Source organism: Methylobacterium sp. AC433 (assembly GCF_979253015.1).
This window is the reverse complement of the sequence record NZ_CEEDBN010000009.1, coordinates 55,567-110,116: the sequence shown is the minus strand read 5'-3', so window position 1 is coordinate 110,116 and position 54,550 is coordinate 55,567. Positions and strand designations below refer to the sequence as shown.

The following is a 54,550-nucleotide window of genomic DNA, read 5'->3' as shown; positions in this document are numbered from 1 at the left end:
GGAGGCCACGGCCCAGTCGATGAGCAGCGTCGCCGGCCAGACCAACCAGCAGACCGTGATCGTCGCGGGCGCCGCCGAGGAGACCTCCGCCAACGTCCAGACGGTGGCCGCGGCCAGCGAGGAGATGTCGGCCTCGGTGCAGGAGATCGTGAACCAGGTCAGCCTGTCGGCCCGCATCGCCGACCAAGCGGTGGAGAACGCCCAGCGGACCGACGCCACCGTGCGCCGCCTGGCCGGCACCACCGAGCGCATCGGCGCCTTCGTCGAGGTGATCTCCGGCATCGCGGCGCAGACCAATCTGCTGGCGCTCAACGCCACCATCGAGGCGGCCCGCGCCGGCGAGGCCGGCCGCGGCTTCGCCGTCGTCGCCTCCGAGGTGAAGGAACTGGCCGGGCAGACCGCCAAGGCCACGGGGGAGATCGGCGAGCGCATCACCGAGATCCGCAACGCGACCCAGGAGGCCGTCACCGACATCGAGGCCATCAGCCGGATCATCGCCGAGATGTCGAGCTACGCCGCCTCGATCGCCGCCGCCATGGAGGAGCAGGGGGCCGCGACCCAGGAGATCACCCGCAACGTGCAGGAGGCGGCCCGCGGCACCGAGGAGGTGACCACCAACATCGCCGGCGTGCGCGACGGCGCCGGCCAGACGGGGGCGGCCGCCTCCCAGGTGCTCAGCGCCGCCCAGGAGCTCGCCCGGCACTCGGAGAGCCTGACCCGCGAGGTCGGCGGATTCCTCGCCGACGTGAAGGCGGCCTGAGCGGGCCTCCAGGGCGGTGCCGGTCCCCGGCGATCTCCAGGGTTGACGCCCCTGGCGGTTGGCGGGAAGGAGAACCCACCCTTCAGACGGATGCGCGGCCCCTCCCGGAGGCGGGACGGGCCGCGGCCGCCGCCCGCACGAGAGCGAACCCCGCGCATGACGACCTCCTTCCTGCCGATCGACCGCGCCGTGATCGCCCGCGAGGCGGCCAAGATGCTCCTCGAGATCAAGGCGGTGCACTTCTACCAGGAGAAGCCCTTCACCTTCACCTCGGGCTGGGCGAGCCCGGTCTACATCGACTGCCGCAAGATCATCTCGTACCCGCGCCTGCGCTCCACCCTGAACGACTTCGCCGCCGCCACCATCGTGCGCGACATCGGCTACGAGTCGATCACCCACGTGGCCGGCGGCGAGACCGCGGGCATCCCCTTCGCGGCCTGGATCTCGGACCGGCTGATGCTGCCGATGCAGTACGTGCGCAAGAAGGCCAAGGGCTTCGGCCGCAACGCCCAGATCGAGGGCGAGGTGGTGGAGGGCGCCAAGACCCTGCTGGTGGAGGACCTCGCCACCGACGGGCGCAGCAAGGCGCTGTTCTGCAAGGCCCTGCGCGATGCGGGCGCCCAGGTCGACCATTGCTTCGTGATGTTCTTCTACGACATCTTCCCCAACAGCCGCGAGCTCATGGCCGACCTCGGCGTCCAGCTGCACTACCTCACGACCTGGTGGGACGTGCTGGCGGTGGCCAAGGAGAGCGGCCATTTCGACCCGAAGATCCTCGCCGAGGTCGAGAGCTTCCTGCACGAGCCCGCCAAGTGGTCGGCGGCGCATGGCGGCATCTCCGACTACCCGCAGGCCTGAATCCCGCCGCAGGCCTGAATCCCGCCGCAGGCCTGATCCCGGCCGCACCGTCATGGTCCCGTCACGGGACCGCGTCAGGGCAGGACGATGATCCCCTTCCTGTCCGGGCCGCTGCCCGAAGCCGTCAACTCGGCGATCAGCCTCCTCGTCGCCTTCGGGCTCGGCACCCTGATCGGGGCCGAGCGCCAGTACCGGCAGCGCACGGCGGGCCTGCGCACCAACGTCCTGGTGGCGGTGGGCGCGGCCGCCTTCGTCGACCTCGGCATGCGCCTCGAAGGGGCGGCCGGCGGCACCCGCACCGTGGCCTACGTGATCTCGGGCGTCGGCTTCCTCGGCGCCGGCGTGATCATGAAGGAGGGCATGAACGTCCGCGGCCTCAACACCGCCGCGACCCTGTGGTGCTCGGCCGCCGTGGGCGCCTTCGCGGGGGCCGACTTTCCCCTGGAGGCGACCTTCGTCACCGCCGCGGTGCTCGCCGGCAACACCCTGCTCCGGCCCCTCGTCAACGCGATCAACCGCGCGCCCATCGACGAGAGCCAGACCGAGGCGACCTACGAGGTGCAGGTGACGGTCCAGGCGGAGGCCGCCGGCCCCTCGCGCGACCTCCTGGTCGAGCGCCTGGAAGCGGCGCAGTACCCCGTCGGCGGCATCGAGGTGGTGGAGCGGGGCGAGGACACCGTCGAGGTGGTGGCGACCCTGGTGGCGACGGCGGTGGCCGGCGCCGAGCTCGACGCCGTGGTGGCGGGCCTCGCGCGGATGCCCGGCATCGAGCACGCGACCTGGTCGGTCCAGACGGCGGATTGAGGGACGCGCGGGTGCGCCCGCACACCTCGGCGCAGGCGGCCCGGATTGCCGGCGCCGCTCATCCGTCCAACCTCCCCGCCGAGGGAAGGGCGGCGCGGCCCCCGGGCGACCGTCCTTCCGCGAACCAGGGACACGGATCACCATGGCATCCCAGAAGAACGCCCTCATCGTCGGGGCCTCGCGCGGACTCGGGCTCGGCCTCGTCGAGACCTTCCTCCAACGGGGCTGGCGGGTGACCGCGACCCAGCGCTCGGCCTCCCCGGGCCTTGCCGCCCTCGCCGCCGCCGCCCTCACGGTCGAGACGGCCGACATCGACGACGACCGGGCCGTGACCGCCCTGCACGACCGCCTGGCGGGCCGGAGCTTCGACCTGATCTTCGTGGTGGCCGGCGTGGCGACGCAGGCCCACGAGCCGCTGCACCGCGTGCCGCGCGAGGTCGCCGCCCAGGTCTACCTCACCAACGCGGTGAGCCCGGTGCGCTTCGCCGAGACCTTCCTCGACCGGCTCGCGCCCCAGGGCCTCGTCGCCTTCATGAGCTCGATCCTCGGCAGCGTCGGCCTCAACGAATCCGGCGGCTGGGAGAATTACCGGGCGAGCAAGGCCGCCCTCAACACCCTGGTGCGCAGCTTCGAGATCCGCCATCGCGAGGCCGGCTTCGGCGTGCTGCTGCTGCATCCGGGCTGGGTCCGCACCGAGATGGGCGGAGCCGATGCCGATCTCGACGTCGCCACCAGCGTCACCGGCATGGTCGACGTGATCACGGCCCAGCTCGGACGGACCGGCACGGCCTATCTCGACTACACCGGCAAGACGCTGGACTGGTAGCGAGCCGGACCCGCGGTCAGGGGCGCCCGATCGGCGGGCGCCCGCGCCGCTCGACCACCACCGGCGGCCGGGTCCGGCGCTCGACGATGACCGTGCGCGGCGCCCGGCTCGGGCTGGCGGCGGTGAGGATGCGCTCCGGCATCCGCTCGGAGTGGCGCTCGGGCCTGGCCTCGGATTTCGCCTTGGCGGCGGCGACCACGTGCTCGCGGACCGCTTCCGCCGGCAGGCCGATGAGCCCGGCGGCGATCTCCACCTGCTGCTCGATGTCGTCCGCGAGGTCCTGGGCCGCGGCGACGGCCTCGGGGATGGTCGGCGGCTCGCGCCGCACGCGGATCGGCGGGAGATCCTGGAAGGATTTCGAGGTCTTCTTCACGGCGCGACTCGCTTGGGGCATCGCCGGATCATAAGCGGGTTCCGCGGGTTTGTGCACCGCACACATTCGCGGGAGAGCCGCGCGCCCGGTGCATCGCGGCGCCGTGATGGATTTTCGATCAGGGCTCCCGGCGCCTCCGCGAGGGACCCTGCATGGGCCGGAAGCGCCCTGCCGGTGGATTGGGCAGGTCCGGGCGTCGAAATGACGCGCCGCCCGCCGGGGCCTCCAGCCGGTTGCGGTGCGGCCGGCAAGGGCGGATAGTCCAGGCATGCAGGCCTGTCCGTTCGATCTCTCCGACCCCCGCCTCGTGCCGGCCCGGCCCGAGATCGCCGACCTGCGCCTGCGGGGCCATGTCGAGGCCGAGCGCTACGTGGTGGGCGAGGCCCGCTCCGTCGTGGTGCCCTCGGCCCCCTTGCGCCGCACGCCCCGTTTCGATGCCGGCCTCGAGACCGAGGCGGTGATGGGCGACGCGGTGACCGCCTACGGCGCCGAGGAGGGCTTCGCCTTCGTCCAGTTCGCCCATGACGGCTATGTCGGCTACCTGCCCGAGGCGGCCCTCGGGCTCGCCGTGGCGCCGACCCATCGGGTCACCGCCCTGCGGACCTTCCTCTACCCCGGGCCCGACCTGAAGCAGCCCGCCAGCGGCTGGCTCACCCTGGGCGCCCGCCTCCGTCCGACCGAGAGCCAGGGCGACTATCTGCGGATCGCGGGCGGCTACGTCTTCGCCGGCCACTGCGCCCCCCTCGCGGCGGTCGAGCCCGACTACGCCGTCACCGCCGAGCGCCTCGTCGGCACGCCCTATCTGTGGGGCGGCCGCACCAGCCTCGGCCTCGACTGCTCGGGCCTCGTCCAGCTCTGCCTCGCGCAGGCCGGGATCGCGGCGCCGCGCGACGCCGACCAGCAGGAGCGCGGTCTCGGCGAGGCCCTGCCCCTGGACTTCGACGGGCTGGAGCGCGGCGATGTCGTGTTCTGGCGCGGCCATGTCGGGCTGATGCTCGACGCCACCCGCCTGATCCACGCCAACGGCCACCACATGGCGGTGACGGTGGAACCCTTGCGCGAGGCCGTCGCCCGCATCCGGGAGAAGAGCTACGGCCCGGTGACGTCGCTCCGGCGGCTCAGCCCTTCAGCCGCATCTTGATCCGGTAGACCAAGCCGTCGCGGACGTCACGATAGGCGTCGAGGCGCTGCTCCCGGGTGCCGTCCTGGATGACGGTCGGGTCGGGGGTGGGCCAGTACTCGACCTCGACCGCGTTGGTGCGGGTCAGCTCCAGGGCGGCGTGGTGGGCTTCGGGCGCCAGGGTGACGATGAGGTCGAAGTTCAGCCCCTCCCACTCCTCGAGCTGGGCCAGGGTGCGCGGCTTGTGGCGCGCCGCGTCGATGCCGATCTCGTCGAGGGCCGCCACCATGAACGGATCGGCCGGCTCGCCGGAGCGCACCCCGGCCGACTGGACGTAGATCGACCTGCCGAAATAGTGGCGCGCGATGGCCTCCGCCGCGAGCGAGCGCACGGCGTTGAAGTTGCACATGAACAGGGCCGACTGCACGCGCGTCTTCTTCGGGCCGGTCGCGTCCGCCATCCGGTCGTCTCAGCCTCGCACTTCGAGAGCGATCGCGGCTCTAAGCCTTCCAGTGCAAGGCGAAGACCAGGGTGAAGAGGCGCCGCGCGGTGTCGTGGTCGAGATCGACCTTGCCCTCGAGCCGCTGGCGCAGCAGGTCGGAGGCCTCGTTGTGCAGGCCGCGCCGGCCCATGTCGATCGCCTCGATCTGGGTCGGCGAGGCGGTGCGGATGGCGTTGTAGTAGCTCTCGCAGATCATCTCGTAGTCGCGGATCACCCGGCGGAACGGGGTCAGCGACAGCAGGTGGGTCATCACCGGCTCGCCGTCCTCGCGCTTGATGACGAAGGCGAGCTTGCTCTCCACGAGTCCGAGGGTGAGGGCGTAGGGGCCCTCGCGGCCGGGGATCGTGAAGCTGTTGTCCTCCAGGATGTCGAAGATCGCGATGGCGCGCTCGTGCTCCTGGTCCGGGTTGCCCCGTCCGATCGATTCCTCGTCGAGGGTCACCACCGCGAGGCGGTGCGGCGACTTCGTCTTCGCCTCCGGCGCCTTGGCGTCCTGGGATTTCGCTTCGCTCGACTTGGCCGCACCGGACATCAGGCCCTCACAGGTTCAGGCGGATCGCCACCGAGCGGGCGTGGCCCTCCAGGCCCTCCGACCGTCCGAGGGCGATGGCCGAGGGGCCCAGCGCCCGGAGGGCCGCCGGGTCGCAGCGCAGGATCGTGGTGCGCTTCATGAAGTCGAGGACGCCGAGCCCGGAGGAGAACCGCGCCGAGCGGGCGGTGGGAAGGACGTGGTTGGGGCCGCCGACATAGTCGCCGATGGCCTCCGGCGTGTGCGCGCCGAGGAAGATCGCCCCGGCGTTGCGCACCTTGGCGGCGAGCGCCTCGGCGTCGGCCGTCTCGATCTCCAGGTGCTCCGGGGCGAGGCGGTCGACCAGGGGCACCGCCTCGTCGAAGGTGCGCACCACCACGATGGCGCCGTAGTCGCGCCAGCTCGCCCGGGCGATCTCGGCCCGGGGGAGGGTGGTCAGGGCGCGCTCCACCGCCTCGGCGACATTGTCGGCCAGGGCCTCGGACTCGGTGATCAGGATCGACTGGGCCGCGGCATCGTGCTCGGCCTGGGCCAGGAGGTCGGCCGCCACCCAGTCGGGATTGGCGTGCGCGTCGGCCAGGATCAGCACCTCGGAGGGGCCGGCGATCATGTCGATCCCGACCTGGCCGAACACCCGGCGCTTGGCCGCCGCCACCCAGGCATTGCCGGGGCCGACGATCTTGGCCACCGGCGCGATCGTGTCCGTGCCGTAGGCCAGCGCCGCCACCGCCTGGGCGCCGCCGACCCGGTAGACCTCGTCGACGCCGGCCAGATGCGCTGCGGCGAGCACCAGCGGGTTCATCGTGCCCTCCGGCATCGGCACCACCATGACGACCCGGGGCACCCCGGCGACCCGGGCGGGGATGGCGTTCATCAGCACCGAGGAGGGATAGCTCGCGGTGCCGCCGGGCACGTAGAGGCCGACGGATTCCAGCGCCGTCCAGCGCCAGCCGGCGGTGACGCCCAGGCTGTCGGTGGCCATGTGGTCGCCCGGCACCTGCGCGGCGTGGAACGCCTCGATGCGGGCGGCCGCGAAGCGCAGGGCCTCCAGGGCCTCGGCCGGGCAGGCCGCGACGGCCGCCTCGATCTCGGCCGGCGTCACCCGCAGCGAGTCGACGGTGAAATCCTCGCCGAACCGGTCGAAGCGGCGGGTGTAGTCGACCAGCGCCGCGTCGCCGCCCGCGACCACGCCCGCGATGATGCCGCGCACGGTCTCGTCGACATCCTCCGAGATCTCGCGCTTGACGCTGAGCAGGCGCGCGAAGGCGGCGGCGAAGTCCGCGTCGCGGGAATCGAGGCGGACCATCAGGCGTTTCCCTCGGAGGTGTTGTCCCGGGAGGCGTCGCCCGCGATCGCGGCGCGGCCGGCGGCCACCGCCTCGTGGTCGGGCCGCCCCTCCACCTCCCAGACCGGCCCGAGATCCTTGAGCTGCACCTCGATGCATTCGAGATCGAGCTGGATCGCCGCGCCGCCGGCGAAGACCAGGGTGGCGGTGCCGGAGGGCGCCTCGGTGGGCGCGAAGGTGATGGCGAGGAGCTCGAGGGGCGCGTCGGATTCGGCCCCCGGGGTGATGCCGCGGCTGCGCACCCGCAGCACCCGGTCGAAATGCATGCCGGTCAGGCGCCGGCGCGGCGGCGCGCCGTCCTCCGCCGACCAGTCGAAGCGGCGTGCCACCAGGACGAAGCGGTGCTGGCCCGCGAGATAGGCGAGGTCGCTCGCCTTCAGGATGGCGTCCTGCAGGTGGGCGGAGATGACGCCCAGGTCTTCGGCGTCGAGGGCGGCGAGCCTGAGAAGCTCCATGATCGGGTGTCGCGCTCGTGTGGCGGCCCCGCACCTGTGCGGGGCGCGGCCGTTCAGGGTGTGGGAGCCGTAGGTAGCGAGGCGGCCCGCCCACGGCAACCGGTCCGGCCGAACTCCGCCATTGTCCCGCCGGCCGAACCTGCTAGGGACGCCTCGCTGCGCCGGCCCTTCGCCGGCGAACGGAGTCGAGACGTGTCGGCCGCATCCCTGTCCCTGCCCGGCGAGGCCCGCCCGCCTTCCGAAGCCACCGCCACGGTCCGCGCCGTGGTCGCGATCCCGGTGCGCAACGAGGCCGAGCGCATCGCCGCCTGCCTCGGCGCGATCGAGGCCCAGACCGGCCTCGCGCCGGGCAGCCTCGGGGTGGTCCTGTTCCTCAACAACTGCACCGACGGCACCGAGGCCATCGTGGCCGAGCTGGTGCCGCGGATGTCGGTGCCGGTCCGGGTCACGAACGTCGACTATGCCGGCGCCCATGCGGGCTGGGCCCGGCGGGAGGCGATGAACCGGGCGGCCGACTGGCTCGGCGCCGACGGCATGATCCTCTCGACCGATGCCGACAGCCGGGTTCCGCCCGACTGGGTCGCGCGCAACCGGGCCGCCCTCGACCGGGGCGCCGATGCGGTGGCCGGGCGGATCCAGCTCGATCCGGACGAGCGCGCCCTGCTGCCGCCCTCCCTGCACTGGCGCGGCGACCGGGAGGACATCTACAGCGACCTCCTCACCGAGGCCGAGGCGCGCATCGATCCCGATCCGCACGATCCCTGGCCCTGCCACCGCACCACCATCGGCGCCACCCTGAGCGTCAGCGTCGCGGCCTACCGGGCCGTCGGCGGCATGCCCGCGATCGCGCTGGGCGAGGACGGCGCCTTCGTGGCGCTGCTGCTGGCGCAGGGCCTGCACGTCCGGCACGACCCCTCCATCCTCGTCACGGTCTCGGGGCGGATCGTGGGCCGGGCGCCGGGCGGCGTCGCCGACACCATCCGGGCACGCTGCGAGAAGCCCGACAGCCTGTGCGACGCCCGCCTCGAATCGGTGCCGCGGGCGCTGTTCCGCTACGCCTGGCGCCGCCGCCTGCGCCGGCTCCACGCCGCGGGCCGCCTCGGCACCGAGCGGGGCTGGGCCCGGGCCCTGCGGATCGAGGCCGCGGACGCCGCCCGCGTCGCGGCCCATCCGCTCGCCGGCCACGCCGTGGCCGAGGCCGAGCGCGCCAGCCCGCGGCTCGTCCATCGTCCCCTCGGCCCGCGGCAGCTGCCGGGCCAGATCCGGGTCGCCCGGGCCGTGCTGCCGCTGGTGCGCCTCGTCACGCGGCTCCTCGGCTGAGACGGGACCGCCCAGGCCCCGTTTCGGTCGGCCACGGCCCTCAGGCGGCGTTCAGCCCGGGGCCGCTAGATCCGACGGCGATGAGACGGCACATGCGAGGGACGCCCGCCATGACGCGCAAGACCACGACGACCATCAGGACCACGATCCTCGCGCTCGCCACCGCGGCGACGCTGGGCACCGGCCTCGGCGCCTTCGAGGCGCGGGCGCAGTACTACGGCGACGACGACCGGCCCCGCCGCTTCGAGCGCCGCTACGACGAAGATCGCTACGAGCGCCGGCGCTACGACGAGGACCGGTACGACCGGCGTCCCCGCGGCTACGGCGGCGGGTTCGGCCGCCTCTGCCTGACCCAGCGCGGCAACTGCGTCACCCGCCCGCAGCCCTACGGCTCGCGCTGCGGCTGCGACATCCCGGGCTTCGGCCGCAAGCACGGCGAGATCGGCGGCTGAGCTTCCGAGCGCTCTCCGCCCCGGCCGGGCGGAGAGCCGCTGCCGTCAGCTGCGGACGCGGGTGATCTCGGCGCCGCAGCGGGCGAGCTTGGCCTCGAGCGCCTCGAAGCCGCGGTCGAGATGGTAGACCCGGTTGATGCTGGTCTCGCCCTCGGCCGCGAGGCCCGCGATGACGAGGGAGACGGAGGCGCGCAGGTCGGTCGCCATCACGGGCGCGCCCTTGAGGCGGTCGACGCCCTCGACGATGGCGAGGTCGCCCTCGAGCCGGATTCGGGCGCCGAGGCGGGCCAGTTCCTGCACGTGCATGAAGCGGTTCTCGAAGATCGTCTCGCGGATGTTGGACTGGCCCTTGGCCAGCGTCATCAGCGCCATGAACTGCGCCTGCAGGTCGGTGGGGAAGCCCGGGAACGGATCGGTGGTGACGTCGACCGCGGCGATGCCGCCGCCGTTGCGCCGGATGCGGATCGTGTCGACGCCGCTCGTGATCTCGGCGCCCGTGGTGGCGAGGATGTCGAGGGCCGAATGCAGCAGGTCGGCGCGGGTGTTCTCCAGGGTGACGTCGCCCCCGGTCATCGCCACCGCCATGGCGTAGGTGCCGGTCTCGATCCGGTCGGGCAGCACGTCGTGGCGGGCGCCGTGCAGGCGCGAGACGCCCTCGACGGTGATGCGCGGGGTGCCGGCGCCCTCGATGCGGGCGCCCATCTTGGTGAGGCAGGCGGCGAGATCGACGACCTCGGGCTCGCGCGCGGCGTTCTCGATCAGGGTCGAGCCGTTGGCCAGGGCCGCCGCCATCAGCGCCACGTGGGTGCCGCCCACGGTCACCTTGGGGAAGTGGATCTCGCCGCCGCGCAGGCCGTTCTTGGCCCGGGCGACGACGTAGCCGCCATCGACCTCGACGGTGGCGCCGAGGCGCTCCAGCGCCATCAGCAGCAGGTCGACGGGACGCGTGCCGATGGCGCAGCCGCCCGGCATCGAGACCCGGGCCTCGCCGAAGCGGGCGAGCAGCGGCGCGATCACCCAGAAGCTCGCCCGCATGGTCGAGACGAGCTCGTAGGGCGCCGTGGTGTCGATGACGTTGGAGGCGGTGAGGCGGATGGTCTGGCCGGTCTCGGTGGTCTGGCCCGGGCGCTTGCCCACCACCATGTGGTCGACGCCGTGGTTGCCGAGGATGCGCAGGAGCGCGTTGATGTCGGCCAGCCGCGGCACGTTGCCGAGCTCCAGGGTCTCGCCGGTCATCAGGCTGGCGATCATCAGGGGCAGCGCGGCGTTCTTGGCGCCCGAGATCGGGATCACCCCGTGCAGCGGCCGCCCGCCGATGATGTTGATGCGGTCCATCGTTCTAAAACCTTGCCTGAAACCTAGCCCGGCCAGGGCGCATCACGCGCCGCCGGCCGGAGACATTCGACATCGAAACCCGGCAGATCGAAACCTGGCGGGACCTGCGCCGTCCACGTGGAAACGGCACCGTTATAGCTAGGTTTTGTCGAAAAGGAGGTTCGCGGCGCGCGATCATGCTTCCCCGTCGCGCTCGGGGGCCTTCCCGGATTCCGGCTGACCCGACCGGCCGCGCGACTGGGCCTTGCGCCGGCGCAGGTTGTCGCGCAGGGCCGCCTTCAGGCGCTCGGCCCTCTGACCGGCGGCGCTCGCCGGTGCTTCCTGGGACGTGTCCTTGAGCGTGTCCGTGCGGGAAGGCCCGGCCTCAGTCTCGTCGTCCATCATGCGTCGCGGGATCCGGCTGCGGGTGAAGCATAGCGCGCTGCGCGAAGGCTCGGGAAGGCCGACGCGACGCATCGTCGCCACGTCGTCGTGTCGGCTTTGCATCCACGGGTCGATGGATGCAAAGCAGGAATGCGGATGTCGACTTGAACCAATTCCAAGTTCACCTGTATCGTCGCCACCGCGTCGGGGAAACCCGAGCCAGGGCGAGCGTCGTCAGCACCTCCTCCGCGGAGGGTGCGCCAGGCTCGCCATCGAGATCGGTTGCATCGGGGGCCCCCGCACGAGGGTCCGCGTGGAATCGATCCCGCCGGAGGCCGCGACCCCACCGCCGGCCCCTCAGCCCAAGCGTGAAGGACGGATGCCCGTGAACCGCATGCCCGCGACGATCAAGATCAGCGACACCAAGCAGGGAGCGGGCCAGGAAGCCGGACAGGGGTGCAACACCGGGGCGCTGGGCCGGGGCCGGACCGACTACGAGTCGCATTTCCGCACCGCGCTGGACCGCCTGCACGGCGAGCGCCGCTACCGGGTCTTCGCCGACATCGAGCGCATCGCGGGGCGCTTTCCCACCGCGCACTGGCGCAAGCCCGACGGCGGCACCTCCGAGATCACGGTCTGGTGCTCGAACGACTATCTCGGCATGGGCCAGCACCCGGACGTGGTGGGCGCCATGACCCGCACCGCCGCCCGCTGCGGCGTCGGCGCGGGCGGCACCCGCAACATCGCGGGCAACAACTCGCCGCTGGTCGACCTGGAGCGTGAACTCGCGGATCTCCACGGCAAGGAGGCGGGCCTGGTCTTCACCTCGGGCTACGTCTCGAACCAGGCGGGCATCTCCACCATCGCCAAGCTGATCCCGAACTGCCTGATCCTGTCGGACGCCTTCAACCACAATTCGATGATCGAGGGCGTGCGCCATTCGGGCTGCGAGAAGCGCGTCTTCCGCCACAACGACCTCGCGCATCTCGAGGAGCTGCTGATCGCGGCGGGCGACCGCCCGAAGCTGATCGCCTTCGAGAGCGTCTACTCCATGGACGGGGACGTCTCGGACATCGGCGCGATCTGCGACCTCGCCGACCGGTACGGCGCCCTGACCTACCTCGACGAGGTCCACGCGGTCGGCCTCTACGGCCCCCGCGGCGGCGGGATCAGTGAGCGCGACGGGGTGATGCACCGGGTCGACGTGATCGAGGGCACCCTGGCCAAGGGCTTCGGCTGCGTCGGCGGCTACATCACCGGCTCGGCGGTTCTCTGCGACGCGGTCCGCAGCCACGCCCCGGGCTTCATCTTCACCACCGCCCTGCCGCCGGCCATCGCGGCGGCCGCCATCGCCTCGGTACGCTACCTCAAGCGCTCGAACGGCGAGCGCGAGGCGCACCAGCGCCAGGCCGCCCGCACCAAGGCCGCTCTGGAGGCCGCCGGCCTGCCTGTGCTGCACACCGAGACCCACATCGTGCCCGTGATGGTGGGCGATGCCGAGCTGTGCAAGGCGGCGGCCGACCACCTGCTGGAGCATCACGGCATCTACATCCAGCCGATCAATTACCCCACCGTGCCGCGCGGCACCGAGCGCCTGCGCATCACGCCCTCGCCCTTCCACGACGACGCCCGCATCGCCAAGCTGACGGCGGCCCTCACCGAGACCTGGGACACCCTGGACCTCCCCCGCGCCGGCACCGTCTTCGTCGAGGCCGCCGAGTAGGCCGGGCGCGCCGGCTCAGTTCAGGCGCCAGATCGCCCCGGTGAGCACGGTGGCGAAGCCGACCCAGGCGGCGTAGGGCACCAGCAGCCATGCCGCCGCCCGGTCGAAGCGCCAGGACAGGCGGATCGTCCAGAGGATCATCACCCACATCGCGGCCGAGACCACCAGGGCGGCCCCGAGGGCGTGAGCGGAAAAGAAGGTCGGGGTCCAGGCGGCGTTGAGCGCGAGCTGCACCGCGAAGGCGGCCAGCGCCAGGCGCCACGCCCCCACCGTCGGGCCGGTGCGCGGCTTCGCCCCGAGGAGTCGGAAGGCCGAGAGCGCGATCATCGCGTAGAGGATCGTCCAGGCCACCGGGAACGCCCAGTTCGGCGGGTTGAAGGACGGCTTCGTCAGGCCCGCATACCAGCCCTCGATGTTCGGCCCCGTGGCGGCCGAGCCCAGCACGGCCGTCGCCACCACGGGCAGGATCGCCGCCGCCAGCCGCCCGGGCAGGGCGAGGGCGGGTCCGGCGGGAACGTGGATCGGTGACGATGCGGGTGCGCGGGACATGCAGAACGGTCTTCCTTGCCTCTGATCCGGCTTCGGGACGGAGCGCTGACGCCCCGGCTTGCGGTCCGTGCCAGGGTCTGCGAGGGCGGGTCAACCGAACCGTCACCCCGCGGACCCGCCCATGCCGGACCCCCAGTCAGAACCGAACGCGCCGACGGGGCCTTCGGATGCGCAGCCTCCCTTCGCCAAGCGCAGCCTCGCCGCGCAGGCCCTCGGCCGGGTCGATCCGGTGACGCGGGGCGTGGTGGCGCCCCTGCACGTCGCCACCACCTTCCTGCGCGATCCCGACAACGGCTACAGCTCGGGTTTCTCCTATGCCCGGCCCGACAACGCCACCGTGCGCGAGGCGGAAGGCGTGCTGGCGATGCTGGAGGACGCCGGCGCCGGCGCCCTGCTGTTCGGCTCCGGCATGGCGGCGGCCACGGCGGTCTTCACCGCCCTGGAGCCCGGCGACCACGTGGTGGCGCCCCGCGTGATGTATTGGGGTCTGAAGCGCTGGCTCGCGAGCGAGATGCCGCGCCGGCGGATCGCGGTCGACTTCGTCGGCATGGACGACCTTGCCGCCCTGGCCCGGGCGATCCGGCCGGGCGCCACGAAGCTCGTCTGGATCGAGACCCCGGGCAATCCGCTCTGGACGGTCACCGACATCGCGCAAGCCGCCCGCCTCGCCCATGCGGCGGGGGCGCGGCTCGCCGTCGATTCCACCGCGGCCTCGCCGATCCACACCCGGCCCCTGACGCTGGGCGCCGACCTCGTGATGCACTCGGCCACCAAGATCCTGAACGGCCATTCCGACGTGGTGGCGGGCGTGCTCGCCGGGGCCCGGGCGGACGGGTTCTGGGAGCGCCTCGTCGCGATCCGCTCCGGCGGCGGCGCCATCCTGGGTCCGTTCGAGGCCTACCTGCTGATGCGCTCGCTGCGCACCCTGCCGCTGCGGGCGGCGGCGCAATCGGCCGGTGCCGCCGAGCTCGCGCGCCGCTTCCAGGGGCATCCCTGCCTCTCCCACGTGCTCTATCCCGGCCTGCCGGACGATCCCGGCCACGCGGTGGCGGCCCGGCAGATGGAGGGCGGCTTCGGCTTCATGCTGTCGATCCGGGTGCGCGACGGCACGGCGGCGGCGATCCGCGCGGCGGCGCGGGTGCGGCTGTGGAAGCGGGCCACCTCGCTCGGCGGCGTCGAGAGCCTGATCGAGCACCGCGCCTCGGTGGAGGGACCGGACTCGCCCTGCCCGCCCGATCTGCTGCGCCTCTCCACCGGGATCGAGGCGGTGGACGACCTGTTCGCCGACCTCGACGAGGCCCTGCGGGGCGCCTGAACTTTTCGGTGGTGCCGCGGAGGGGCCTCGCGCGTTGGTGCGGCAAATCCCGATCCCGCGGCCGGAGGCCGGCGCAGGATCATGCCCCGAGGGACCGCCCGACCATGATGAAGCCCGTCCTCCTCTCCGGACCCCTCGCCCTGCTGCTCCTCGGCGCCCCCGCTTGGGCCGAGAGCGGGCCGCCGGACCTGAACATCGAGCGGACCTGCCGGTCGGCGGCCTCCGCGAGCGTCAGCGACAATGCCAGCCAGGAGGGGTGCCTGCGCTCCGAGCGCGCCTCCCGCGACGAGGTCAAGCGCCGCTGGGGCGAATTCACCCCCGCCGCCAAGCGCCAGTGCGAGAAGCAGTTCGAGGCGGGCGGCTTCCCGTCCTACGTCGAGATGGTGACCTGCCTCGAACTCGCGAGCGGCACCGGCCTGCCGACGCAGCCCGACGATCCGCGCGCCGGCCGGGGCACCAGCAGCGCCACGAAGGAGCCGAGCCCGGCCCAGCGCACCGACCCGATCAAGGTGCTCGAGCAGAAGTAGGCCGACGATCCCGCCTCAGCTCGACGAGACCGGGACCTCGTCGGCGATCCAGGCCGGCTGCGGCCGGCCGCGGCCGGGCTCGGCCGCCCCGCCCCGGCTGTGGGCCAGGGCGGTGAGCTCCGGGGCGCGGGCGGTGTCGTCCACCGTCAGGAACAGGCGGCGCCCCTGCGAGATCCGGCCGAGGCGGGCGCTGCTGGTCAGCACGCTCTGGGCCGGGCTCGACAGCAGGCCGAGCACCACCGGCGCCATCCAGAGGGCGAGCCAGACATCGCCGGCCCAGGCCAGGCCGGCCGCCAGCAGGGCGCCCGCCACGAGGGTGTCGACCTGGAGCCGGCAGGCCTCGGCCCAGGGCACGCGGCGGTCGTCGCGGACCTGCGCGTCCCAGCGCACCACGCGGCCGACGAAGGTGGTGGCGACGGCGCCCGCCGCGAACAGGGTCATCACCGGCCAGAGCAGGACCCAGACCGCCTGTTCGAGGGCGGCGCTCTTCAGGAGCGATGCGGTGCCGCCGAAGGCCGCGCGCCGCTCGCGCGAGGCCAGGACGTGGCCGAGGCTGAGGAGCTTGGGCAGGGCCAGGATCGCCAGGACGAGGGCGGCGAGGGCATGGGCGGCGGCGCCCGTGCCGGTGAGGCCGTAGCCGAGGAGGCCGAGGTCGCCGCTCCGCGCCGCCTGGAGCGTTCCGAGGGCGAGGAACAGGACCCAGAGCGGGCAGGCCATGTAGGACAGGATGCCGACGGCGAGGTGCCAGCGGCTGGCCGGGCGCAGGCCCGGCAGGGCGGTGACGCGCAGGTGCTGCATGTTGCCCTGGCACCAGCGGCGCTCGCGCCCGAGGAGGTCGACGAGGTTCGTGGGCATCTCCTCCCAGGTGCCGCCCATCTCCGGCAGCAGGCGGACCTCCCAGCCGGCCCGGCGCAGCAGCGCGCCCTCGACGATGTCGTGGCACAGGATCTCGCCGCCGAGCGGCGCCTTGCCGGGCAGGACGGGGAGCTCGGCGTTGTCGGCGAAGGCCGCGACCCGCACGATCGCGTTGTGGCCCCAGTAGCTGCCGTCCGGCCCCTGCCAGGTCTCCAGGCAGCGGATCGCCAGGGGCGCGTAGAGCCGCACGGCGAATTGCTGGATGCGGGCGAACAGGGTGTCGCGCCCGGTGGCGTAGGACACGGTCTGGATCAGGCCGACGCGCGGGCTCTCCTCCATCAGCCGGGCCAGGCGGCGCATGGCGCTGCCGGTCATCAGGCTGTCGGCGTCGAGCACGATCATGAAGTCGTATTCGGGCCCGTAGGTCTTGCAGAACTCGGCGATGTTGCCGGCCTTGCGGCCGGCATTGTCCCGGCGCCGGCGGTAGCGGATCCGCGGCAGGCCGGGTCCGTGCTGGCGGGTCCAGGCCTCGATGCGCGCGAATTCGTGTTCCTCCACCGCCGCGATGGCGCCGTCCCGCGTATCGGAGAGGACGAAGATGTCGATGTCGCCGCCATCGCCCCCGGCCCGCTGCAGCGAGCGGGCCATGACGCGCAGGGCCGCGAACACCGCGACCGCATCCTCGGCGTGGATCGCCACCACCGCGGCCGTGCGGCTCAGGCCCGAGGCCTCCGCCGGGATGGTGAGGGAGCGGCGCTCCAGGGCGGATTTCGCCCGGTCGCCGAAGGCCGTGGCGACGAGGCCGTAGACGTATTGCCAGGCCACGAAGGCCTGCCAGGTCATGACCAGGGCGAACAGCCCCAGCACAGCCGCCCCGAGGAGGCCGGACGGCGGTCCGTAGGCGGCCAGCGCCAGGGCGGTGACGGCCGCCCCCAGGGCGAGCGGCGGCAGGGCCAGCAGCAGGCGGCGGCCCAGAAAGCCGGCGGGCGAGGGGGCGGGAGAGCCGGCGGGCGCCCCGGGAGCGATTTCCAGCGGACCCGGGATTTCGGCCGCCGGAGCGTCGTGCGACAACCTGTGGGACATGGGGCGCGGGAAACTCGAAGGAGGGACACCGCCGCTCCACCACCGGGCGCGATGCCGGCGAAGGGGAAGCGATGCACGATGGCGAGGGTCTCGAAGGATCCGGGTGGACCGTACCCTTCTCGCGGCGGCAGGCCCTGCGGACCACGCTCAGCGCGGCCGTTGGGATGATCCTCCCTACCGCGCACGATCTGAATGCGGGCCGAACGCGCGCGGAGGCCCCCGCCCGCATAACATTCGACGCCGTGAAGGCGAAGGCGCGCACCCTGGCGGCGAGCCCCTACCGGGCGCCGCAGGACGATCTGCCGCCGGCCCTGGCGGGATTGTCCTATGACGGCTACCGCGCCATCACCTTCCGTCCGGAGGCGAGCCTGCCCCTCGGCCGCCGCTTCTCGGCCCAGCTGTTCCATCGCGGCTTCCTGCAGCGCAAGCGCGTCGCCCTCTCCCTGCAGCCCCGCGACGGCCCGGCCCGGGCCATCCCCTACGCGCCGGACCTGTTCGACCTCGGGCCGGACCTGAAGGGGCAGAGCTTCGCGCCGGATCTCGGCTTTGCCGGCTTCCGGCTGCACTACGCCTTCGCGGCCGACCGGCCGGGCGACCAGGAGGAATTCCTGGTCTTCCTCGGCGCCTCCTACTTCCGGCTGCGCGGGTTCGGCCAGGAATACGGGCTCTCGGCCCGCGGCGCCGCGATCCGCACCGGGGGACCGGGCGCGGAGGAATTCCCGGACTTCACCGCCTTCTGGATCTGTGAGCCGGACGCCGATTCCCGGACCATCGAGATCTGGGCGCTGCTCGACTCCCCGAGCCTCGCCGGGGCCTACCGCTTCCGCGTGGCGCCGGGCGACCCCTCGGTGATGCGGGTCGAGGCGTCGCTGCATCCCCGCGCCGCCCTGGACCATCTCGGGCTCGCCCCCCTCACCAGCATGTTCCTGCACGGGGCGAACGGGCCCGGCGGACGCGGGGCGGAGCCGTTCGACGATTTCCGCCCGCAGGTGCATGATTCCGACGGGCTGGCGGTGGTGACCCGGGGCGAGCGGCTGTGGCGGCCCCTCGTCAACGGCCGGGCGCAGCCGCAGATCTCGGCCTTCGGCGTCGACCCGCTGGAGGGCTTCGGCCTGCTCCAGCGCGCGCGCGACTTTCCCGCCTATCTCGACGTGCAGGCCCGGCACGAGGCGCGGCCTGGGCTCTGGGTCACGCCGGAATCGGGGTTCGGAGCCGGTGCGGTCCGGCTCTTCGAGATCCCGTCGCGCGAGGAGTACATGGACAACATCGTGGCGGCCTTCGTGCCCGGCGCCCCCGTCCCGGCCGGGAGCGAGCGGAGCCTGGCCTACACGCTCACGACGGTCGGCACGGAGCCGGCGAGCGTCGTGCCCGGCACCCTCGGCCGCGTGGTCTCGACACGGGTGGGTTCGGCCGAGCGCCTGCGCCCGACCACGCCGCCGAGCCCGGGTCGACGCCTCTACGTCGTGGATTTCGAAGGGCCGGGCCTGCCGTCCGACCGCGGGGCGACCCTGTCCGCCGACGTTTCCGCCGGCGCCGGCACGATGGTCGACCCGGTGGTGGAATTCGTCCCCCAGACCGGCGGCTGGCGGCTCTACGTCGAGTGGCGGCCGCCGACGCCGCTCCCGCCCGGCGACGTGATCCTGCGCGCCCGCCTCGTCCGGGACGGCCGCGCCGTGACGGAGACCTGGGACGCGGTCGCCTGACGATCCGGCCAGGCCGCTCCCGGGTTTGACCGCCCGGTGGGCGGCCCTGTAGACACCCGGCCCCACCCGGAGACGCCCCATGGCCGCCATCAACACGAGTCTCGCCGCCGAACTCGGCGTCGCGGAATGGCAGGTGAAGGCCGCGGTCGACCTGCTCGACGGCGGCGCGACGGTGCCGTTCATCGCGCGCTACCGCAAGGAGGTCACCGGCACCCTCGACGACGCGCAGCTGCGCACCCTGGAGGAGCGCCTCGCCTACCTGCGCGACCTGGAAGCCCGCCGGGCCGCCGTGCTGGAGGCGATCGAGGCCCAGGGCAAGCTCGAGGCCGGCCTGAAGGCCCGCATCCTCGCCGCCGACACCAAGGCCCGGCTGGAGGACCTCTACCTGCCGTTCAAGGTGAAGCGCCGGACGAAGGCGCAGGTCGCCCGCGAGGCCGGGCTCGAACCCCTCGCCGAAGCCCTCCTCGCCCGGCCCGAGCAATCCCCCGAGGGGGCCGCCCGGGCCTACGTGGATGCGGGCAAGGGCGTCGCCGACGTCGAGGCCGCCTTGGAGGGCGCGCGCGCCATCCTGGTCGAGCGCGTCAGCGAGGACCCGGAGCTGGTCGGCGCGCTTCGCGAGACCGGCTGGCAGCGCGGCCGGATGGTCGCCACCGTGAAGGCCGGCAAGGCCGCCGCCGGCGAGAAGTTCGCAGATTACTTCGACTTCTCGGAAGCCCTCGCGAAGCTGCCCTCGCACCGCATCCTCGCCCTGTTCCGCGGCGAGAAGGAGGAGGTGCTCGACCTCGCCATCGCCGATGCGCTGGGCGACGCGCCGGCCAAGGGCCAGCCCGGATCGCAGGAACTGCGCATCGCCAAGACCTTCGGCATCCGCGACCAGGGACGGCCGGGCGACGCCTTCCTGATGGAGACGGTCCGGCGCGCCTGGCGGACCCGCCTGAAGCCCGCCCTCGACACGGACCTGCGCGCCCGCCTCTGGGCGGTGGCCGAGGCCGGCGCGGTCACGGTCTTCGCCGGAAACCTGCGCGACCTCCTGCTCGCGGCCCCGGCCGGCGCGCGGCCGACCCTCGGGCTCGACCCGGGCTTCCGCACCGGGGTGAAGGTCGCGGTGGTCGATGCCACCGGCAAGGTGGTGGCCACCGACACGATCTACCCGCACGAGCCGCGCCGCGACTGGAACGGCGCCCTGATCGCCCTGGCCAAGCTCTGCCGGGCGCACGCGGTGGAGCTCGTCGCCATCGGCAACGGCACCGCCTCGCGGGAGACCGACAGGCTCGCCGCCGAGCTCATCGCCAAGCAGCCCGAGCTGAAACTCACCAAGGTGATGGTCTCGGAGGCCGGCGCCTCGGTCTACTCGGCCTCCGCCTATGCCAGCGCGGAGCTGCCCGAGCTCGACGTCTCGATCCGCGGCGCGGTCTCCATCGCCCGGCGCCTGCAGGATCCCCTGGCCGAGCTCGTCAAGATCGAGCCGAAGGCCATCGGCGTCGGCCAGTACCAGCACGATCTGGCCGAGGGGAAGCTCGCGCGCTCCCTCGACGCCGTGGTGGAGGATTGCGTGAACGGCGTCGGGGTCGACGTGAACACCGCCTCGGCGCCGCTGCTGGCGCGGGTCTCGGGCCTGACCGCGCGGGTCGCCTCCAACATCATCGTGCATCGGGACGCCCACGGCCCGTTCCGCAGCCGCGCCAGCCTGAAGAAGGTGGCGGGGCTCGGCCCCAAGGCCTACGAGCTCGCCGCCGGCTTCCTGCGCATCCGCGACGGGACCGATCCCCTCGACGCCTCGGGCGTGCACCCGGAGGCCTACCCGGTGGTGCGCCGGATCCTGGCCTCCACCGGCCAGCCGATCCAGGCGCTGATCGGCAATACCGGCGCGCTGCGGAGCCTGGACCCGAAAAAATTCACCGACGCGACCTTCGGCTTGCCCACCGTCACCGACATCCTGTCGGAGCTGGAGAAGCCGGGCCGCGACCCGCGCCCTGCCTTCAGGACCGCGACCTTCCAGGAGGGCGTCGAGAAGATCTCCGACCTGAAGCCGGGCATGCGCCTCGAGGGCGTCGTCACCAACGTGGCGGCCTTCGGCGCCTTCGTGGACGTCGGGGTCCACCAGGACGGGCTGGTGCACATCTCGATGCTGGCCGACCGCTTCGTGAAGGACCCGCGCGAGGTGGTGAAGCCCGGCGACGTGGTGCAGGTGCGGGTGGTCGAAGTGGACCCCAACCGCAAGCGCATCGCCCTCACGATGCGCTCGGACGAGGCCGGCGCGCCGCGTTCCGCCCCCCGCCGCGAGGCGCCGGCCGCTCCGCCGGCGAGACCCGCCCCGCGGGCCGCACCGGCACCGGCTCCCGAGGCCGGCGGCGCCCTGGCCGAGGCCCTGCGGCGCGCGGCCCTCGCCAAGGGAATGCCGAAGCGCTGAGCGCCGCCCGTCCGCCCGGCGCCGACAGCGCGCCGCCGGAGGCAGGCTCGGGGTCGGAACGGACTCAGGGCGGGTAGAGGCTCAGTGGAAGAACGGCAACGCGTGCGGCGCGTAGAGGCCGAAGCCGAGGAGGGCCAGCCCGGCGATGCCCAGGAGCCCGCCGCCGACCACCAGGGCGAAGATGCCGGTGATGACCTCCGCCGAGGCCAGCACGATGCCGATCTGGAAAGCGGCCGAGGCGAACTCGTAATGGTGGTAGCGGTGCAGGGCGAGGTCGCGCACCTCCTGCGAGTGCCGCGCCTTCTCGGCCAGTTCCTTGCGCCCCTCGCCGGTGGCGGGCTCGCTGTCCCAGCGGGCCATGGTCTTGGCCCACTCGGCGCGCTTGGCCTTCACCGCCTCGGAATTCGCCACCTCCGGCGGCAGCAGCGCCAGGGTCTCGTCGGCGGTCTTGAGGACGGTGCCCCGGATGGTGCGGGCCTGGAAGTAGGCCCATTGGTTGGAGGCCTCGACATTGGCCCCGAGGGCATCGGTCTGCGCGCCCTTGGCCAGGGTCTCGGCCAGCGCCAGGAACAGCGCCAGCACCGAGATCAGCAGCGCCACGCGCTTGTTCGAACTGCCGCCCGCCCCGTGACCACCCGACATGCTGCCTCCTCCTGATTTGGACGGCGGCAGTCACACCCGATCGCGCCGGCGAGCGCAAGACGCTTTCCCGTCAGTCCGGAAGACCGGCGCTAGTTCGGAAACACGTGGCCGCCGATGATCCGCAGGCCCACCGGGCTGCCGGCCGCGAAGCGATTGGTGTCGGCGGCCTCCACCACCACGGTCTTGCCCTCGGGCCGGTCGACCTCGATGCGCTGGCGCCCCTGCGTGCGGTAGGACGAGCGCACAACGCCCTGGAGATGCGCCCCGTCGCCCTCGGCGAACTGGAGCTGCCAGGGACGGGCATAGAGCTTGACCGGGCCGACGAGGCCGCCGGGGGCCCGCACCGGAGTCAGGCGGCCATCGACGCGGACCTCGCCCCCTTGGGCGATCGCCTCGACCTCGATCGTGTCGCCGAGGAACTTCAGCACGGTGGCGGAGACCGGCGCCTCCTGGACCTCGTCCGGCGTGCCGACCTGTTCCAGGCGGCCCTTGTCGAGCACGGCGACCCGGTCGGAGAGCTCCAGGGCCTCGTCCTGGTCGTGGGTGACGAAGATGGTGGTCTGCCCGGTGCGGTCGTGGATCTCGCGCAGCCAGCGGCGCAGATCCTTGCGCACCTGGGCGTCGAGGGCGCCGAACGGCTCGTCGAGCAGCAGGACGCGGGGTTCCACCGCCAGCGCCCGGGCCAGCGCGATGCGCTGGCGCTGGCCGCCGGAGAGCTGGCTCGGATAGCGGTCGGCGAAGCCGGAGAGCTTGATGAGATCGAGGAGGTCGCCGACCCGGCGCTTGATCTCGGCCTTGGCCGGACGCTCGGACCGCTTCCGGGCGTTGAGCCCGTAGGCGATGTTCTCGGCCACGCTCATGTGCTTGAACAGGGCGTAGTGCTGGAACACGAAGCCCACCGCGCGCTGCTGCACGGGGAGCCGGGTCGCGTCCTCGGCTCCGAACACGATGCGGCCGTCGTCGGGGAAATCGAGGCCCGCGATGATGCGCAGCAGCGTGGTCTTGCCCGAGCCCGAGGGGCCGAGCAGGGCCAGGAGTTCGCCGGCCCGCACGTCCAGCGAGAAGTCGTGCAGCACCGCCGCCGTGTCGAAGGTCTTCGAGAGGTTCTCGACGCGGATGGCGGTGGAGCCGCCCGTCCGCTCAGTGGCCCCGGGCACCGGCCTTGATCTCGTCGGCGTAGCGCCATTCGAGGAGGGATTTGACGAGGAGGGTGACGAGGGCGAGGCCGGCCAGGAGGGAGGCGACGGCGAAAGCGGCAACGAAGTTGTACTCATTGTAGAGGATCTCCACGTGGAGCGGCAGGGTGTTGGTGAGGCCCCGGATGTGGCCGGAGACCACCGAGACCGCGCCGAATTCGCCCATCGCGCGGGCATTGCAGAGGAGCACGCTGTAGAGGAGGCCCCAGCGGATGTTGGGGAGCGTCACCGTCCGGAAGGCGTGCCAGCCGGAGGCGCCGAGCGTCAGGGCCGCCTCCTCCTCCGCCGTGCCCTGCTCCTGCATCAGCGGGATGAGCTGGCGGGCGACGAACGGGAAGGTGACGAAGATGGTCGCCAGCACGATCCCCGGCACCGCGAAGATGACCTGGAGGTCGTGGGCCAGCAGCCAGGGGCCGAGGAGCCCCTGTGCCCCGAAGACCAGCACGTAGATCAGGCCCGAGACCACCGGCGAGACCGAGAACGGCAGGTCGATCAGGGTGACCAGCAGGTTCTTGCCCCAGAACTCGAACTTGGCGATGGCCCAGGAGGCCATGATGCCGAAGACGAGGTTGAACGGGACGGCGACGGCCGCCGTCAGCAGGGTCAGGCGGATCGCCGCGTGGGCGTCGGCCTCCGTGAAGGCGGCCAGGTAGGCGCCGAAGCCCTTGGCCAGCGCCTGGGCGAACACGGTGACCAGGGGCAGCACCAGGAATAGGGCCAGGAACAGGATCGCGACCGCGATCAGCAGGCCCCGGACCCAGAGCCCCTCGGTGACCACGCTGGCCGGCCGGGCCTCGGCCAGGGTTGCGGGGGCGTAGCTCTCAGACATAGCCGAATCTCCGTCGGCTCCAGGCCTGGATCAGGTTGATGGCGAGGAGGGTGAGGAACGAGATGCCGAGCATGATCGTCGCGATGGCGCAGGCGCCGCCGTAATCGTACTCGGACAGCTTGATGACGATGAGGAGCGGCGCGATCTCGGAGACGTAGGGCAGGTTTCCGGCGATGAAGATGATCGAGCCGTACTCGCCGACCCCCCGCGCGAAGGCGAGGGCGAAACCCGTGAGCACCGCCGGGATCAGCGGCGGCAGCACCACCCGCACCAGGGTGTGGACGCGGCCCGCCCCGAGGGTGGCCGAGGCCTCCTCGATCTCCTTGTCGATCTCGGCGATCAGCGGCTGCACGGTGCGCACGGCGAAGGGCAGGCCGATGAACACCATGGCGATGTAGATGCCCACGGGCGTGTAGGCGGCCTCGATCCCGAGCCGCGCCAGCTGCGCGCCGACGAGCCCGTTGGGCGCGTAGAGGGCGGCCAGGGCGATGCCCGCGACGGCGGTGGGCAGGGCGAAGGGCAGGTCGACCACCGCGTCGACGATCTTGCGGCCGGGAAAGCGGTAGCGGGTCAGCACCCAGGCGATGAGGAAGCCGAACACCGAGGCGGTCAGTGCCGCCAGCAGCGAGACGCCGAAGCTGACCCGCAGGGCGCTGGCGACCCGCGGATCGGTGGCGACCTCCCAGATCCCCGACAGGCCGAGGCCGGAGGCCCGGGTGACCAGGGCCGCCAGGGGCAGCAGCACGATCAGGCCGAGGCAGGTGAGGGTGTAGCCGAAGGCGAGCCCGAAACCGGGGATCACGCTCGGGCGGAGAAAGCGCCGCTTGGCGCGCTTGGGCGGAGCCATGGGGGTATCCTGTTGCGATGTCGAACCCCTTCCGGGCGCGGGCATCGGGCCCGGCGCAGGGCGGGGGCGACGGGGCGCGGCGTCAGCGTCCCGCCTTGCTCAGCTGGTCGAACAGACCCCCGTTGTCGAAATTCTTCTTCTGGATCTCGTCCCAGTCGCCCTGCAGATCCTCGATCTTGAACAGCTTCAGCTCGGGCAGCTGCGCCAGATCCTCGGGCTTGGCCGCCGCCCGGTTGAGCGGACGGTAATGGTGCTTGGCGAAGATGGCCTGCGCCCGGTCCGAATAGAGGAACTGGAGATAAGCCTCGGCCTGCTTGCGGGTTCCCTTCCTGTCGACATTGGCGTCGACCAGGGCGACCGGCGGCTCGGCGTAGATCGAGGTCGGCGGCACCACGACATCGAACTTGTCGCGGCCGAACTCCTCGAAGACGAGGTAGGCCTCGTTCTCCCAGGTGGGCAGCACGTCGCCCAGGCCCCGCTGCGCGAAGGTCACGGTCGAGCCGCGGGCGCCGGTGTCGAGGACGGGAACGTTCTTGTAGACGTCGCCCACGAAGGCATTGGCCTTATCGGCGTTCCTGCCTTCCTTCTCGTAGGCGTAGCCCCAGGCCGCGAGGAAGTTCCAGCGCCCGCCCGCCGAGGTCTTGGGGTTCGGCGTGATGACCTTGATGTCCGGCTTCACGAGGTCGCCCCAGTCCTTCACGCCCTTCGGGTTGCCCTTGCGCACGAGGAACACCACCGTGGAGGTGTAGGGCAGGCCCTGGTTGGGCAGCTTGGTGCGCCAGTCGGGGACGATCTTCTTCGAGATCCGGCTGATCGCGTCGATGTCGGACGGAATGCCGAGGGTCACCACGTCGGCCGGGATGCCGTCGATCACGGTCCGGGCCTGCGAGCCCGAGCCGCCATGGGCGGCACGCACCGTGAGCGTCTCGCCGGTCTTGGCCTTCCACTCCTCGGAGAAGGCCGCGTTGATCTCGCGATAGAGTTCGCGGGTCGGATCGTAGGAGACGTTCAGGAGCTCGGTCTGGGCGCAGGCCAGGGTGGGCGCGAGCAGGGCCGCGGCGAGGCCGGCGCCGAGCAAGAGCGCATGGCGGCGGGGGCGTCCGGTGGTCCGGGAAGAAGTCTCGCTCACGGGGGGCTCCGAATCTGGCTCAAGCGGCCGGAGCGGAAGCGATCGCCTCGCGGCTCCGGCGAGGCTGGTTTCGTTCGTTTTAACGAACGTTGTCAAGCGCCGTGGTTCGGCGGGACAAGGCGGCCGGAGCAGTTCCGTTCCCCGCACTTGCACAGGCGGAGGATACTTTTTCGCGAAGGAGAACGGCATTCTCTCCCTAGCTGCCGAGAGAGAAGAACCTGTTCGTTGAGCATGGGTTCTATAGAAAGGACGTTGTGCTGGATTTTATCGTGTCATGGGAGGTCGGCCGGTGCGGCGCGGACGTGCCGGGGCGGCTGCCGGCCGGGCCTGGCCGCGTGCCGATCGGTCGAGGGCTGGACTCTCGGGGTGCGACGCGCTGCGGCGTGCCGATGCCCGCGCCGCGGTCGTCCTGGAGCCGGGCCGAGGCATGACACGGCCCGGCGATCAAGCGGCGCGGGCGGAGGAAGGGATCGGTGCGCTGGAAGGTTCGTGTGCGCCGGCCTCGCGCTTCCGCGCGAGCCGTCCGGCCGCTCAGTCCGCCGCGACGGCGATCAGCGAGAACAGGGAAGCCAGCAGGATGTTGCCGACGACGACGAGGGCGAGCGTGATCATGGAGCGGCTTCATGTGAGCGCGCCGCGGAGTGCAGGCGCGCATCGGATCAACGCTCAACTACCCGTCCCGGCGTGAACCGTCAGTGAATTCCCGCACAGGACAGGGAAACATCCGGAAACGCGGTAAACGCGCCACACCTTCTGCGCTCAGCGCTTGCCTTTGCCGAGGCGCGCGAGCAGCGCTTCGAGCCGGGCACCCGGCGGATCGGCCAGGATGTCGGCGTAGACGCTGCGCAGGGCGTGCCCGAGGTGACGGCGGATGCCGGGGCTCAGCGTCGGCATGACGGGACGCGCCGCATCCGTGTCCGCCTCGTATTCGCTTCGGGTCTTGGGCATGAATCGGATCCCGGCCTCGACCACCCGCAGCCTGCCCGAGGCAGACGCGGCCGAAGCGTGACAATCGCACCGATCGGTTAAGGATTGGCTGACGCTACGCGGACCCGCATCGGTCGCCGCCCGAGCGGGCGCGACACCCTATCAAAGGTTGTCAAGCGCATCGGATCGAACGGCAGCGCTAAAAAAAACCTCCGCCGCCGACCGCATGGGGAAACAGCGACCGGACAAAGACTTGGCCGTTCGGAACCGGGACGCCCGAGGGTCGGGATGGCTAACGGACGGTTTCCGGTTGTGGACGAATCCGGTCAGATTCGCTTACAACATCCAAGCTCACGGCGCCGCAGAGTGGTTGTTTTCGAACTCCCGCAACCAACAACGGGAATTATAACCGGCATGCAGAATATTACCATTACAGATCGAGAACGTGATGCTGTATTAGCCGCGCTTCGCTATTATCAATTCTATCGGCTCCAGGGACATCCGTTCAGTCCGCATCAGGATCATCTGATCGACGCAATTGCGAGCGATTCAGGCAATGCACTCGATCTCGCGGAGATTGATGATCTTTGCGCCGGCTTGCACGGCAACGATCACGCCCTCGCGGCCGTCACCAGCGCCTGACGTCGTCGCCTGCGCGCGGGGCGAACGCCGCCCGACACCCGCGCCGGCCCCTGATGACGGGGCCAGCGCTTCACCGGCGCCTCAGGGCGCGCTGTCCACCTGCTTCTGCGCCCGATCCACCGCCTCGCCACAGGCCTTGGCATCGCCCTTCGTGTCGGCGGTCCGCGCCTCGTCGAGGGCCACCTTCGCCTGCATCGCCTTGTCGCCGCCCTTCCCGGCCTCCGCCGACTTCTCCGGGGGCGCGGCCTCGGCCGAGGCGCTGCCGCCGCTTCCCGTGACACCCTGGCCGCCCCGGGCGCTGGCCGCGGCCTTGCCGCTGGTGTTGGCGGAAATCGCCTCCTTGGCCAGGTCCTTTACCGGCCCCTCCAGCTTCGCAATCCGGTCGCCGCAGGGCGAGGCGAGGGCGGGCGCCGCACCCGCGGCGAGGAGACCGGCGGCGAGACACCCGGCAGCGGGCCACACGAAACGCGTCATCGATTGCTGTCCTTGATTCGGACGGTGGGGCCGGCCCGACCGGGCCGCCTTCGTCGCGGGGTCAACCCACGGGAGGGAGGCCGGGCTCCCTTCGCGGGGCGGGAAATGCGAGGGCAGAGGAAGCCGAGGCAAGAGAAGCGAAGACGGGAGAACACCCGCCGACGCGGCCCCATCGGCACGACACGGCGACGGAGGTCGGCTCACCGGGCGCCCGACGCCCCTTGCGGGGCGGCCGTCGGAGAGGATGTCGGCCGGAGACGACTCGGGGCGCAGGACGGCGTACGGCCGCCCTGCGCCCCGGGACCTTCCCCGAGAATCGTGCCCGACCGCCTGGGTCGGGGCACGTCTCGAGACCTTCGTTTCGACGCGCTTTCCTCCGACGAACCGGCCACCACTTCGTCGGACGGCGCGCCCGGCAGGGCGGGCGATCCCCGATCAGGCGCTCAGCTGATCGCGAATCGGCAGCTGCCGGATGCGCCGGCCGGTGGCGGCGAAGATCGCGTTGGCGATCGCCGGGGCCACGGGTGGCACGCCGGGCTCTCCGACGCCGCCCAACGGAGCGCTGAAGTCCGGATTCGGCAGCAGGTGGACATGGATCTCCTTCGGCGCCGCGTCGATGCGGGTGATCTCGTAGCCGTCGAAGTTGTTCTGCTGCGCGCGTCCGTCCTTGAAGGTGATCTCGGCCGAGAGCGCGAGGCCCATGCCCATCACGACCGCGCCCTCCATCTGCGAACGGATCCGCTCCGGATTGACCTGCGGCCCGCAATCGACGGCGATGTCGACGCGCTTGACCTGCACCTCGCCCTTGGGGCCGACCGCCACCTCCGCGGCCACCGCCGTGTGGGTGACGAAGCTGTAGTGGCCGGCGATCCCGAGGCCGGTGCCCTTCTCCATCTTCCGGCCCCAGCCGATGCCCTTGGCGGCCGCCTCGATCACGCGGCGCAGGCGCCCCGTGTCGATCGGGTAGCGGGCCGGGTCCTCGCCGTAGTTCCAGACGTCGCTGATGCTGGTCGGGTCGATGACCCGGTCCGGACCGATCAGCGCGAGCAGGTACGCCTTCGGGTCCTTGCCCGCCGCGTGGGCGAGCTCGGACACGAAGGACTGGATCGCGAAGGCGTGCGGGATGTTCGAGACCGAGCGGAACCAGCCGATGCGCACGTGGGCATCCGCCGCCGGATTCTCGAGGCGGATGTTGGGCACGGCGAACGGCGTGTTGGTCAGCCCCATGCCGAGCTCGAAGGGCAGCTCGTGCTTCGGGTCGGGCGCGAAGATCGACCCGATGGTGGGCGCCGCCGAGCGGTGCAGCCAGGCGACCGGCATGCCCTTGTCGTCGAGCCCGGCCTCCAGGCGCTCCACCGAGATGGTGTGGTAGTAGCCGTGGTGGAGGTCGTCGTCGCGGGTCCAGATCAGCTTGACGGGTGCGCCGTCCACGGCCTGGCTGCAGAGCGCGGCCTCCAGCACGTAGTCGGGCTTGGACTTGCGGCCGAAGCCGCCGCCCAGCAGCGTCACGTTCACCCGCACCTTGTCGGCGGGAAGGTTCAGCTTCTTGGCGAGTCGGTCATGGGTCGCCTGGGGCGCCTGGGTGCAGGCCCAGGCCTCGCAGAACCCGTCCTTGATCCGCACGGTGGCGGCCGGCGGCTCCATCGGGGCCTGGACGAGATGGGGCACGAAGTACTCGGCTTCGAGCTTCGTCTTGGCCTTGGCCATCGCGCCCGCGACGTCGCCCTGGTCGCGCACGACCTTGCCGGGCGCACGCGCCGCCTTCTCCAGTTCGCCCCGGAACGCGACGGAATCGTAGCCGGCGTTCGGACCGTCGTCCCAGGTGATCTTGAGGGCCTCGCGGGCCTTCATCGCCGCCCAGGTGTTCTTGGCCACCACGGCGACGCCGCCAACGGGCTGGAATTCGGACGGGATCTCGGGCGCGTCGATCTTGAAGATCTTGACCACGCCGGCGACCTTCCGGGCCTCGCTGTCGTCGAAGCTCACCACCTTGCCGCCGTAGACGGGCGGGCGGGCGACGAGGGCGTAGAGCATCCCGTCGAGGCGGGTGTCGATGCCGTACATCGCCTTGCCGACGGTGAAGTCGTGGTTGTCGATGAGGCCGATCTTGCCCTTGCCGATGTAGCGGAAGGCGTCCTGCTTCTTCAGCGTCACGCTCTCGCGGGCCGGCACCGGCAGCTCGGCGGCGGCGGCCGCCACCTCGCCGTAGCCGAGGCTGCGCTTCGACTTGGCGTGGGTGACGACGTGGTTCTCGGCCTTCACCTCGGCGGCGGGCACGCCCCATTGCTTGGCGGCGGCCTGGACCAGCATGGCGCGGGCCGCGGCGCCGGCGTGGCGCAGGTGCGGGAAGAAGTGGCGCAGGGACCGCGAGCCGTCGGTGTCCTGGTTGCCGAAGCGGGCCTCGTCGCCCCAGGCCTGGGCGACCTTCACCTTCGACCAGTCGGCGTCGAGCTCGTCGGCCACCACCAGCGCGACCGAGGTGCGTACGCCCTGGCCCATCTCGGAGCGGTGGCAGGTCACCGTCACGGTGCCGTCGGGGGCGATCGCCACGAACACCTTCGGGTCGTCCTGCCAGCCATGCGGCATGGCATCGGCGCCGTATTTCTTCGGCTCGTCCGTCTTGTCCTCGGCCCGGGCCGGGTCACGCCAGGACAGGGCGAGCACGAGGGCGCCCATGCCGCCGAGCATGGCGCGGCGGCTGACATTGGCGAGCGCGCTCGGCGCGGTCTGGTCGATTTCGGGTCCGGCCGGCGCGGCGGCGCGGTCCGCCATGGTCTGAGCTTCGTGGATCACAGGCGCTCTCCCTTGTTCGCGGCCGGTGCTTGACCGGCGGCCTGGTGGATCGCGGCGCGGATGCGCGGGTAGGTGCCGCAGCGGCACAGGTTCCCGCTCATCGCCTCGTCGATCTGCGCGTCGGTGGGCTTCGGGGTGTCGGTGAGGAGGGAGGCCGCCTGCATCATCTGCCCGCACTGGCAGTAGCCGCACTGCGCCACGTTGAGGTCGCGCCAGGCGACCTGGACCGGATGGTTGCCGTCGGGGGACAGGCCCTCGATGGTGACGACGGTCTGCCCCTCGGCGGCCGAGACGGGGGTGACGCAGCCGCGCACGGCCGTGCCGCCGACATGGATGGTGCAGGCGCCGCAGAGGGCCTGCCCGCAGCCGAACTTGGTTCCGGTGAGCCCGACCTCGTCGCGCAGGTACCAGAGCAGCGGCATGTCGGGGTCGCCGTCGAAGCTGCGTTCAGCTCCGTTCACGGTCAGTTTGATCATCGGTGTATCCTGTCATGGATCAGGCCACGGGCCGGTCGGGATCGGCGTCACGCCAATCCGTCAACCGGCGGGAAGCCGTCGGGGTCACATGTCGGGCGTCGAGGGCGTTGGCCGCCCCCCGGAAGGATCCTGAGGCACGGCGGCGGATCCAGCTCTCTCGGGAGAGCCGTCGCAGCGCACGAAGCCCCCACGCCCCGTACCTCGGAATGAATACAATTAAACGCTCGGTCCGTTGCGGCGCAACCGGACAGCCCCGCCCTCATCCGTCACGGATTCGTCGATCCGGCTTTCATGTGCTGTTGCGCACGGGTCGAAGAAGAAGATCCGATCCGAGGCGTGGGTTCGCGCGTTCACTCGCCCACGTATCGGCCGAACCCGAGAAGAACTGTCCGTTCCGGTCCGTATTCCCTCAGGTTTCGACGAGGCCGGTGCTGGCGCCCGACGCCTCGGAATCACCCGCGCCATGCGGCAGGGCGAGGTATTCCGACGAGCGCATCTCGATCAGCCTTGAGACCGTGCGGTCGAATTCGAAGGCCTCGCGGCCCTCGGTGGCCGTGTAGAGGTCCTGCGGCTCGGCGGCGGCCGAGGCGACGAGCTTCACGTGCGCGTCGTAGAGGGTGTCGACCAGGGTGATGAAGCGCTTGGCCTCGTTCCGGTGCTCCGGTCCCATCACGGGAATGTCGGAGACGATCACCGTGTGGAAGGCGCGCGCCACCGCCATGTAGTCGGAGGCGCCGAGGGGCCGGGCGCAGAGGTCGGCGAAGCCGAAGCGGGCGACGCCGCCGGTCTCCTCGGGCACCGGGACGTCGTGCCCTTTCACCCGCAGGGTCGCGGGCCGGCCCTTCGCCTTGCCGGTGAGCCCCTTGAAGGCGGCCGCCAGGGCGGCCTCGGCCGCCGCATCCGCGGGGACGTGGTAGACGGAGGCGCCCCCGAGCTTCTCCAGCCGGAAATCCGTACGGGAATCGAGGCGCAGCACGTCGACCCGCTCCTGTAGCTCGGCGATGAAGGGCACGAACAGGGCGCGGTTCAGGCCGCCCTCGTAGAGCCGGTCGGGCTCGACGTTGGAGGTCGCCACCACGGTGACGCCGCGCTTGAACAGGGCGCCGAACAGGCGGCCGAGGATCATCGCGTCGGCGATGTCGGTGACGGTGAACTCGTCGAAGCAGAGCAGCGTCGCCTCGTCGGCCAGGGCGTCGGCGACCACGGGGATCGGGTCGTCGCCCTTGGCGGTGCCGGCCTTCAGCGCCTGGCGGTGGGCGTGGATGCGCTCGTGCGCGTCGGCGAGGAAGCCGTGGAAGTGCACCCGGCGCTTCGGCTCGGGGGCGGCCTCGTGGAAGAGGTCCATCAGCATGGTCTTGCCGCGCCCCACCGAGCCCCAGATGTAGAGCCCCTTCGGCGGTGTCGCGGCGTCGTCCCGGCGGCCGAACAGCCAGCCGAGGGCGCTGCCCTTGCGGGCGCGCTTGCGCCGGCCGAGCTCCTGCACCAGGCGGTCGAGGGCGCGCACGAGATGGATCTGCGCCGGGTCGCGCTCGATGGCCGCCGCGCGGACCAGGGCCTCGTAGCGGTCGGCGACCGGACCGGGGGACGCGGCGCCGGCCTTGGCCTGGCTCGACGGCTCGAAACCCGGAGGGGAGGGGGCGTTCACGGCGTGGGCGACCTGTTCGCGAAGGGATCGGGTTCGGGACCGAGGGGCCGGCGGGCACGCCGGTCTGACGCGGTCACCAGCCCGGATCAAGCCCCGGAAACCGTTCCGGCGCCGGACGCGCGGCTGCCGGTCGCTTTGCTGCATTGCACAAACATGGCAGCGATGCCAAATCTGGTGCGCCTTGAGGGAGGCTACGCCCGGAACCGGCGCGCCGCGCGCGCCCTGAAACCGGAGACCGGCACCCGATGCCCGATACGCATCCGACCCTACACCCGCTCATCCGCCGCCTCTGGCCCAACGATGGCCCGGCGGTGGAAGCCTATTTCCTGCGGCTCGATCCGGAGACCCGCGCCAGCCGCTTCATGGGCGCCCTGAGCGACGCGGCCGCCGTCGCCTATGCCCGTAACGCCATGGGCGCCGAGGGCCTGATGTATGGCAGCTTCGTCGACGGCACCCTGCGGGGTCTGGGCGAATTGCGGCCCGCCTCCGCGCCGCCGCCCGGCTTCGCCCTCGGCACGGAGGCGGAGGCCGCCTTCGCCGTGGAGAAGGCGTTCCGCCGCAACGGCCTCGGTCAGGCCCTGTTCGGCCGCATCGCCGCCGCCGCGCGCAACCGCGGCGTGCGCGACCTGCACGTGCGCTGCCTGCCGTGGAACCGGCCGATGCGGGGCCTGGCCACCAAGGTGGGCGCGGACCTGCGCATCACCGGCGGCGAGGCGGACGGCGCCCTGCACCTCGCGCGCCCGACCCCGGTCTCCCTGTGGCAGGAGGGCGTCACCGAGGCGGTTGATTTCACCCTCGCCCTCACGGCGGCGTGAGCCCGGCTTTGCCGGCCCCCGTCCCGGGGCTATCGTCGCCCACGACACGCCGCCCGGACGGGCTCCTCTCGTCCGCATCGGCCAAGGGCACATCATGATCGACGTATCGCGGCGGAGCCTGTCCGCCCTCCTCGCCTGCATCGCCCTCCTGCCGGGCGTCGCGCAGGCCCAGACCCGCCCCGATACCCGGGCGATGACCTGCGCCGAGGCCTCCGCCCTGGTGGCCCGGGCCGGCGCCATCGTGCTGAGTACGGGGCCGGTGACCTACGCGCGCTTCGTGCGCGACGGCGGGTTCTGCCCGCTGCCGGAAACCACCCAGCCGTCCTGGGAGATCACCCGGGACGACCCGAAGTGCTTCGTCGGCTACACCTGCCGCGACAAGTTCAACGAGGGCCAGGGCCGCGACTGAGACCGGCGCCCCCGGCCCCGTCGCCACCCCGCACGGGGTCTCACGGCCAAGCTGCCATGTTGCCGCCCCGCCCTCTGCCGATGCTCTCGGCCGAGACCCGTTCCGCCAGAGGACGGGCTCGCCGACGCGGGGCGTAGTCATGGACCTGAGCGAGACCTCCCACACCACCCGCCCCGCGAGCTGGCCGGCCGAGGCGCGCCTCGAGCGCTCCGTGGCGGATGCCCTGCGCATCATCAGGGCCGCCTGCGACGAGCGGAACGAAGCCCCGGTGAAGGCCGCCCGGCGCCACCTCGCGGAGATCTACGGCGCGACCCGCCTCAGCCGGCAGCGCGAGCGCCGGAGCGCCTCCGCCTGAGGTCCTCTCACCGGGCCGGCCGCTCGGCGAGCCAGATGGTGTGGCGCGCGCCGCGCGACCGCCCGGCCCGGACGCCGACCGCCTCGACCCGGAAGCCGCCCCGCGCCAGGCGCTGTGTGAAGGCGGGATCGGGATGGGCCGACCACACCGCCAGGACGCCGCCCGGGCGCAGCGCCGCTCGCGCGGCGGCGAGGCCCGCGGCATCGTAGAGCCGGTCGTTGGCGCGGCGCGTCAGGCCGTCGGGACCGTTGTCGACGTCGAGCAGGATCGCGTCGTAAGCGCCGCGGCCGACGCGAATCACCTCGGCGACATCCCCCACCCGCGCCTCGGCCCGGGGGTCCGACAGCGCCCCGGAGGACAGGTGCGCCAGCGGCCCCCGGCCCCAGTCCAGCACCGCCGGCACGAGCTCGGCCAGCACGATCCGGGCTTCCCCGGGCAGCGCGTCGAGGGCGGCCCGGAGGGTGAAGCCCATGCCGTAGCCGCCGATCAGCCAGCAGGCCTTCGCCCGCGTCCCGAGGCGCTCGGCGGCCAGGGTCGCCAACGCCTCCTCGGAGCCGCTGAGCCGGCTGTTCATCAGCTCGTTGTGGCCGAGCTGGATCGAGAACTCGGTGCCCCGCTGCAGCAGGCGCAGGGGGGCCGATCCGCCCGGGACGGGCGCGGTGTCGAGGACGACCCAGGGGATCATGATGCGGGCTGGCCGGGCGGAAGGATCATGCCATCCCGCTAGCACGCGACGACCGGATCACGCGACACCGCGACGCCGGCCCTTCCCCCCCGCGCATCGCGGGGGGGGGAAGGGCCGTGCGGGCTAGAACAGCCCTTCGATCTGGCCCTCGGCGTCGAGGTGGATCCCCTCCGAGGCCGGGACCTTGGGCAGGCCCGGCATGGTCATGATCTCACCGCAGATCACCACGACGAAGCCGGCCCCCGCCGAGAGACGCACGTCGCGCACCGCGATGAGATGGCCCGAGGGTGCGCCCATCAGGCTCGGATCGGTGGAGAACGAGTACTGGGTCTTGGCCATGCAGACGGGCAGGTGCCCGTAGCCGTCCTTCTCGAACTGGGCGAGCTTGGTGGCGGCCTTCGATTCCACCTGGATGTCGCCGGCGCCGTAGAGCTTGGTGGCGATGGCGAGGATCTTGTCGGTGAGCTTGGTCTCGGTCTCGTAGACGAAGTTCAGGGGCTTCTGCTCGCCCTCCGCCAGCTTGACCACCGCATGGGCGAGCTCCTCGGCGCCGGCGCCGCCCTCCGCCCAGTGCCTGCAGGTGATGGCCTCGACCTGGAGCCTGTCGCGGCACAGCTCCTTCAGCTTGGCGTGCTCGGCATCGGTGTCGGCGTAGAAGTGGTTGACGCCGACGACGACGGGCAGTCCGAAGCTGCGCACGTTGGTGACGTGGCGCGCCAGGTTCGCGAACCCCTTCTCCAGGGCGTCGAGGTTCTCGGAGCCGAGTTCCTTCTTCGAGACGCCGCCATGCATCTTGAGGGCGCGCACGGTGGCGACGATCACCACCGCGGAGGGCTTCAGGCCCGCTTGGCGGCACTTGATGTCGATGAATTTCTCCGCGCCGAGATCGGCGCCGAAGCCGGCCTCCGTGACCACGTAGTCGCCGAGCTTGAGCCCGGCGCGGGTGGCGATCACCGAGTTGCAGCCATGGGCGATGTTGGCGAAGGGGCCGCCGTGGATCAGGGCGGGGTTACCCTCCAGGGTCTGCACGAGGTTGGGCTGCAGGGCGTCCTTCAGGAGCACCGTCATGGCCCCCGTGGCCTTGACGTCCTTGAGCGTCACGGGCTTGCGGTCGCGGGTCTCGGCGATGACGATGCGGCCGAGGCGCGCCTCGAGGTCGTCGAGGTCGCGCGCGAGGCAGAACACCGCCATGACCTCGGAGGCCACGGTGATGTCGAAGCCGTCCTCGCGGGGGAAGCCGTTGGCGACGCCGCCCAGCGACTGGGTGATGGCGCGCAGGGCCCGGTCGTTCATGTCGACCACCCGGCGCCAATGGATGCGGCGCACGTCGATGTTGAGCTCGTTGGCCCAGTAGACGTGGTTGTCGATGAGGGCGGCCGCCAGGCTGTGCGCGGAGGTGATGGCGTGGAAGTCGCCGGTGAAGTGCAGGTTGATCTGCTCCATCGGCACGACCTGGGCCTTGCCGCCGCCGGCCGCGCCGCCCTTCATGCCGAAGCAGGGGCCGAGCGAGGGCTCGCGCAGGCAGGCCACCGTCTTCTGGCCGACGCGGTTGAGCGCGTCCGCGAGGCCGACCGTGGTGGTGGTCTTGCCCTCGCCGGCCGGCGTCGGGCTGATCGCCGTCACGAGGACGAGCTTGCCCTCGGGCTTGGCCTCCAGGGACTTGATGAAGGCGTGGTCGATCTTGGCGATGTGCCGGCCGTAGTGGTGCAGCGCGTCGTCCGGGATGCCGATCCTGGCGGCCACGTCGGTGATCGGCTGAAGCGTGGCCGCGCGCGCGATCTCGATATCTGAGGGCATGGTTGCGTTTCTCCCGGATTGTTCTCGTGCGTCCGGGACCGGTACGTGGCCGCATCCCGTCCGCTGGCGTTCGTCGTCTGCCGCCAGGACCGGATCCGCCGACGTTGGGCCGTGCGGATCGGCCGAACGGCCACGCATCATCGATCGCATCAGTTTGCGTGAACGGACAAGCAAAAGCGCGTCGGAAATTTTGAATTTGCAGGCAAAAATTTGTTTGGGATCAGATCTCCGTCAGCCCGTCATGGCACTGGCCGTGTATCCGGCCTCGGTCAGAGCCTCGGCGATGCTCAGGGCCTGGGCGGTCGTCGTCACCGCGACGCGGCCGTGGTCGAGATCGACCGCGACCCTGGCCTCGGGATCGAGGCGCTGGATGGCGCGGCGCACCGCCGCCGCGCAGCCGTCGCAGGTCATGCCCTCCACCTGCATCAGGAGGTCCGATGGCGTCGCGTCCATGAGGTTCGCTCCGGGCTTCTCGTTCCGCGACGCGCATTGTGGCGCTCGGACCCGTCGATGCAAGCTGCGCCGCAGCGCCGATGACCGGAACCGCAAGTCACAGTTCGGGAAAATCCGTTTCCAGGGCCGGCCCATGGCTTGTCGGACAGCGGCGTCTCGGCAACAAAAGGGGCCGCGGACCGGCCCAGGCCGGAACGGCACCCGTGTTCTCCCCTGGTTTCGAGGATCGAAGACTCCGATGGCCCGGATCGTCGGCCGGCGCACGAGCCTGTGGGCCCTCGTTCTGCTCGGGCTCTGCCTCCTTGGACCGCTGGCGGTCTTCTCCCCGCTCGGGGCGAGCCTCGGGCTGGCCGGGATCGGGCTGGCGGCGGCCCTCGTCGCCCATCGCCGGGCCGGCAGGCTCAATGCCCGCTGCGAGAAGCTGTCGGGCGAGGTCGACGTGCTCTCGCAGCGCCTGGTCCGGCTGGAGACGGTCACCCGCGCCCTGGCCGAGCAGCAGGTCCGCGCCGTCGATGCCGCAACCCCTGCTGGCGCGCCCGCGCCCGCGCCCGGTCCGGACAGCCGCGACCTCAGCGCCGGCATCGAGGAGGTCACGGCCGAGATCGGCCTCCTCAGCGGCATCGTGCGCGAGCTCGCGGCCGTGGTCGCGGCGCCGGGCGGAGCGGGTCGTCGCCCCCGATCCCGACCTGCGCGCGGAGCCACGCTTCGAGGCGGTGCCGCCCCGTCGCGCGGACTCAGCCCCGGCCGCCCCCTGGACGCCGCGGGCCCTGTCCCGGGCCGACGCCCCGGCCCGGGACCCCGAGCGCGATGCCGCCCTGATCGCCGCCTTCGACGCGGCCGGCCTCGAGGTCCACCTCCAGCCCATCGTGTCGCTGCCCCAGCGCAAGGTGGTGTCCTACGAGGCGATGGCGCGCCTGCGGCTGGCCGGTGAGACCCTGATGCCGGAGGCGTTCGTGCCGGCGCTGGAGCGCCACGGGCGGACCACCGATCTCGACCGCCGCATGATCCAGCGCGTCGCCACCATCGCGCAGCACCTCGCCGGACGGGGCAGCCAGGCGGCGGTGGCCTACGGCCTGTCGCCGCGCTCCCTGTTCGAGCCGGGCTTCCTGCGCTCCCTGGGGCGCCTCGTCGAGGGCGCGCCGGACCTGTCGGGCCGGGTCATGCTGGCCCTGCCTCAGGTGAGCTGGCGCAGCCTCGACGCCGAGCAGGCCGGCGCCCTGGCCGACCTGCGCGGCCGCATCGGCTTCATCCTGGACCGGCCCCTCGACCTGCGCCTCGATCCCCTGGCCCTGGCCGACCGCGGGGTCGCGCAGGTGAAGGTCCCGGCGGACCTGCTCCTGCGCCCGGATTCGCGCCAGGCGATGCCCGACATCGCCCTCGAGGACCTCGTGGCCGCCCTGGCGCGCGCCGGCATCCGCCTCGTCGCCGAACGGGTGGAACGCGAGACCGACGTGCCCGACCTCATCGAGCTCGACGTGCCCCTGGCCCAGGGCAGCGTGTTCGCGCCGGCCCGGGTGGTGCGGGCCGAGGTGCTCAACGCGGCCCCGCCGGCGCCCGAGCCGGGGCCGCCGAACGAGGATCCGGAGCCGCCGCCCCAGCGCAGACCCTTCCGCGACTTCCTGCGACGGGCCGGCTGAAACCCGTGCGGCGTTGATTTTCCCGGACGTCCCGCCTAACCGGACCGCGCTCCCCGCCACGTCCGCCGTCCAGGTTGAGGCCCGCCGCATGCCCGATACGCCCGCACGCCCCGCTGCGCCCCGGCCCGTCCCGACCCTCGACGGCTTCGCCGCGATCGCGACGGATTACGACCTGATTCTGTGCGACGTCTGGGGCGTGCTGCACGACGGCACCCACGCGCATCGGGGCGCCGGCGACGCGCTGATCCGCTTCCGCGCCCTGCCGGAGGCCGGGCGGCCGCGCCGGGTGGTCCTCGTCTCGAACGCGCCGCGTCCCTGGGCCGGCGTGCAGGCGATCCTCGACGGGTTCGGCGTGCCCCGCGGCGCCTACGACGCGATCCTGACCTCGGGCGACCTGACGCGCAGCCTGATCGCGGCTCGCCCCGGGGAGCGCGTCCACCACCTCGGGCCGGAGCGCGACGCCACGATCTTCGACGGCCTCGACGTGACCCTGGTCGAGGTGGCGCAGGCCGAGCGCGTCGTCTGCACCGGCCTGTTCGACGATACCTGCGAGACCGCCGAGGATTACCGTGGGACGCTGGAGGGGATGCGGGCCCGGGACGTGCCGATGATCTGCGCCAATCCCGACCTCGTGGTGGAGCGCCGGGGCGAGCTCATCCCCTGTGCGGGACTGATCGCGGAAGCCTACGCGGCGATGGGCGGTGCGGTGACCTATGCGGGCAAGCCCCATCGCCCCGTCTACGAGGCGGCGCTGGCGCTGGCGGGCGGCCTCGACGACCGGGCGCCGCCGGAGCCGGCCCGGGTCCTCGCCGTCGGCGATGCCCTGCGCACCGACATCGCGGGCGCGTCCGCGTTCGGAATTCCCAGCCTGCTGGTGGCGCGCGGCATCCACGCCGAGGAACTCGGCGTCTCCGCGGCGCACGCGACCCTCGGCGACATCGCCGGCTGGCTCGACCGCCAGGCGGTCCGGCCGGATGCTGTGATCGAGCGCCTGATCTGGTGATCAGGCGAACAGGGCGTCGATCTCGTCCTGGGCGACGGCCGGGCCGTGGAGCTGCGGCCCGTTGAGGATGAGGAGTTCGTTGCGGACCCGGCGCTCGACCTCTTCCGGGTCGATGCCGCCCTCGTCCTTGGCCTTGACGGCGCTGGCGAAGCGCGAGAGCCGGCTCTCGAGATGGCGCAGGGCCTCCACCACCTTGGCGATGCGCTGCCCGGTGATGTCCTGGAAGGTGCAGGCCTCGAAGATGTCGTTCATCCGCGCCTCGACGGTGGCGCGGTAGTTCCGGTCGTCGGGCAGGCCGAGGATCTCCTCGGCCGTGTTCATGATGGCGTTCGTGGCACCCGCCGTGGCGGCCACCACGCTGCCGAGCTCCTCGTGCGCCATCGGCAGGCGGTCCCGGGTGAGCTCGTTGGCCCGCAGCGCGGCAATCTCGTTGCGCAGGTGGGCGATGTAGTCCGCGATCTCGACAAGCTCGCGGATCAAGGACGGCTTATCCGGCGCGGGTCTCACTGTCCGCGCCTGCTTGGCGAGTGCCATGGGCTCCCGGCTCCCCGAATGCGGTGTTCCTGGTCTGCGGTCCCGAGCGATCAGGCGCCGCAGACGGCTTCGATCTTGCTCTTGAGCGTCGCGGCGTTGAACGGCTTGACGATGTAGTTGTTCACGCCCGCCTTCTTGGCGGCGATGACGTTCTCGGTCTTCGATTCGGCGGTGACCATGATGAACGGGGTGGTGCGCAGGGCCTCGTCGGCGCGGACGTGGCGCAGCAGCTCGTAACCCGTCATCGGCTCCATGTTCCAGTCGGAGATCACGAGGCCGTACTTGCGGTTCTTGAGCCGGGCGAGGGCAGCGGTGCCGTCGGAGGCGTCGTCGACCTCCTCGAAGCCGAGCTGCTTGAGCAGGTTGCGGATGATACGGACCATCGTCTGATAATCGTCGACGACGAGGATCGGCATGCCGAGATCGAGGGCCATGGGTCGGTGTGCTCCGTCGGGGGAGGGCCCGTGCCGGGGCACGGCCCTCCAGTAATGGGCCGGAGCGCCAAGGTTTGGGCGCCCCTTGGCGATGAAACTACGCAGCATCGCATTGCGAAGCGGTTAACTGCCCGGCGGTCCGGGCCTCCGCGTGACCCGGCGTGGCAGAGATGCACCGCGTCCGCCTTGACAAGCCCGTCGCCCTCGCACCCATGCGGACGGCATGTCCCTCGCTCCGCGCCTGCCCGACACCGCCGATTCCGCGTCGTCCAGCCTCGACGCCTTCGCCCGGGAGACCTTGGCCGACCTCGACGCACGCGCCCTGCGCCGCCGTCTCGTCGACACCGCCCGCGGTCCCGGGCCGGTCGCGCACCGCGCCGGCCGGAGCCTGGTCTCGTTCTCCTGCAACGACTATCTCGGCCTCTCCGACGACCCCCGGGTAATCGCCGCCGGCCAGGAGGCGCTGGCGCGCTACGGGGCAGGAGCCGGAGCCTCCCGCCTCGTCACCGGCAACCATCCCGTCCTGTCCGCCCTGGAGGCCCGGCTCGCGGCCCACAAGGGCAAGGATGCGGCCCTCGTCTTCGGCAGCGGGTACATGGCCAATCTCGGCATCGTGCCGGCCCTGGCCGGCGCCAAGGATCTCGTCCTCGTCGATGCGCTCGGCCATTCCTGCCTGTTCGCGGGCGCGCAGGTCTCGGGGGCGACGATGCTGCGCTTCCGCCACAACGACGTCGGCCACCTGCAGGAGATCCTCGCCGCGCGCCGGGGCCGGCACGGGCGGGCGTTGATCCTGACCGAGCGGGTCTTCAGCATGGACGGGGACCGCGCGCCCCTTGAGGCCATCCTGGAGGTCGCCGCCGCCCACGATGCCTGGACCCTGGTGGACGATGCCCACGGCCTCGGCGTGGTGGAGGCGGATGTCCGGGCGCCCCTCGAAATGGGCACCCTGTCGAAGTCGCTGGGCTCCTACGGCGGCTATCTCTGCGCCTCGCGCGCCGTCGTCGACCTGATGACGAGCCGGGCCCGCAGCTTCGTCTACACCACGGGCCTCCCACCCGCCTCGGCGGCGGCGGCCCTGCGCGCCCTCGAGATCGTCGAGGCGGAGCCCGAGCGGGCGGCCCGGCCCCTGGCCCTGGCCCGCCGCTTCACCGCGCGGCTCGGCCTGCCCGAGGCGGCGAGCCCCATCGTGCCCGTCCTGGTCGGGGCAGCGGAGGCGGCCCTGGCGCTCTCGGCCGCCCTGGAGGCGCGCGGCTACCTCGTCGTGGCCATCCGCCCGCCGACGGTGCCGCCCGGCACGGCCCGGCTGCGGGTGGCGTTCTCGGCGGCGCACGAGGCGGCTCAGGTCGACGGCCTCGCCGATGTCCTCTGCGCGCTCGGCATCGGCCCCCAGGGCTCCCCCGAGCCCTGAGCCGGATGCGGGTTCAGGAGTTGGAGCGGGCTTCGCCGGCCCCGTGATGCCTGTCCCGGAGCTGGTTCGAGCGCTCCCGCGCCCGCCGGCGCTGGGCCGAGAACCCGATCCAGCGCGTGACCAGCGGGCCGCGGCGGCGCACGACCGGCCCCGTGGGCTTGCTCTCGCCGGGCTCCGCCGCCTCGTCCTCGGGGCGGGCCTCGTCGGCGGGCTCATCGTGGCCGAAGGCTTCGGGATGGGTCTTTTCCGTCACAACCGTGAGTCTCCCCCGGGAAGTCTGGGTGTTGCCGTTGGCGGGCAGGACGATGCGCGAGAGCACGACGGGGCGGCCGTCCGCCGCGGCGTCCGGACGATCGGACGCTGCGTCGCCGGGCGGGACGCGGGGGGATCGAAGCTTGCGAATGTCAGCGGTCATCTCGCCTGTTGCCATCTGCGCGAGATCCAGCGCGGCGCGCTGCGCGCACCCGTGATCCCGTCCCGCTGCGCGGCCCGGCGTTCGGGTCCTGCAGCGTATGCAACAACATAGTCAATCCCGCCGCCGGGTTGAGCCGATTGCTTGGTCTGGGAGTCCATATCTGTTGTCTCGGCGTCCCAAACCGAGATCCGAGCGGCGACGTCCGGGGCTCGACGGCCCGCCGCCGGTCGCGAGAGACCTCGGGCCGGACGCAGATCCGGACAGCCGGACCCAGCGCCCGGCCCCGTGCCGGAATCCCGGCTCAGGCCGCCGCGGGCGCTTCGCCGGCGGCGCGCTCGCGCGCGAGCTTGACCACGCTGACCTGATCGACCTTGCCGGTCCCGAGCATGGGCACGCGCTCCAGCACCACCACCTCGGCGGGAATCGCGATCTCGGGCGCGCCCTTGCCCTTGGCGAAGCTCTGGTAGGCGGCCCGGGTCGCGTCCTTGGCCTCCGTGAACAGAACCAGCCGCTCGCCCTTGCGGGCATCCGGCACGGCGGCGACGGCGCTCGGCGTGTCCGGCCACAGCTCGGCCGCGATCGCCTCGACGCTCGCGAGCGACACCATCTCGCCCGCGATCTTGGCGAAGCGCTTGGCCCGGCCCTTGATGGTGACGAAGCCCTGGGCGTCGACGGCGACGATGTCGCCCGTATCGTGCCAGCCCTCGGGGGGCGCCTCGATGCTGCCGGGGCGCTCGGGCCGCAGGTAGCCCAGCATGATGTTGGGTCCGCGCAGGACCAGGCGCCCGCCCTCCTCGATGCCGGGCACCGGCTCCAGGCGCCACTCCTGGCCCGGCAGGAGTCGACCGACCGTGCCGAAGCGGTTGAACATCGGCGTGTTGAGGGCGACCACCGGTCCGCATTCCGTGACGCCGTAGCCCTCGAGGATGCGCAGGCCGAACTTCTCGCCCCAGGTCTTGCGGGTGGAATCCTTCACCGCTTCGGCGCCGGCCACGACGTAGCGCAGGGAGCGCAGGTCGTAGGAATGGGCGGTCTTGGCATAGCCCGACAGGAAGGTGTCGGTGCCGAACAGGACGGTGGCGTTGGAGCCGTAGATGAGCTCCGGCACGATCCGGTAATGGAGCGGCGAGGGATAGAGGTAGACCGGAACCCCGGAGACCAGGGGCAGCACCAGGCCCGCCGTCAGGCCGAAGGCGTGGAATACCGGCAGCACGTTGAACACCTTGTCGGTCGGCCCGAAATCGATCCGGGCGGCCACCTGCGCGGTGTTGGCGAGCATGTTGCGGTTGGCCAGAACCACGCCCTTGGGCGCCCCCTCCGAGCCGGAGGTGAACAGGATCGCGGCCGGGTCGTCCCCGCGCCGGGCCACCAGGGGCGCGCGCTTGGCGAGGAAGCCCCGGAACTTGTCGCCCGTGGTGATCCCGGCGCGGATGTCCTCGAGATAGACCAGGGTGACGGCGCCCTTGATGGCCTCGACGAGGGCGCCGAGCCGGCCCTTCTCGATGAAGGCGCGGGAGGTCAGGACGGTGTCGACCTCGGCCGTTCTGCAGGCCGACAGGATGTTGGCGGCTCCCGCCGAGAAGTTGATCATCGCCGGCACCCGTCCGGCCGAGGCCAGGGCGAACAGGGTCACGGCCGCGCCGTTGGCGTTCGGCAGCATCACGCCGAGCGGCTTGCCCGGGGCGCCGAGCCCCTGCAGCTTGCGACCCAGGATGTTGGCGCCCATCACCAGACGGGAGAAGCTCAAGGAACCGGTGGGATCCTCGACGGCCGTGCGGCGCCAGCCGTGGCGGTCGCCCGCATCGATCAGGGCCTGCATCAGGCCGCGGTCGATATCCGTGGTGCGGAAGACGAGATCGGACATGATTCCGTAGAGCGCGGCGCCCGCCGCCTGCCGACGGGCCTTGCCCCGGAGGGCCGGGTCCACGGTAAGGGCCACCGGCGAAAGGATCGTGACGGTGACCTTCGGCCACCAGCGGCGCTTCATCTGGTTCTTCGACAGGCGCGAGAAGACCGTCTTCTCCAGGCCTTCGATCTTCACCGGCACCACCATGGCGCCCGACTTGTCGGCGATGAGGCCGGCCCCGTCATACACCTTCATCAGGCTGCCGGTGACGGTGAGCCGCCCCTCGGGGAAGATGATCAGCGTCTCGCCGTTCTTGACCGCGTTGATCAGGGTGCGGGTGGCCAGCGGCCGGGTCGGGTCCAGCGGCATCGCCTTCGTCACCGCCAGGAACGGCTTCACCCACCAGCGCTGCGCGATGCCGTGGTCCACGGCGAAGACGGGCTCCTGGTCGAGGAGCGAGAGGGCCAGCGGCGCGTCGAGGAAGGAGACGTGATTGAGCGCGATGATGGCGTTCGGGCCGGCCTTCTCGACGTTCTCCAGGCCGCGCACCTCCAGGCGGTAGAAGGCCCGGAACAGGATCGAGAGGAAGTCGCGGAACGGGCTCGTCGGCAGGACAGCGAGGATGACCACGCCCGCCACGAGGTTGAGCACGCCGAGCAGGGCCAGGAGCCCGGCCATCGACCAGCCGGCACCCTGCAGGGCGGCGAGGCCCAGCGCCCCCGTCACCATGAAGGCGGCGGTGAGCACGTTGACGGCACCGATGACGCGGGCGCGCTTGTCCTTGTCGGTCCAGGCCTGCACGGCCGCGAAGGAGGGCACGATGTAGAGGCCGCCCGCCACCGCGAGGCCGAACAGGTCGATCGTGACGCGCAGGCCCGTGCCGGTGGTGAGGAAGTCCAGGGCTCCCGCGGGATCGCCCGAGACGGGGGGCAGATGCGCCACCGTCCAGGCGAGATCGAGGCCGAACGCGCCCATGAGCAGGGCGCCGACGGGGGTGGGCAGCAGCACGATGCGGCCGCTGGCGAGCCAGGAGGCCAGGCCCGAGCCCACCGCGATGCCGATGGAGAACACGGCGAGCAGGGTCGTCACCACGGTCTCGGAGCCGTTGAGGCTCTGGCGCACGAGGACGGGCAGCAGCGACAGGATGACGGCGCCGACCAGCCAGAACCAGCTCACGATGAGCGAGCCGCGCCAGAGCCGGGTGTCGCCCCAGAGGTCGCGCAGGAGGGCACCGGTGGAGCGGGCGACGTTGGGATCGACCCGCAGGGTCGGGGCGGCCTCGCCGGTGGACGGGATCGCCCGGGCCGAGAGCCAGCACAGGACGGCGAACACCATGATCATCGAACTGAAGGCCAGCGCGCCGCCGCCCATGGCGGTGGCGAGGCCCGCCACGATGGTGCCGAGGAGGATGGCGAGGAAGGTCGCGGCCTCGACCAGCGCGTTGCCGGCGGTGAGCTCGTCCCGGCGCAGGTGGTCGGGCAGGATGCCGTACTTGATCGGCCCGAACAGGGCCGCGATCGTGCCGAACAGACCCAGCGCCACGAACAGCACCGGGACGGAGTGCATCCAGAAACCCAGCGCGGCGGCGGCGGCGGCGAAGATCTCGGCGAATTTCAGCCGCTTGGCGATGACCGCCTTGTCGTAGCGGTCCGCCATCTGGCCGCCGAGGCCCGAGAGGATGAAGAACGGACCGATGAAGACTGCGCCCGCCAGGGTCACCAGCATCGGCGAGCCGCCGCCCTCGCCGCTCACCTTGAACAGGATCAGGAACACCAGGGCGTTCTTGAGGAAGTTGTCGTTGAAGGCCGAGAAGAACTGGCACCAGAACAGGGGTGCGAACCGGCGCGTCGTCATCAAGGTACGAAACATGAAAGTCTCCTCGGACGACGCATGACTGCCCGCACGCGGCGGTAGCGTCAAATGGTGAACCGTGCGTCCTTTGAACGTCGTTCAAAACATATCGCCGCCGCAGATCGGGTTCAATGGCGAGATTGCACGGCGTGCAATCCTGGCGGCGGGCCCGTGCGCCGGCGCACCGGCACGATCGGTCGGACCCAGAGGCAGCGGAGCGGGAGTGGCGATGGCGCGGGTGGAGAAGCGCGGGACGGGTCCGCGCGGCGAGCATAATCGCGACGAGTTCCTGGCCCTCGTCACGAAGGCGGCGGAGGGCCTGGTCCGCCGCGAGGGTCTGCGGGGCCTCGGAATGCGGCGACTCGCCAGCACCATCGGCTACGCACCGAATTCGATCTATAACGCGGTCGGCGACCTCGACGCGGTGACGATGCGGGTCAATGCCCGCACCCTGGCGCGCCTGCAGGCGACCCTCGAGGCGGCGGTGGCCTCCGATGCCGCGCCCCAGGACAAGGCCCTGGCCCTCGCAGACGCCTACCTCGCCTTCGTCGCCGCGGACCCGCAGGTCTGGAGCCTCGTCTACGAGCACCAGATCGCCCCGGACAGCGCCTTCCCGGACTGGTACGCCGACGCCCTGGGCCAGACCACCGATCTCGTCGCCCGCGTGCTCGCGCCGATGATCCCCGACCCGGACGAGCGCCGCCAGGCGGTGGCCACCCTCTGGGCCGCCCTTCACGGGCTGGCCTCCCTCTCGACCTCGCGCAAGCTCGCGGTGCTGACCCCGGAATCGCCCCGCGACCTCGCGCGCCTCCTGATCCGCCGGTTTCTCGGAGCGCCGAGCCGGCCGGACGCGTGAGCGCTGCCGGCCGGAGACTCAGCGCGAGGTTCCGCTGTGGCGGGTGCGCAAGCCCTTGAACAGGGCGGGGTGCGGGTCGTTGAGGCCACGCGGAGCCGGTGGCTCCGGGCTGCCGGGGTTCGGCCTCGACGGGGCCTCGCGCGCGCCACGCTCCGCCCCCTTGCGCCGGCCGCTCCGGTGCGTGGCCGCCGTCTCGGTCTCATCCCCGGCGGGCCGGGGTGAGGGGAGGAGCGACAGGACCCCGAAGGCCGCGAGGCAGGCGAGGCCGATGCCGACGGAGTGCCAGCTCGGTTCCGGCGCGAACATCATCGCGCCGAGCCCGCCTAGGGCGAAGGCGGCGGCGAGGGTGCGCGGAGAGAAGGGATCGATGGGCATCGGGGCCATCCTGCCGCGAGGCGATCACGACCCCGTGAAGCAAACGATTCAATTTGTAGAAGTATCGCGATGCGGAGGACGGCCCAGTGGGTTCGATGTCGTGCCGATCGGCGGATCCCGAGGAGGCCGAAGGCGCTTTCAGAGGGGAACGCCCCCAGAAGAGGGTCCGATCTTGGATCGAGAATCGCAGGATGAATTCAGGACATCGCGATGCCGTCCGACCGAAGCGGCGCCTGCGCGGACCGGATACCTGCAACCAGAGGTGAATGGGCCGCATTTGCATGCAATATTTTAAGGATTCTCGGCGAAACCTCGCGTCTTGCCCCGCATCTGAGTCGAGCCAGGGCGGCTTCCCGAACGAGGTCCGTCGTGTCCTTCAAGAATTTGTCCATTCGCGCCCGGCTGATCGCGGCCTTCTCGTTGCTGACGCTCTTCGCGGTGGGACTGGGCCTCCTCGGGCTCCTCGGCACGCAGCGCATGCGCGAGCAGAGCGTCGAGATCGAGACGAACTGGCTGCCGAGCATCCGGGTCCTGGGCGAGATCGACACCGTCACGGCTCGCATCAGCGCCGTCGTCCTGCGGCACACCCAGGCCACCGATCCGAAGCTCGCGGCATCGATCGAGGCGGACCTCGTGCGCTTCGACAAGATGCTGGGCGACCGCCGGGCGGTCTACGAGCCGATGATCGCCACACCGACGGAACGCGCCCTCTACGACAGCTACATGCGCGAGGCGGCCAACTTCCTGCCGGTGCGCCAGGCCATCATGGACCTCTCGCGCGCCGGGCAGAAGACCCAGGCCTTCGAGCTCTACGAGAGCAAGGGCCTGCCGGTGCGCCGCGCCGCGTCGAGCGCCCTCGAGAAGCTCACGGCCCTCAACAACGACGGCGCCACCCAGGCCCAGGCCCACAGCAAGGCCATCTTCGAGCAGACCCAGACCCTGGGTCTCGTCGCGATGCTGCTGGCGCTGGCCCTGTCGGCCGCGTCCGCCTTCCTCATCATCCGCGGCGTCACGCGCGGCATCGGCGCTGTCGTCCGACCCATGCAGGCACTGGCGGGCGGCGATCTCTCCGCGACCATCCCGCATCAGGGCGCCCGGACCGAGATCGGCACCATCGCGGACGCCGTTCAGGTGTTCAAGGACGGCCTGATCCGGATGCGGGCTCTGGAGGAGGAGACGGTCCAGGCGCGGGCCGGAGCGGAGGCGCAGCGCAAGGCGGCGATGCGGGCGATGGCCGAGAGCTTCGAGGGGGCGGTGGGCGGCATCATCAGCATGGTGACGAGCTCGGCCACCGAGCTGCAGGCCACGGCCCAGAGCATGGCCGGCACCGCGACCCAGACGGCCAACCAGTCCACCAGCGTGGCCGCGGCCGCCGACGAGGCGGCCTCGAACGTCAACACGGTGGCGGCCGCGGCCGAGGAGCTCGGCTCCTCGGTGCAGGAGATCGGCCGCCAGGTCAGCAACTCGGCCGCCATGGCCCAGACCGCCGTGGCCGAGGCCGCCCAGACCGCGACCTTCGTGCAGACCCTCAACACGGCGGTGGCGCGCATCGGCGACGTGGTGACGATGATCACCTCGATCGCCGGCCAGACCAACCTGCTGGCCCTGAACGCCACCATCGAGGCGGCGCGGGCCGGCGAGGCGGGGCGGGGCTTCGCGGTGGTGGCGGCGGAAGTGAAGGAACTCGCCAACCAGACGGCGCGGGCCACCGAGGAGATCGGCGGGCAGATCGCCCAGATCCAGGGCTCGACGGGCCAGGCGGTGGAGGCGATCGGCGGGATCGCGGCGCGCATCCGCGAGATCAGCGGCGTGGCCACCTCGATCTCGGCAGCGGTGGAGGAGCAGGGGGCGGCGACCCAGGAGATCGTGCGCAACGTGGCCCAGGCGGCGCAGGGCACGGGGGCGGTGACGACCAACATCGCGGGCGTGGCCGGGGCGGCCGAGGAGACGGGCGCGGCCGCCGCCCAGGTGCTGGGTGCCGCCTCCGAATTGTCACGCCAGTCCGAGCATCTCAGCGCCGAGGTCCAGCGCTTCCTCGCCACCGTGCGCGCCGCCTGAGGGCCTCGCCCGAGGCCGCACGACCCTCGGCACGGGAAGGGCCCGGAGTAAGCCGGGCCCTTCGGCGTTTCGGGCTCAGCGGCCGCCGGCGCCGGACTTCATGCCGGAGGCGCCCGACGCTGCGGGGGGACCCGCTCCCATTCGTCTCCATGCCGGAGCGATGGGTCGAGCCCGTGGTCGCGCCCTTGTCCTGGCCCGGCGCGTAGCCCGAGGCACCGGGAGAGCCGTACTGCGATCCGTTCTGCTGCATCTCCTGGCCGGGCGCGTTGTTGGCGGAGCCCGGACCGCTGCTGGCGGCGAGGGCGGCCGTGCTGAAGGCGAGCGTGCTGGCGAGGGCGAGCGCGACGGCTTTCATGAAGAACGCCTTGCTCCACGGCGTTTGGGGGCGGACAACGTCCGCCTGCCGAGAAGCGTTCCGGAAACGATCGGCCCGCCTGCACGACGATTTCTGCTGCGTTGCCGGGATGACATCGGTTGGTGATCCTGGAGAAATGGCGCGATCAGCGCGGCAAGACGCCTGACGGTCGAGCACCCTCTCGCAGGTCGCAGAACTATGGCAGCGCCGCCTCCGCCTGCCGGTAGGCCACCCCATGGGCCACGTAGCCCTCGACCACCCGGGCCATCATCGCGCGCTTCTCGGCATCGAGCGGCCCGAGGATGCGGGCCGGACGCCCGCCCCAGAGATGTCCGCCCTCCAGGAGCTGGCCCGGATCGGTGGTGGCGCCGGCGGCCAGCAGCACGTCGTCGGCGATCACGGTGCCGGGGGCGACGACGCAGCCGATGCCGATGAGGCTGCGGGCGCCGATGCGGCAGTCGGCGAGGCGGACATTGTGCCCGACCGTGGTGTCGCGCCCGAGCACGACGCCCTCGCCGCGGGCGCGGATGACGCTGTTGTCCTGGATGTTGGTGTTGGCCCCGACCACGATGGGGCCGACCTCGGCGTGCAGGTCGCAGGAGAACAGCACGGTGGAGCCGGCCCCGAGGGCGATGCGGCCGCGCAGGCGCGCGGTGCGGGCGACGTAGACGCTGGGCTCCGGCTCCGGCTCGTCGGCGGCCGGCGGCGTCGGCAGGTCGCCGGAAGCCTCGCGCAGGCGCTCCGCCTGCTCGGCGATCTCCGGCAGGCTGATCGCCCGCACCGCCTTGGCCGGGCTGCCCGCATAGGCGAATCCGGCGGCCAGATGCGCCCGGGGGAAGACGGTGGCGCCCGCCTCGATCAGCACGCCGCTCTCGACGCGCGCGCCGTCGAGCACGATCACATCGTCCTCGATCACCACGTCCGAGCCGATGGCACAGGCATGCACCACGGCGTTGCGGCCCACCGTCACCCGGTCGCCCACCAGGGTCGGATAGGTGTTGGTGGCGATGTGGACGGTGGAGCGGTGGCCGAGCCAGAAGCGCTCGCCGATGACGATCCGGTCGCCGTCGGCGCGAATCACGCTGTGGTCGCCGAGCCAGGCCTGCGCGCCGATGGCCGCGTCGCCGATCACCGTGCTCGCGCGCCCGCACCAGACCGGACGGGCCGAGAAGACCGGCAGGGTGCCGTCATGGGGCAGGATCAGCTCTGGGGTCACGGCGGAAGATGTCCTTCGCATCCCGGTGGCGTCGCCGGGCGTTCGGGGGCATAGAGCGCCCGTGCCCGTGAGGGCAGGTTCGCCGGGCCTCGTCAAGGGTGTGCCGCCCGGAAGGCGGCTCCGGGCCGGGCACCGTTCCGAGGGGAGACCATGCCCGAGATCAGCATCCAGAGCGCGCCCTTCGACGCGAGCGCCGAGATCGCGCGCCTCACCGACGAGCTCGGGGGCCGGGCGGGGGCGATCGTCACCTTCACGGGCCTGTGCCGCGACGAGGGCGGCCGCCTCACGGGGCTCGAGCTCGAGCATTATCCCGGCATGGCCGAGGCGGAGATCGGCCGGGTGGTCGAGACCGCCCGCGGGCGCTGGCCGCTCCAGGGGGTGCGCGTGATCCACCGCCACGGCCTCGTGGCGCCGGGGGAGGGCATCGTCCTCGTGGTCACCGCGTCGAGCCACCGGATCGCGGCCTTCGAGGCGGCGAGCTTCCTGATGGATTACCTCAAGACGCGGGCGCCGTTCTGGAAGCGCGAGCACCTCGCCGACGGCACCACGGGCGGCTGGGTCGAGGCTGCGGAGGCCGATGACCGGGCCGCCGCCCGCTGGGACACGGCGTCCGGCACGCCGCGCTAGCCGCGCCCGGTGACGGAACCCGGGCTGGGCTGGCGACATCCTCCCGCAGGAGGGGCCGGGCGCAGCGCGGCCGGACCCGTCCGGAGATCCGTCCGAAGTCCGCGTGCCCGACCCGGCATGCCAGGAGCCCCACCCGTTCATGGCCATTCCCTTCCTCAGCGAGGAGCCCGCCGGCCCGCGCCCGCGCAGCTGGTCGCTCGCCGCCTCCGGCATCGCCGTCGTGGCCTTCATCGCCGTCCTGGCGCTCGCCTGGATGGCGGCCTCGACGCTGCTCCTCGTCTTCGCCGGCATCCTGCTCGGCGTCTTCCTCGACGGCTTGACGCGTCTCCTCGGCCGAGTGCTGCCGGGAAGCCGGGGCCTGCGGCTCAGCCTCGTCAGCCTCGTGCTCGCCGGTCTGACCCTCGCGCTCATCGCCTTCGGCGGCGCCACCATCGTGCAGCAGGGGCGGGACCTCGGCCAGACCGTGGCGGCCCAGGCCGGCACCGTGCGCGACCGGCTGAAGGATTACGGCATCGACCTGCCCGAGATCGCGCCCGGCAAGGGGGCCGAAAGCAAGGGGGGCGATGGAAGGGGTGCCGACCGCAAGGGCGCCGACGGCAGGGACAGCGCCTCCGGGGACGGGCAGGAATCGGCGTCCAGGGACGACGATTCCGCGTCCTCGGGCCAGAAGCCCGGAGGCCTCGCCGGCCTCGCCTCGGGGGCGATGAAGAGCCCCGGCTCGCTGCTGTCGGATGCCGGCAGCGTGCTCGGGCCGGCGGCCACCGTGGTGATCGGCCTGTTCAGCGCGCTGGGCAACGCCCTCGTGATCGTCTTCCTCGGCCTCTCGGTGGCGGCCGATCCGGGCGCCTACCGCGACGGCCTCGTGCGCTTCGTGCCGCCCGCGCACCGGGACCGCGCCACCGCCCTCCTCGACGGCATGGGCGAGACGCTGCGCCACTGGCTGTTCGGCCAGCTCATCACCATGGCGGTGATCTTCGTCTGCACCTGGGCGGGCCTTGCCTTCCTCGGCATCGGCGGTGCCCTCATCCTCGGTCTCCAGGCCGGGCTCCTCGCCTTCATCCCCACCATCGGGCCGCTGATCGCCGGCGTCGTGATTCTCCTGGCCTCCCTGGCCTCGGGCACCACGGCACTCCTCGGCGCCCTCGGCGTCTACCTCGCGGTGCAGACCCTGGAGAGCTACGGGCTCACCCCCTTCATCCAGAAGCAGGCCCTCGACATCCCGCCGGCGACGATCTTCGCCGGGCAGCTCGTGCTCGGCGTCATCTTCGGCCTCTGGGGCATCGCCCTGGCCCTGCCGCTGATGGCGGTGGCGAAGGTGTTGCTGGCGCAGCTCTACATCGAGGACACCCTGCACGAGGAGGCTGAGGGCTGAGGCGGCCGCGCGGCCCCGGTGCCGGCCACCGGCCTGCAATGGAGCGCCCGGCGGATTCCCGGCGCGCCGTCGTCGGGGCTCACTCGTCCATCAGCGGGTGCAGGTCGCGGACCATGCTCTTCAGCCGTTCGTCGAGGACGTGGGTGTAGATCTGCGTGGTCGAGATGTCGGCGTGGCCGAGGAGTTCCTGCACGATGCGCAGGTCCGCGCCGTTCTGCAGGAGGTGGCTCGCGAAGGCGTGGCGCAGCACGTGCGGGCTGACCCGGTCGGCCCGGAGGCCGGCCGCCGCCGCCACCGTCTTCAGGTCGCGGGCGAAGGACTGCCGGGTCAGGTGCCCGCTCGCGCTGTCGGCGGGAAACAGCCAGGGGCCGTCGGCGCGCAGGCCGGCGAGGTGGTCGCGCATGGCGCTCCGGGCGATCTCCGTGAGGGGCACCAGACGCTCGCGCCCGCCCTTGCCCTTGACCACGAGGTAGCGCTCCTTCGTGGAGGCCGCCGCCCGGGGCAGGGCGATGAGCTCCGACACGCGCAGGCCCGTGGCGTAGAGGAGCTCGATCAGGCAGAGCATGCGTGTGCCCCGCGCGTCGTCCGCCGCGCTTCCCGTCGCGGCCTGGCGCGCCACGGCCAGCAGGCGGTCGACCTCCGCCACCGAGAGCACCTTGGGCAGGGCCCGGACCCGTCGCGGCCCGCCGATCGGTGCGCTCGGATCGTCCTCGGCCAGGCCCTCGGCGTAGAGGAAGCGGTGGAAGCCCCGGATGCAGGACAGCCGTCGCGCCGCCGAGGCGGCCGAGAGGCCGCGCGTCTCGAGGTCGGCGAGGTAGGCCCGCAAGGGGGCTGCCTCCATCGCGACGGGATCGTGCCCGCCCCGTGCGAGGGCGGCGAGGTAGTCGGCGAGGTCGCGCCGATAGGCCGCCAGGGTGTTGGCGGCCGCGCCCCGCTCGGCGGCGAGCATGTCGAGGTAGTCGCGGATCAGGATCTCGCCGGCGGGAAGCTCGCCGGGCGCGGTCGGAGCAGGGGGCGGCGCCCGCGTCACCGGTTCGGCGGCTGGAGCTTCGAGGCGGGGATGGTCACGCTCATCTCCCGCGGGGTCGGCACCACGAAGGTCGCCAGCGCGAACATCCCCGCGAAGGCGAGCCCGGCCAGGATGGCGAGGGTGGCGAGGAAACGGAACAGGGTCGGCACTCGGACGAACCTCGATCGTGCGGCGCCGGCAAGGGGGCGCGCCTCGGGGGCCAGATGGCTTCA

Annotated in this window: 53 protein-coding genes (1 of these 53 cut by a window edge); 23 read left to right on the top strand and 30 right to left on the bottom strand. The window is 72.1% G+C overall.

Annotated elements, in window-relative coordinates:
* From AC0IWM_RS14450 to AC0IWM_RS14435, 4 genes are all read left to right on the top strand, one after another.
* A protein-coding gene (locus AC0IWM_RS14450; RefSeq protein WP_471756054.1) for a methyl-accepting chemotaxis protein crosses the window boundary here: on the top strand, window positions 1-760 show its end. The gene continues 932 nt to the left of window position 1, outside the view; the window shows 760 of its 1,692 coding nt (coding positions 933-1,692); its start codon lies beyond the left edge, outside the window; it ends in the stop codon at window positions 758-760.
* Window positions 761-916: 156 nt separating this feature from the next.
* Window positions 917-1,618, top strand: coding sequence for an orotate phosphoribosyltransferase (locus AC0IWM_RS14445; RefSeq protein WP_056472470.1), 702 nt, complete (start codon window positions 917-919; stop codon window positions 1,616-1,618).
* An 87-nt stretch (window positions 1,619-1,705) separates the two neighbouring features.
* The gene (locus AC0IWM_RS14440) at window positions 1,706-2,422 is read left to right on the top strand and encodes an MgtC/SapB family protein (RefSeq protein WP_471756052.1); all 717 of its coding nucleotides are present in this window, start codon (window positions 1,706-1,708) and stop codon (window positions 2,420-2,422) included.
* 142 nt (window positions 2,423-2,564) lie between these two features.
* A complete protein-coding gene (locus tag AC0IWM_RS14435) occupies window positions 2,565-3,248 on the top strand; it encodes an SDR family oxidoreductase (protein ID WP_471756050.1) in 684 nt (227 codons plus the stop codon).
* 16 nt (window positions 3,249-3,264) lie between these two features.
* On the opposite strand, the gene AC0IWM_RS14430 is transcribed toward AC0IWM_RS14435, so the two are convergent.
* Window positions 3,265-3,642, bottom strand: coding sequence for a hypothetical protein (locus AC0IWM_RS14430; protein WP_056472480.1), 378 nt, complete (start codon window positions 3,640-3,642; stop codon window positions 3,265-3,267).
* 247 nt (window positions 3,643-3,889) lie between these two features.
* Between AC0IWM_RS14430 and AC0IWM_RS14425 the strand changes: the two genes are divergently transcribed.
* On the top strand, window positions 3,890-4,762 hold the full coding sequence (locus tag AC0IWM_RS14425) for a C40 family peptidase (RefSeq protein WP_471756048.1): 873 nt from the start codon (window positions 3,890-3,892) through the stop codon (window positions 4,760-4,762).
* Here the strand turns inward: AC0IWM_RS14425 and AC0IWM_RS14420 are convergent.
* The 4 genes from AC0IWM_RS14420 to AC0IWM_RS14405 are packed head-to-tail and all read right to left on the bottom strand — an operon-like array spanning window position 4,740 to window position 7,572.
* Window positions 4,740-5,201, bottom strand: a complete 462-nt coding sequence (locus tag AC0IWM_RS14420) for an arsenate-mycothiol transferase ArsC (protein WP_447677572.1) — start codon at window positions 5,199-5,201, stop codon at window positions 4,740-4,742. The genes AC0IWM_RS14425 and AC0IWM_RS14420 overlap by 23 nt on opposite strands.
* Before the next feature lie 40 nt (window positions 5,202-5,241).
* On the bottom strand, window positions 5,242-5,775 hold the full coding sequence (locus tag AC0IWM_RS14415) for a UPF0262 family protein (RefSeq protein ID WP_471756046.1): 534 nt from the start codon (window positions 5,773-5,775) through the stop codon (window positions 5,242-5,244).
* Window positions 5,776-5,782: 7 nt separating this feature from the next.
* Window positions 5,783-7,078: a histidinol dehydrogenase gene (hisD, locus tag AC0IWM_RS14410; RefSeq protein ID WP_471756044.1), complete on the bottom strand. Its 1,296-nt coding sequence runs from the start codon at window positions 7,076-7,078 to the stop codon at window positions 5,783-5,785.
* Complete coding sequence (locus AC0IWM_RS14405) at window positions 7,078-7,572, bottom strand: DUF2948 family protein (RefSeq protein WP_471756042.1); 495 nt, start codon at window positions 7,570-7,572, stop codon at window positions 7,078-7,080. Before AC0IWM_RS14405 ends, hisD begins: the two co-directional genes overlap by 1 nt.
* Before the next feature lie 213 nt (window positions 7,573-7,785).
* On the opposite strand from AC0IWM_RS14405, the gene AC0IWM_RS14400 reads away from it, so the two are divergent.
* Both AC0IWM_RS14400 and AC0IWM_RS14395 read left to right on the top strand, forming a co-directional pair.
* Window positions 7,786-8,892 carry a glycosyltransferase family 2 protein gene (locus tag AC0IWM_RS14400; RefSeq protein WP_471756164.1) on the top strand — a complete coding sequence of 369 codons (1,107 nt, stop codon included), beginning with the start codon at window positions 7,786-7,788 and terminating at the stop codon, window positions 8,890-8,892.
* A gap of 110 nt (window positions 8,893-9,002) precedes the next feature.
* The gene (locus tag AC0IWM_RS14395; RefSeq protein ID WP_471756040.1) at window positions 9,003-9,344 is read left to right on the top strand and encodes a hypothetical protein; all 342 of its coding nucleotides are present in this window, start codon (window positions 9,003-9,005) and stop codon (window positions 9,342-9,344) included.
* A gap of 45 nt (window positions 9,345-9,389) precedes the next feature.
* Here AC0IWM_RS14395 and murA read toward each other — a convergent pair whose 3' ends face one another.
* Together murA and AC0IWM_RS14385 are read right to left on the bottom strand one after the other, a co-directional pair.
* Complete coding sequence (gene murA, locus AC0IWM_RS14390; RefSeq protein WP_471756038.1) at window positions 9,390-10,679, bottom strand: UDP-N-acetylglucosamine 1-carboxyvinyltransferase; 1,290 nt, start codon at window positions 10,677-10,679, stop codon at window positions 9,390-9,392.
* A 174-nt stretch (window positions 10,680-10,853) separates the two neighbouring features.
* Window positions 10,854-11,060 carry a hypothetical protein gene (locus tag AC0IWM_RS14385; protein ID WP_471756162.1) on the bottom strand — a complete coding sequence of 69 codons (207 nt, stop codon included), beginning with the start codon at window positions 11,058-11,060 and terminating at the stop codon, window positions 10,854-10,856.
* A gap of 361 nt (window positions 11,061-11,421) precedes the next feature.
* Between AC0IWM_RS14385 and hemA the strand changes: the two genes are divergently transcribed.
* Window positions 11,422-12,765 (top strand): 5-aminolevulinate synthase, encoded by a 1,344-nt coding sequence (gene hemA, locus AC0IWM_RS14380; protein WP_471756036.1) that lies wholly within the window; start codon window positions 11,422-11,424, stop codon window positions 12,763-12,765.
* A 15-nt stretch (window positions 12,766-12,780) separates the two neighbouring features.
* Here hemA and AC0IWM_RS14375 read toward each other — a convergent pair whose 3' ends face one another.
* Window positions 12,781-13,314: a TspO/MBR family protein gene (locus tag AC0IWM_RS14375; RefSeq protein WP_471756034.1), complete on the bottom strand. Its 534-nt coding sequence runs from the start codon at window positions 13,312-13,314 to the stop codon at window positions 12,781-12,783.
* Window positions 13,315-13,435: 121 nt separating this feature from the next.
* On the opposite strand from AC0IWM_RS14375, the gene AC0IWM_RS14370 reads away from it, so the two are divergent.
* Window positions 13,436-14,629 carry a trans-sulfuration enzyme family protein gene (locus AC0IWM_RS14370; RefSeq protein WP_471756032.1) on the top strand — a complete coding sequence of 398 codons (1,194 nt, stop codon included), beginning with the start codon at window positions 13,436-13,438 and terminating at the stop codon, window positions 14,627-14,629.
* 104 nt (window positions 14,630-14,733) lie between these two features.
* A complete protein-coding gene (locus AC0IWM_RS14365) occupies window positions 14,734-15,156 on the top strand; it encodes a hypothetical protein (RefSeq protein WP_471756030.1) in 423 nt (140 codons plus the stop codon).
* Between the two features lie 15 nt (window positions 15,157-15,171).
* On the opposite strand, the gene mdoH is transcribed toward AC0IWM_RS14365, so the two are convergent.
* Complete coding sequence (mdoH, locus tag AC0IWM_RS14360) at window positions 15,172-17,094, bottom strand: glucans biosynthesis glucosyltransferase MdoH (protein WP_471756028.1); 1,923 nt, start codon at window positions 17,092-17,094, stop codon at window positions 15,172-15,174.
* 164 nt (window positions 17,095-17,258) lie between these two features.
* Here mdoH and AC0IWM_RS14355 point away from each other — a divergent pair, with 164 nt between their 5' ends.
* Both AC0IWM_RS14355 and AC0IWM_RS14350 read left to right on the top strand, forming a co-directional pair.
* Window positions 17,259-18,797 (top strand): OpgD/OpgG family glucan biosynthesis protein, encoded by a 1,539-nt coding sequence (locus AC0IWM_RS14355; RefSeq protein WP_471756026.1) that lies wholly within the window; start codon window positions 17,259-17,261, stop codon window positions 18,795-18,797.
* A 79-nt stretch (window positions 18,798-18,876) separates the two neighbouring features.
* Window positions 18,877-21,207, top strand: coding sequence for a Tex family protein (locus AC0IWM_RS14350; protein ID WP_471756024.1), 2,331 nt, complete (start codon window positions 18,877-18,879; stop codon window positions 21,205-21,207).
* An 81-nt stretch (window positions 21,208-21,288) separates the two neighbouring features.
* Here AC0IWM_RS14350 and AC0IWM_RS14345 read toward each other — a convergent pair whose 3' ends face one another.
* From AC0IWM_RS14345 to AC0IWM_RS14320, 6 genes are all read right to left on the bottom strand, one after another.
* Window positions 21,289-21,849 carry a DUF4337 domain-containing protein gene (locus tag AC0IWM_RS14345; RefSeq protein WP_056472524.1) on the bottom strand — a complete coding sequence of 187 codons (561 nt, stop codon included), beginning with the start codon at window positions 21,847-21,849 and terminating at the stop codon, window positions 21,289-21,291.
* Window positions 21,850-21,938: 89 nt separating this feature from the next.
* Entirely contained in the window at window positions 21,939-23,006 is a 1,068-nt protein-coding gene (locus AC0IWM_RS14340; protein WP_471756022.1) for a sulfate/molybdate ABC transporter ATP-binding protein, read from the bottom strand.
* On the bottom strand, window positions 22,990-23,874 hold the full coding sequence (cysW, locus tag AC0IWM_RS14335; RefSeq protein ID WP_471756020.1) for a sulfate ABC transporter permease subunit CysW: 885 nt from the start codon (window positions 23,872-23,874) through the stop codon (window positions 22,990-22,992). Before cysW ends, AC0IWM_RS14340 begins: the two co-directional genes overlap by 17 nt.
* On the bottom strand, window positions 23,867-24,721 hold the full coding sequence (gene cysT, locus AC0IWM_RS14330; RefSeq protein ID WP_471756018.1) for a sulfate ABC transporter permease subunit CysT: 855 nt from the start codon (window positions 24,719-24,721) through the stop codon (window positions 23,867-23,869). The genes cysW and cysT overlap by 8 nt, the downstream gene beginning before the upstream one ends.
* A gap of 82 nt (window positions 24,722-24,803) precedes the next feature.
* Window positions 24,804-25,850, bottom strand: coding sequence for a sulfate ABC transporter substrate-binding protein (locus AC0IWM_RS14325; RefSeq protein ID WP_471756016.1), 1,047 nt, complete (start codon window positions 25,848-25,850; stop codon window positions 24,804-24,806).
* Between the two features lie 759 nt (window positions 25,851-26,609).
* Window positions 26,610-26,798 carry a hypothetical protein gene (locus AC0IWM_RS14320; protein WP_471756014.1) on the bottom strand — a complete coding sequence of 63 codons (189 nt, stop codon included), beginning with the start codon at window positions 26,796-26,798 and terminating at the stop codon, window positions 26,610-26,612.
* 393 nt (window positions 26,799-27,191) lie between these two features.
* Between AC0IWM_RS14320 and AC0IWM_RS14315 the strand changes: the two genes are divergently transcribed.
* On the top strand, window positions 27,192-27,419 hold the full coding sequence (locus AC0IWM_RS14315; RefSeq protein WP_082511158.1) for a hypothetical protein: 228 nt from the start codon (window positions 27,192-27,194) through the stop codon (window positions 27,417-27,419).
* Window positions 27,420-27,500: 81 nt separating this feature from the next.
* On the opposite strand, the gene AC0IWM_RS14310 is transcribed toward AC0IWM_RS14315, so the two are convergent.
* From AC0IWM_RS14310 to zapE, 4 genes are all read right to left on the bottom strand, one after another.
* A complete protein-coding gene (locus tag AC0IWM_RS14310) occupies window positions 27,501-27,893 on the bottom strand; it encodes a hypothetical protein (protein ID WP_056472538.1) in 393 nt (130 codons plus the stop codon).
* A gap of 435 nt (window positions 27,894-28,328) precedes the next feature.
* Window positions 28,329-30,686: a xanthine dehydrogenase family protein molybdopterin-binding subunit gene (locus AC0IWM_RS14305; protein ID WP_471756012.1), complete on the bottom strand. Its 2,358-nt coding sequence runs from the start codon at window positions 30,684-30,686 to the stop codon at window positions 28,329-28,331.
* A complete protein-coding gene (locus AC0IWM_RS14300) occupies window positions 30,683-31,162 on the bottom strand; it encodes a (2Fe-2S)-binding protein (protein WP_056472544.1) in 480 nt (159 codons plus the stop codon). The genes AC0IWM_RS14305 and AC0IWM_RS14300 overlap by 4 nt, the downstream gene beginning before the upstream one ends.
* A gap of 409 nt (window positions 31,163-31,571) precedes the next feature.
* Window positions 31,572-32,807 (bottom strand): cell division protein ZapE, encoded by a 1,236-nt coding sequence (gene zapE, locus AC0IWM_RS14295; RefSeq protein WP_471756010.1) that lies wholly within the window; start codon window positions 32,805-32,807, stop codon window positions 31,572-31,574.
* A 245-nt stretch (window positions 32,808-33,052) separates the two neighbouring features.
* On the opposite strand from zapE, the gene AC0IWM_RS14290 reads away from it, so the two are divergent.
* The 3 genes from AC0IWM_RS14290 to AC0IWM_RS14280 all read left to right on the top strand — a co-directional run bounded on the left by AC0IWM_RS14290 (window position 33,053) and on the right by AC0IWM_RS14280 (window position 34,386).
* Entirely contained in the window at window positions 33,053-33,622 is a 570-nt protein-coding gene (locus tag AC0IWM_RS14290) for a GNAT family N-acetyltransferase (RefSeq protein WP_471756008.1), read from the top strand.
* A 94-nt stretch (window positions 33,623-33,716) separates the two neighbouring features.
* On the top strand, window positions 33,717-34,031 hold the full coding sequence (locus tag AC0IWM_RS14285; RefSeq protein ID WP_471756006.1) for a hypothetical protein: 315 nt from the start codon (window positions 33,717-33,719) through the stop codon (window positions 34,029-34,031).
* A 139-nt stretch (window positions 34,032-34,170) separates the two neighbouring features.
* Complete coding sequence (locus AC0IWM_RS14280; RefSeq protein WP_471756004.1) at window positions 34,171-34,386, top strand: hypothetical protein; 216 nt, start codon at window positions 34,171-34,173, stop codon at window positions 34,384-34,386.
* A 7-nt stretch (window positions 34,387-34,393) separates the two neighbouring features.
* On the opposite strand, the gene AC0IWM_RS14275 is transcribed toward AC0IWM_RS14280, so the two are convergent.
* The 3 genes from AC0IWM_RS14275 to AC0IWM_RS14265 form a co-directional block, all read right to left on the bottom strand.
* A complete protein-coding gene (locus AC0IWM_RS14275; protein ID WP_471756002.1) occupies window positions 34,394-35,071 on the bottom strand; it encodes a polyamine aminopropyltransferase in 678 nt (225 codons plus the stop codon).
* 123 nt (window positions 35,072-35,194) lie between these two features.
* Window positions 35,195-36,868, bottom strand: a complete 1,674-nt coding sequence (locus AC0IWM_RS14270; protein ID WP_471756000.1) for a formate--tetrahydrofolate ligase — start codon at window positions 36,866-36,868, stop codon at window positions 35,195-35,197.
* 231 nt (window positions 36,869-37,099) lie between these two features.
* The gene (locus AC0IWM_RS14265; protein WP_056472567.1) at window positions 37,100-37,321 is read right to left on the bottom strand and encodes a heavy-metal-associated domain-containing protein; all 222 of its coding nucleotides are present in this window, start codon (window positions 37,319-37,321) and stop codon (window positions 37,100-37,102) included.
* 713 nt (window positions 37,322-38,034) lie between these two features.
* Here AC0IWM_RS14265 and AC0IWM_RS14260 point away from each other — a divergent pair.
* Complete coding sequence (locus AC0IWM_RS14260) at window positions 38,035-38,958, top strand: EAL domain-containing protein (RefSeq protein WP_471755998.1); 924 nt, start codon at window positions 38,035-38,037, stop codon at window positions 38,956-38,958.
* 88 nt (window positions 38,959-39,046) lie between these two features.
* Window positions 39,047-39,961: a TIGR01459 family HAD-type hydrolase gene (locus AC0IWM_RS14255; protein ID WP_471755996.1), complete on the top strand. Its 915-nt coding sequence runs from the start codon at window positions 39,047-39,049 to the stop codon at window positions 39,959-39,961.
* Here AC0IWM_RS14255 and AC0IWM_RS14250 read toward each other — a convergent pair whose 3' ends face one another.
* Window positions 39,962-40,495 (bottom strand): protein phosphatase CheZ, encoded by a 534-nt coding sequence (locus AC0IWM_RS14250; RefSeq protein ID WP_056472575.1) that lies wholly within the window; start codon window positions 40,493-40,495, stop codon window positions 39,962-39,964.
* A gap of 50 nt (window positions 40,496-40,545) precedes the next feature.
* Window positions 40,546-40,929 (bottom strand): response regulator, encoded by a 384-nt coding sequence (locus AC0IWM_RS14245; protein ID WP_018046001.1) that lies wholly within the window; start codon window positions 40,927-40,929, stop codon window positions 40,546-40,548.
* A gap of 223 nt (window positions 40,930-41,152) precedes the next feature.
* Between AC0IWM_RS14245 and AC0IWM_RS14240 the strand changes: the two genes are divergently transcribed.
* Complete coding sequence (locus tag AC0IWM_RS14240; RefSeq protein WP_471755994.1) at window positions 41,153-42,337, top strand: aminotransferase class I/II-fold pyridoxal phosphate-dependent enzyme; 1,185 nt, start codon at window positions 41,153-41,155, stop codon at window positions 42,335-42,337.
* Window positions 42,338-42,350: 13 nt separating this feature from the next.
* Here the strand turns inward: AC0IWM_RS14240 and AC0IWM_RS14235 are convergent, their stop codons facing one another.
* Both AC0IWM_RS14235 and AC0IWM_RS14230 read right to left on the bottom strand, forming a co-directional pair.
* Window positions 42,351-42,752, bottom strand: a complete 402-nt coding sequence (locus AC0IWM_RS14235; protein WP_471755992.1) for a hypothetical protein — start codon at window positions 42,750-42,752, stop codon at window positions 42,351-42,353.
* A 301-nt stretch (window positions 42,753-43,053) separates the two neighbouring features.
* Window positions 43,054-46,467 carry an acyl-[ACP]--phospholipid O-acyltransferase gene (locus tag AC0IWM_RS14230; RefSeq protein WP_471755990.1) on the bottom strand — a complete coding sequence of 1,138 codons (3,414 nt, stop codon included), beginning with the start codon at window positions 46,465-46,467 and terminating at the stop codon, window positions 43,054-43,056.
* 211 nt (window positions 46,468-46,678) lie between these two features.
* Between AC0IWM_RS14230 and AC0IWM_RS14225 the strand changes: the two genes are divergently transcribed.
* The gene (locus AC0IWM_RS14225; RefSeq protein ID WP_471755988.1) at window positions 46,679-47,305 is read left to right on the top strand and encodes a TetR/AcrR family transcriptional regulator; all 627 of its coding nucleotides are present in this window, start codon (window positions 46,679-46,681) and stop codon (window positions 47,303-47,305) included.
* A gap of 18 nt (window positions 47,306-47,323) precedes the next feature.
* Here the strand turns inward: AC0IWM_RS14225 and AC0IWM_RS14220 are convergent, their stop codons facing one another.
* Window positions 47,324-47,680, bottom strand: coding sequence for a hypothetical protein (locus tag AC0IWM_RS14220; RefSeq protein WP_471755986.1), 357 nt, complete (start codon window positions 47,678-47,680; stop codon window positions 47,324-47,326).
* Window positions 47,681-48,049: 369 nt separating this feature from the next.
* Here AC0IWM_RS14220 and AC0IWM_RS14215 point away from each other — a divergent pair, with 369 nt between their 5' ends.
* Window positions 48,050-49,738: a HAMP domain-containing methyl-accepting chemotaxis protein gene (locus tag AC0IWM_RS14215; RefSeq protein WP_471755984.1), complete on the top strand. Its 1,689-nt coding sequence runs from the start codon at window positions 48,050-48,052 to the stop codon at window positions 49,736-49,738.
* 551 nt (window positions 49,739-50,289) lie between these two features.
* Here the strand turns inward: AC0IWM_RS14215 and AC0IWM_RS14210 are convergent.
* The gene (locus tag AC0IWM_RS14210; protein WP_471755982.1) at window positions 50,290-51,309 is read right to left on the bottom strand and encodes a gamma carbonic anhydrase family protein; all 1,020 of its coding nucleotides are present in this window, start codon (window positions 51,307-51,309) and stop codon (window positions 50,290-50,292) included.
* 150 nt (window positions 51,310-51,459) lie between these two features.
* Here AC0IWM_RS14210 and AC0IWM_RS14205 point away from each other — a divergent pair, with 150 nt between their 5' ends.
* Entirely contained in the window at window positions 51,460-51,936 is a 477-nt protein-coding gene (locus AC0IWM_RS14205; protein ID WP_471755980.1) for a molybdenum cofactor biosynthesis protein MoaE, read from the top strand.
* A gap of 139 nt (window positions 51,937-52,075) precedes the next feature.
* A complete protein-coding gene (locus AC0IWM_RS14200; RefSeq protein ID WP_471755978.1) occupies window positions 52,076-53,308 on the top strand; it encodes an AI-2E family transporter in 1,233 nt (410 codons plus the stop codon).
* A gap of 79 nt (window positions 53,309-53,387) precedes the next feature.
* Here the strand turns inward: AC0IWM_RS14200 and AC0IWM_RS14195 are convergent, their stop codons facing one another.
* A complete protein-coding gene (locus AC0IWM_RS14195; protein WP_471756160.1) occupies window positions 53,388-54,281 on the bottom strand; it encodes a site-specific tyrosine recombinase XerD in 894 nt (297 codons plus the stop codon).
* Window positions 54,282-54,334: 53 nt separating this feature from the next.
* Window positions 54,335-54,487 carry a hypothetical protein gene (locus AC0IWM_RS14190; RefSeq protein WP_055946764.1) on the bottom strand — a complete coding sequence of 51 codons (153 nt, stop codon included), beginning with the start codon at window positions 54,485-54,487 and terminating at the stop codon, window positions 54,335-54,337.
* Window positions 54,488-54,550: the final 63 nt, after the last annotated feature.

What these genes read in the sequence shown, in the direction of transcription:
- cysW (WP_471756020.1), bottom strand. Translation starts at nt 23,874, where the DNA reads ATGTCTGAGAGCTACGCCCCCGCAACCCTGGCCGAGGCCCGGCCGGCC.
- AC0IWM_RS14350 (WP_471756024.1), top strand. Translation starts at nt 18,877, where the DNA reads ATGGCCGCCATCAACACGAGTCTCGCCGCCGAACTCGGCGTCGCGGAA.
- AC0IWM_RS14280 (WP_471756004.1), top strand. Translation starts at nt 34,171, where the DNA reads ATGGACCTGAGCGAGACCTCCCACACCACCCGCCCCGCGAGCTGGCCG.
- AC0IWM_RS14310 (WP_056472538.1), bottom strand. Translation starts at nt 27,893, where the DNA reads ATGACGCGTTTCGTGTGGCCCGCTGCCGGGTGTCTCGCCGCCGGTCTC.
- AC0IWM_RS14270 (WP_471756000.1), bottom strand. Translation starts at nt 36,868, where the DNA reads ATGCCCTCAGATATCGAGATCGCGCGCGCGGCCACGCTTCAGCCGATC.
- AC0IWM_RS14230 (WP_471755990.1), bottom strand. Translation starts at nt 46,467, where the DNA reads ATGTTTCGTACCTTGATGACGACGCGCCGGTTCGCACCCCTGTTCTGG.
- AC0IWM_RS14300 (WP_056472544.1), bottom strand. Translation starts at nt 31,162, where the DNA reads ATGATCAAACTGACCGTGAACGGAGCTGAACGCAGCTTCGACGGCGAC.
- AC0IWM_RS14405 (WP_471756042.1), bottom strand. Translation starts at nt 7,572, where the DNA reads ATGGAGCTTCTCAGGCTCGCCGCCCTCGACGCCGAAGACCTGGGCGTC.
- AC0IWM_RS14395 (WP_471756040.1), top strand. Translation starts at nt 9,003, where the DNA reads ATGACGCGCAAGACCACGACGACCATCAGGACCACGATCCTCGCGCTC.
- mdoH (WP_471756028.1), bottom strand. Translation starts at nt 17,094, where the DNA reads ATGTCCCACAGGTTGTCGCACGACGCTCCGGCGGCCGAAATCCCGGGT.
- AC0IWM_RS14290 (WP_471756008.1), top strand. Translation starts at nt 33,053, where the DNA reads ATGCCCGATACGCATCCGACCCTACACCCGCTCATCCGCCGCCTCTGG.
- AC0IWM_RS14345 (WP_056472524.1), bottom strand. Translation starts at nt 21,849, where the DNA reads ATGTCGGGTGGTCACGGGGCGGGCGGCAGTTCGAACAAGCGCGTGGCG.
- hisD (WP_471756044.1), bottom strand. Translation starts at nt 7,078, where the DNA reads ATGGTCCGCCTCGATTCCCGCGACGCGGACTTCGCCGCCGCCTTCGCG.
- AC0IWM_RS14315 (WP_082511158.1), top strand. Translation starts at nt 27,192, where the DNA reads ATGCAGAATATTACCATTACAGATCGAGAACGTGATGCTGTATTAGCC.
- AC0IWM_RS14415 (WP_471756046.1), bottom strand. Translation starts at nt 5,775, where the DNA reads ATGTCCGGTGCGGCCAAGTCGAGCGAAGCGAAATCCCAGGACGCCAAG.
- AC0IWM_RS14355 (WP_471756026.1), top strand. Translation starts at nt 17,259, where the DNA reads ATGATCCTCCCTACCGCGCACGATCTGAATGCGGGCCGAACGCGCGCG.
- AC0IWM_RS14425 (WP_471756048.1), top strand. Translation starts at nt 3,890, where the DNA reads ATGCAGGCCTGTCCGTTCGATCTCTCCGACCCCCGCCTCGTGCCGGCC.
- AC0IWM_RS14440 (WP_471756052.1), top strand. Translation starts at nt 1,706, where the DNA reads ATGATCCCCTTCCTGTCCGGGCCGCTGCCCGAAGCCGTCAACTCGGCG.
- hemA (WP_471756036.1), top strand. Translation starts at nt 11,422, where the DNA reads ATGCCCGTGAACCGCATGCCCGCGACGATCAAGATCAGCGACACCAAG.
- AC0IWM_RS14255 (WP_471755996.1), top strand. Translation starts at nt 39,047, where the DNA reads ATGCCCGATACGCCCGCACGCCCCGCTGCGCCCCGGCCCGTCCCGACC.
- AC0IWM_RS14385 (WP_471756162.1), bottom strand. Translation starts at nt 11,060, where the DNA reads ATGGACGACGAGACTGAGGCCGGGCCTTCCCGCACGGACACGCTCAAG.
- AC0IWM_RS14205 (WP_471755980.1), top strand. Translation starts at nt 51,460, where the DNA reads ATGCCCGAGATCAGCATCCAGAGCGCGCCCTTCGACGCGAGCGCCGAG.
- cysT (WP_471756018.1), bottom strand. Translation starts at nt 24,721, where the DNA reads ATGGCTCCGCCCAAGCGCGCCAAGCGGCGCTTTCTCCGCCCGAGCGTG.
- murA (WP_471756038.1), bottom strand. Translation starts at nt 10,679, where the DNA reads ATGGACCGCATCAACATCATCGGCGGGCGGCCGCTGCACGGGGTGATC.
- AC0IWM_RS14220 (WP_471755986.1), bottom strand. Translation starts at nt 47,680, where the DNA reads ATGCCCATCGATCCCTTCTCTCCGCGCACCCTCGCCGCCGCCTTCGCC.
- AC0IWM_RS14285 (WP_471756006.1), top strand. Translation starts at nt 33,717, where the DNA reads ATGATCGACGTATCGCGGCGGAGCCTGTCCGCCCTCCTCGCCTGCATC.
- AC0IWM_RS14225 (WP_471755988.1), top strand. Translation starts at nt 46,679, where the DNA reads ATGGCGCGGGTGGAGAAGCGCGGGACGGGTCCGCGCGGCGAGCATAAT.
- AC0IWM_RS14250 (WP_056472575.1), bottom strand. Translation starts at nt 40,495, where the DNA reads ATGGCACTCGCCAAGCAGGCGCGGACAGTGAGACCCGCGCCGGATAAG.
- AC0IWM_RS14200 (WP_471755978.1), top strand. Translation starts at nt 52,076, where the DNA reads ATGGCCATTCCCTTCCTCAGCGAGGAGCCCGCCGGCCCGCGCCCGCGC.
- AC0IWM_RS14445 (WP_056472470.1), top strand. Translation starts at nt 917, where the DNA reads ATGACGACCTCCTTCCTGCCGATCGACCGCGCCGTGATCGCCCGCGAG.
- AC0IWM_RS14275 (WP_471756002.1), bottom strand. Translation starts at nt 35,071, where the DNA reads ATGATCCCCTGGGTCGTCCTCGACACCGCGCCCGTCCCGGGCGGATCG.
- AC0IWM_RS14435 (WP_471756050.1), top strand. Translation starts at nt 2,565, where the DNA reads ATGGCATCCCAGAAGAACGCCCTCATCGTCGGGGCCTCGCGCGGACTC.
- AC0IWM_RS14370 (WP_471756032.1), top strand. Translation starts at nt 13,436, where the DNA reads ATGCCGGACCCCCAGTCAGAACCGAACGCGCCGACGGGGCCTTCGGAT.
- AC0IWM_RS14240 (WP_471755994.1), top strand. Translation starts at nt 41,153, where the DNA reads ATGTCCCTCGCTCCGCGCCTGCCCGACACCGCCGATTCCGCGTCGTCC.
- AC0IWM_RS14365 (WP_471756030.1), top strand. Translation starts at nt 14,734, where the DNA reads ATGATGAAGCCCGTCCTCCTCTCCGGACCCCTCGCCCTGCTGCTCCTC.
- AC0IWM_RS14265 (WP_056472567.1), bottom strand. Translation starts at nt 37,321, where the DNA reads ATGGACGCGACGCCATCGGACCTCCTGATGCAGGTGGAGGGCATGACC.
- AC0IWM_RS14235 (WP_471755992.1), bottom strand. Translation starts at nt 42,752, where the DNA reads ATGACCGCTGACATTCGCAAGCTTCGATCCCCCCGCGTCCCGCCCGGC.
- AC0IWM_RS14245 (WP_018046001.1), bottom strand. Translation starts at nt 40,929, where the DNA reads ATGGCCCTCGATCTCGGCATGCCGATCCTCGTCGTCGACGATTATCAG.
- AC0IWM_RS14430 (WP_056472480.1), bottom strand. Translation starts at nt 3,642, where the DNA reads ATGCCCCAAGCGAGTCGCGCCGTGAAGAAGACCTCGAAATCCTTCCAG.
- AC0IWM_RS14320 (WP_471756014.1), bottom strand. Translation starts at nt 26,798, where the DNA reads ATGCCCAAGACCCGAAGCGAATACGAGGCGGACACGGATGCGGCGCGT.
- AC0IWM_RS14420 (WP_447677572.1), bottom strand. Translation starts at nt 5,201, where the DNA reads ATGGCGGACGCGACCGGCCCGAAGAAGACGCGCGTGCAGTCGGCCCTG.
- AC0IWM_RS14375 (WP_471756034.1), bottom strand. Translation starts at nt 13,314, where the DNA reads ATGTCCCGCGCACCCGCATCGTCACCGATCCACGTTCCCGCCGGACCC.